Annotated in this window: 52 protein-coding genes and 1 tRNA gene (2 of these 53 only partly in view); 38 read left to right on the top strand and 15 right to left on the bottom strand. The window is 65.9% G+C overall.

The window, feature by feature from the left end; genetic code table 11:
* The 3 genes from N5C18_RS22275 to N5C18_RS22265 form a co-directional block, all read right to left on the bottom strand.
* On the bottom strand, positions 1–2376 hold the 5' portion of the coding sequence (locus N5C18_RS22275) for a TonB-dependent receptor (RefSeq protein ID WP_053509378.1). Its footprint begins 534 nt before the window's first position; the window shows 2376 of its 2910 coding nt (coding positions 1–2376); its start codon is at positions 2374–2376; the stop codon falls past the left edge of the window.
* 468 nt (positions 2377–2844) lie between these two features.
* A complete protein-coding gene (locus N5C18_RS22270; protein WP_053509380.1) occupies positions 2845–5667 on the bottom strand; it encodes a TonB-dependent receptor in 2823 nt (940 codons plus the stop codon).
* A gap of 361 nt (positions 5668–6028) precedes the next feature.
* The gene (locus N5C18_RS22265) at positions 6029–8836 is read right to left on the bottom strand and encodes a TonB-dependent receptor (protein ID WP_053509382.1); all 2808 of its coding nucleotides are present in this window, start codon (positions 8834–8836) and stop codon (positions 6029–6031) included.
* Positions 8837–9049: 213 nt separating this feature from the next.
* On the opposite strand from N5C18_RS22265, the gene apbC reads away from it, so the two are divergent.
* Both apbC and dcd read left to right on the top strand, forming a co-directional pair.
* A complete protein-coding gene (gene apbC, locus N5C18_RS22260) occupies positions 9050–9904 on the top strand; it encodes an iron-sulfur cluster carrier protein ApbC (RefSeq protein WP_006459367.1) in 855 nt (284 codons plus the stop codon).
* A 78-nt stretch (positions 9905–9982) separates the two neighbouring features.
* Entirely contained in the window at positions 9983–10555 is a 573-nt protein-coding gene (dcd, locus tag N5C18_RS22255; RefSeq protein WP_006459366.1) for a dCTP deaminase, read from the top strand.
* Between the two features lie 75 nt (positions 10556–10630).
* Here the strand turns inward: dcd and N5C18_RS22250 are convergent, their stop codons facing one another.
* The 4 genes from N5C18_RS22250 to N5C18_RS22235 all read right to left on the bottom strand — a co-directional run bounded on the left by N5C18_RS22250 (position 10631) and on the right by N5C18_RS22235 (position 12739).
* A complete protein-coding gene (locus N5C18_RS22250) occupies positions 10631–10798 on the bottom strand; it encodes a DUF5668 domain-containing protein (RefSeq protein ID WP_005410498.1) in 168 nt (55 codons plus the stop codon).
* A 15-nt stretch (positions 10799–10813) separates the two neighbouring features.
* On the bottom strand, positions 10814–11236 hold the full coding sequence (locus N5C18_RS22245; protein ID WP_006459301.1) for an HIT family protein: 423 nt from the start codon (positions 11234–11236) through the stop codon (positions 10814–10816).
* Positions 11233–11904, bottom strand: coding sequence for a dienelactone hydrolase family protein (locus N5C18_RS22240; RefSeq protein ID WP_053509384.1), 672 nt, complete (start codon positions 11902–11904; stop codon positions 11233–11235). Before N5C18_RS22240 ends, N5C18_RS22245 begins: the two co-directional genes overlap by 4 nt.
* Before the next feature lie 160 nt (positions 11905–12064).
* Entirely contained in the window at positions 12065–12739 is a 675-nt protein-coding gene (locus tag N5C18_RS22235; RefSeq protein ID WP_164241467.1) for a S24 family peptidase, read from the bottom strand.
* Between the two features lie 448 nt (positions 12740–13187).
* Here N5C18_RS22235 and rimO point away from each other — a divergent pair, with 448 nt between their 5' ends.
* Together rimO and N5C18_RS22225 are read left to right on the top strand one after the other, a co-directional pair.
* Positions 13188–14549, top strand: a complete 1362-nt coding sequence (rimO, locus tag N5C18_RS22230) for a 30S ribosomal protein S12 methylthiotransferase RimO (RefSeq protein ID WP_006459296.1) — start codon at positions 13188–13190, stop codon at positions 14547–14549.
* Positions 14546–15373, top strand: coding sequence for a DUF3025 domain-containing protein (locus N5C18_RS22225; protein ID WP_164241468.1), 828 nt, complete (start codon positions 14546–14548; stop codon positions 15371–15373). Before rimO ends, N5C18_RS22225 begins: the two co-directional genes overlap by 4 nt.
* 114 nt (positions 15374–15487) lie before the next feature.
* Here the strand turns inward: N5C18_RS22225 and greB are convergent, their stop codons facing one another.
* The gene (gene greB, locus N5C18_RS22220; protein WP_049458814.1) at positions 15488–15994 is read right to left on the bottom strand and encodes a transcription elongation factor GreB; all 507 of its coding nucleotides are present in this window, start codon (positions 15992–15994) and stop codon (positions 15488–15490) included.
* A 79-nt stretch (positions 15995–16073) separates the two neighbouring features.
* A complete protein-coding gene (locus N5C18_RS22215) occupies positions 16074–17579 on the bottom strand; it encodes a helicase HerA-like domain-containing protein (protein ID WP_180878481.1) in 1506 nt (501 codons plus the stop codon).
* A 124-nt stretch (positions 17580–17703) separates the two neighbouring features.
* Between N5C18_RS22215 and N5C18_RS22210 the strand changes: the two genes are divergently transcribed.
* Both N5C18_RS22210 and N5C18_RS22205 read left to right on the top strand, forming a co-directional pair.
* A complete protein-coding gene (locus N5C18_RS22210; RefSeq protein WP_279945617.1) occupies positions 17704–19311 on the top strand; it encodes a transglycosylase SLT domain-containing protein in 1608 nt (535 codons plus the stop codon).
* Positions 19312–19333: 22 nt separating this feature from the next.
* Positions 19334–19681, top strand: coding sequence for a ribonuclease E inhibitor RraB (locus N5C18_RS22205; protein ID WP_053509394.1), 348 nt, complete (start codon positions 19334–19336; stop codon positions 19679–19681).
* Positions 19682–19771: 90 nt separating this feature from the next.
* On the opposite strand, the gene asd is transcribed toward N5C18_RS22205, so the two are convergent.
* Positions 19772–20614 (bottom strand): archaetidylserine decarboxylase, encoded by an 843-nt coding sequence (gene asd, locus N5C18_RS22200; protein WP_053450406.1) that lies wholly within the window; start codon positions 20612–20614, stop codon positions 19772–19774.
* Positions 20611–21261: an SCO family protein gene (locus tag N5C18_RS22195; RefSeq protein WP_053509398.1), complete on the bottom strand. Its 651-nt coding sequence runs from the start codon at positions 21259–21261 to the stop codon at positions 20611–20613. Before N5C18_RS22195 ends, asd begins: the two co-directional genes overlap by 4 nt.
* A 122-nt stretch (positions 21262–21383) precedes the next feature.
* On the opposite strand from N5C18_RS22195, the gene prmB reads away from it, so the two are divergent.
* The 8 genes from prmB to N5C18_RS22155 all read left to right on the top strand — a co-directional run bounded on the left by prmB (position 21384) and on the right by N5C18_RS22155 (position 29569).
* Positions 21384–22313, top strand: a complete 930-nt coding sequence (gene prmB, locus N5C18_RS22190; RefSeq protein ID WP_053509400.1) for a 50S ribosomal protein L3 N(5)-glutamine methyltransferase — start codon at positions 21384–21386, stop codon at positions 22311–22313.
* Entirely contained in the window at positions 22310–23413 is a 1104-nt protein-coding gene (gene aroC, locus N5C18_RS22185; RefSeq protein ID WP_008264593.1) for a chorismate synthase, read from the top strand. Before prmB ends, aroC begins: the two co-directional genes overlap by 4 nt.
* Complete coding sequence (locus tag N5C18_RS22180; RefSeq protein WP_279945616.1) at positions 23406–24443, top strand: D-glycerate dehydrogenase; 1038 nt, start codon at positions 23406–23408, stop codon at positions 24441–24443. The genes aroC and N5C18_RS22180 overlap by 8 nt, the downstream gene beginning before the upstream one ends.
* Positions 24444–24535: 92 nt before the next feature.
* On the top strand, positions 24536–25564 hold the full coding sequence (locus tag N5C18_RS22175) for an aspartate-semialdehyde dehydrogenase (RefSeq protein WP_279945615.1): 1029 nt from the start codon (positions 24536–24538) through the stop codon (positions 25562–25564).
* 150 nt (positions 25565–25714) lie between these two features.
* Positions 25715–27724, top strand: a complete 2010-nt coding sequence (locus N5C18_RS22170; protein WP_279945614.1) for a FimV/HubP family polar landmark protein — start codon at positions 25715–25717, stop codon at positions 27722–27724.
* A 26-nt stretch (positions 27725–27750) separates the two neighbouring features.
* Entirely contained in the window at positions 27751–28113 is a 363-nt protein-coding gene (locus N5C18_RS22165; RefSeq protein ID WP_053450400.1) for a VOC family protein, read from the top strand.
* Between the two features lie 32 nt (positions 28114–28145).
* Positions 28146–28916: a tRNA pseudouridine(38-40) synthase TruA gene (gene truA / locus N5C18_RS22160; RefSeq protein WP_053450399.1), complete on the top strand. Its 771-nt coding sequence runs from the start codon at positions 28146–28148 to the stop codon at positions 28914–28916.
* A complete protein-coding gene (locus tag N5C18_RS22155) occupies positions 28913–29569 on the top strand; it encodes a phosphoribosylanthranilate isomerase (protein ID WP_006458876.1) in 657 nt (218 codons plus the stop codon). The genes truA and N5C18_RS22155 overlap by 4 nt, the downstream gene beginning before the upstream one ends.
* Positions 29570–29615: 46 nt before the next feature.
* Here N5C18_RS22155 and N5C18_RS22150 read toward each other — a convergent pair whose 3' ends face one another.
* Positions 29616–30503: a LysR family transcriptional regulator gene (locus N5C18_RS22150; RefSeq protein ID WP_164241474.1), complete on the bottom strand. Its 888-nt coding sequence runs from the start codon at positions 30501–30503 to the stop codon at positions 29616–29618.
* A 97-nt stretch (positions 30504–30600) separates the two neighbouring features.
* Between N5C18_RS22150 and trpB the strand changes: the two genes are divergently transcribed.
* From trpB to N5C18_RS22120, 6 genes are all read left to right on the top strand, one after another.
* Entirely contained in the window at positions 30601–31818 is a 1218-nt protein-coding gene (trpB, locus tag N5C18_RS22145; protein WP_279945613.1) for a tryptophan synthase subunit beta, read from the top strand.
* Positions 31815–32504: a hypothetical protein gene (locus N5C18_RS22140; RefSeq protein WP_053511613.1), complete on the top strand. Its 690-nt coding sequence runs from the start codon at positions 31815–31817 to the stop codon at positions 32502–32504. The genes trpB and N5C18_RS22140 overlap by 4 nt, the downstream gene beginning before the upstream one ends.
* A 1-nt stretch (position 32505) precedes the next feature.
* Complete coding sequence (trpA, locus tag N5C18_RS22135) at positions 32506–33315, top strand: tryptophan synthase subunit alpha (protein ID WP_053511614.1); 810 nt, start codon at positions 32506–32508, stop codon at positions 33313–33315.
* A gap of 214 nt (positions 33316–33529) precedes the next feature.
* Entirely contained in the window at positions 33530–34405 is an 876-nt protein-coding gene (gene accD, locus N5C18_RS22130) for an acetyl-CoA carboxylase, carboxyltransferase subunit beta (protein WP_005410473.1), read from the top strand.
* A complete protein-coding gene (glmM, locus tag N5C18_RS22125; protein ID WP_053511615.1) occupies positions 34405–35766 on the top strand; it encodes a phosphoglucosamine mutase in 1362 nt (453 codons plus the stop codon). The genes accD and glmM overlap by 1 nt, the downstream gene beginning before the upstream one ends.
* Positions 35767–36027: 261 nt before the next feature.
* Entirely contained in the window at positions 36028–36510 is a 483-nt protein-coding gene (locus N5C18_RS22120; protein WP_049456111.1) for an RcnB family protein, read from the top strand.
* A 49-nt stretch (positions 36511–36559) separates the two neighbouring features.
* Here N5C18_RS22120 and N5C18_RS22115 read toward each other — a convergent pair whose 3' ends face one another.
* From N5C18_RS22115 to N5C18_RS22105, 3 genes are read right to left on the bottom strand one after another with little or no spacing between them, the layout of a single operon-like run.
* A complete protein-coding gene (locus N5C18_RS22115) occupies positions 36560–37417 on the bottom strand; it encodes a polysaccharide deacetylase family protein (RefSeq protein WP_279945612.1) in 858 nt (285 codons plus the stop codon).
* Positions 37410–38555, bottom strand: coding sequence for a glycosyltransferase family 4 protein (locus N5C18_RS22110; protein WP_279945611.1), 1146 nt, complete (start codon positions 38553–38555; stop codon positions 37410–37412). The genes N5C18_RS22115 and N5C18_RS22110 overlap by 8 nt, the downstream gene beginning before the upstream one ends.
* Before the next feature lie 19 nt (positions 38556–38574).
* The gene (locus N5C18_RS22105; RefSeq protein WP_279945610.1) at positions 38575–40452 is read right to left on the bottom strand and encodes a DUF3413 domain-containing protein; all 1878 of its coding nucleotides are present in this window, start codon (positions 40450–40452) and stop codon (positions 38575–38577) included.
* A gap of 151 nt (positions 40453–40603) precedes the next feature.
* Here N5C18_RS22105 and N5C18_RS22100 point away from each other — a divergent pair, with 151 nt between their 5' ends.
* The 18 genes from N5C18_RS22100 to nuoN all read left to right on the top strand — a co-directional run.
* A complete protein-coding gene (locus N5C18_RS22100) occupies positions 40604–41581 on the top strand; it encodes a 2-oxoglutarate and iron-dependent oxygenase domain-containing protein (protein WP_053511619.1) in 978 nt (325 codons plus the stop codon).
* A gap of 774 nt (positions 41582–42355) precedes the next feature.
* Positions 42356–43111, top strand: a complete 756-nt coding sequence (gene tpiA, locus N5C18_RS22095; RefSeq protein WP_279945609.1) for a triose-phosphate isomerase — start codon at positions 42356–42358, stop codon at positions 43109–43111.
* A 31-nt stretch (positions 43112–43142) separates the two neighbouring features.
* Positions 43143–43580: a preprotein translocase subunit SecG gene (gene secG, locus N5C18_RS22090; RefSeq protein ID WP_164241761.1), complete on the top strand. Its 438-nt coding sequence runs from the start codon at positions 43143–43145 to the stop codon at positions 43578–43580.
* A gap of 51 nt (positions 43581–43631) precedes the next feature.
* A tRNA-Leu gene (locus N5C18_RS22085) sits at positions 43632–43716 on the top strand.
* A 111-nt stretch (positions 43717–43827) separates the two neighbouring features.
* Positions 43828–44184 carry an NADH-quinone oxidoreductase subunit A gene (locus N5C18_RS22080; RefSeq protein ID WP_008265012.1) on the top strand — a complete coding sequence of 119 codons (357 nt, stop codon included), beginning with the start codon at positions 43828–43830 and terminating at the stop codon, positions 44182–44184.
* Positions 44175–44729 (top strand): NADH-quinone oxidoreductase subunit B, encoded by a 555-nt coding sequence (locus N5C18_RS22075; protein ID WP_005410463.1) that lies wholly within the window; start codon positions 44175–44177, stop codon positions 44727–44729. Before N5C18_RS22080 ends, N5C18_RS22075 begins: the two co-directional genes overlap by 10 nt.
* A 33-nt stretch (positions 44730–44762) precedes the next feature.
* Positions 44763–45512, top strand: a complete 750-nt coding sequence (locus N5C18_RS22070) for an NADH-quinone oxidoreductase subunit C (protein ID WP_005410462.1) — start codon at positions 44763–44765, stop codon at positions 45510–45512.
* On the top strand, positions 45509–46816 hold the full coding sequence (locus tag N5C18_RS22065) for an NADH-quinone oxidoreductase subunit D (RefSeq protein ID WP_053511569.1): 1308 nt from the start codon (positions 45509–45511) through the stop codon (positions 46814–46816). The genes N5C18_RS22070 and N5C18_RS22065 overlap by 4 nt, the downstream gene beginning before the upstream one ends.
* 97 nt (positions 46817–46913) lie before the next feature.
* Complete coding sequence (gene nuoE, locus N5C18_RS22060) at positions 46914–47441, top strand: NADH-quinone oxidoreductase subunit NuoE (RefSeq protein WP_006381132.1); 528 nt, start codon at positions 46914–46916, stop codon at positions 47439–47441.
* Between the two features lie 4 nt (positions 47442–47445).
* On the top strand, positions 47446–48786 hold the full coding sequence (nuoF, locus tag N5C18_RS22055; protein WP_006458704.1) for an NADH-quinone oxidoreductase subunit NuoF: 1341 nt from the start codon (positions 47446–47448) through the stop codon (positions 48784–48786).
* Positions 48783–51017 (top strand): NADH-quinone oxidoreductase subunit NuoG, encoded by a 2235-nt coding sequence (nuoG, locus tag N5C18_RS22050; RefSeq protein ID WP_279945608.1) that lies wholly within the window; start codon positions 48783–48785, stop codon positions 51015–51017. The genes nuoF and nuoG overlap by 4 nt, the downstream gene beginning before the upstream one ends.
* Complete coding sequence (gene nuoH / locus N5C18_RS22045; RefSeq protein ID WP_014037948.1) at positions 51014–52108, top strand: NADH-quinone oxidoreductase subunit NuoH; 1095 nt, start codon at positions 51014–51016, stop codon at positions 52106–52108. Before nuoG ends, nuoH begins: the two co-directional genes overlap by 4 nt.
* Positions 52109–52112: 4 nt before the next feature.
* Positions 52113–52601: an NADH-quinone oxidoreductase subunit NuoI gene (gene nuoI, locus N5C18_RS22040; protein ID WP_005417924.1), complete on the top strand. Its 489-nt coding sequence runs from the start codon at positions 52113–52115 to the stop codon at positions 52599–52601.
* 9 nt (positions 52602–52610) lie between these two features.
* The gene (locus tag N5C18_RS22035) at positions 52611–53267 is read left to right on the top strand and encodes an NADH-quinone oxidoreductase subunit J (protein ID WP_006458640.1); all 657 of its coding nucleotides are present in this window, start codon (positions 52611–52613) and stop codon (positions 53265–53267) included.
* The gene (nuoK, locus tag N5C18_RS22030; protein WP_005410454.1) at positions 53264–53569 is read left to right on the top strand and encodes an NADH-quinone oxidoreductase subunit NuoK; all 306 of its coding nucleotides are present in this window, start codon (positions 53264–53266) and stop codon (positions 53567–53569) included. Before N5C18_RS22035 ends, nuoK begins: the two co-directional genes overlap by 4 nt.
* Before the next feature lie 7 nt (positions 53570–53576).
* Positions 53577–55751: an NADH-quinone oxidoreductase subunit L gene (nuoL, locus tag N5C18_RS22025; RefSeq protein WP_053450382.1), complete on the top strand. Its 2175-nt coding sequence runs from the start codon at positions 53577–53579 to the stop codon at positions 55749–55751.
* Between the two features lie 23 nt (positions 55752–55774).
* A complete protein-coding gene (locus tag N5C18_RS22020; protein WP_008268294.1) occupies positions 55775–57283 on the top strand; it encodes an NADH-quinone oxidoreductase subunit M in 1509 nt (502 codons plus the stop codon).
* Positions 57284–57298: 15 nt separating this feature from the next.
* Positions 57299–57671, top strand: partial view of an NADH-quinone oxidoreductase subunit NuoN gene (gene nuoN, locus N5C18_RS22015; protein WP_049456506.1) — the 5' portion only. The gene runs 1088 nt beyond the window's last position; 373 of the gene's 1461 nt are visible here — the first part of the coding sequence; the start codon lies at positions 57299–57301; the stop codon falls past the right edge of the window.

Genomic DNA, 57671 nt, shown 5'->3' with positions numbered 1-57671 from the left:
ATTGTTGATGCGGCTGATGCGGCCGTTGTCCGGAGCGTCCGGCTGGTTGACGCGGGTGATCAGGGTCGACAGCTGCGAGCACAGCGCAGCGCTCGGCATCGGGCGAGACGGGTCGCTGGTGCTGCCCAGGCGGCAGGCGGCGTCGGCGCGCAGCAGGTAGTCGTTGCTGAGCTGCGCAGCGGCGTCTTCCAGGCGGATGCGGTAGTAGTCAACCGTCAGCGACATGCCATCGGTCACGTCCCACACGAAGCCCGCGCCCCACGACTTGCCCTTTTCTTCGGTCAGGTTGGGGTTGCCTGCCACCAGGGTCTGTACCGAGTACTTGGTCGGATCGTTGGCGGTGGCATTACATGCAGCACGGGTACGCGGACCCTGTGCTGCGCCGGCACCGGTACCCGAGCGGCACGCATACTCGTCGAGCTCGGTGGTGTAGGACGCCGCACCCTGTGCGTAGATCAGCTGCATGTCCGGGGCACGGAAGCTGGTGGCGTAGCTGCCGCGCACCAGCAGGTTGCTGAACGGACGCCATTCCAGGCCGAGGTTGTAGGTGGTGGCCGCATCGACCGACGAGATGTCGTCGTACTTGTCATAGCGGGCCGCGGCATTGGCGCTGAGGCTGCTGAAGATCGGCACGCGGAATTCCGCACCAATGGCGTAGCGGTCGCGGGTACCGTGGGTTTCGCCCGAGCTGGTCAGGTTGTAGATGGTCTGGTTGTCGATCGGACGCAACTGATCGGTGCGCGGATCGCTGACCATGTCCATCTTCTGCCGGTTCCATTCCAGCACGCCCGCGAAGCCGAGGGCGCCAGCCGGCAGATCGAACAGATCGCCACTGATGTTGAAGTTGGCGTTGGCGACGCTGGTCTCCGAGCGGTTGATCACGCGCGTGGAGAACGAGCGATAGATGTCCGGCGTGATCGGCGACGTCCAGCGATCCTGGTTCAGCGCGTAGACCGGGTAGATCGCATTGCCGGTGGTACCGCCGGTGGAGTTGACATAGCCCAGGCGCGAACCCAGGAAGTAGTCATGCACGGCCTGTGCGAGCAGGCGCGGACGATCCATCTTGTAGTCGTAGTAGCCGTAACCTGCGCTGGCTTCCCAGTCGAAGCGATCGGCGAGGTTGCCACGGACACCGACGTTGAAGTCGTAGGTGTATTCGTCATACAGGGTGCTGGCTGCTTCGTTGCCGCCCAGCTCCTGCGGAGTGAAGATGCGCTGCAGCGACACCAGGTCCTTCAGGTTGGGATCCCAGAAGTACTGGGTGGCTGCACCGGTACGGGTCTGGTTGAAGCGGTCGCCCGACGTCGCCCAGAACTCGGTACCCGCGCTGGCCTTGGCCTTGGTGGTGTAGTAGTTGACGCTGGCGAAGCCCTGGGTGGTATCGGTGAAGTCGAAGGTGCCGTAACCGTAGGCCGAGTAGAACTGGCGCTTGTTGGAGATAGAACGGGCGGAGTTGCTGGTGTATGAGCCGCAGTACTTGCCGCGGGACGCGGTGGTGACCGTGTCGAACCCCAGTGCTTCACACTTCTCTGCGCCCGGATACAGGGCGTTGTGGTTGAGCGGGCCGTTGGCGTTGGCCACGCCACGAATGACGGCCATCGAAAGGTTCGGGGTCGCCGCACTGCCCAGCGGACCTTCGCGCAGGTCGGACAGCCACTTGCGCTGGCTGGCGAACACCGGCTCGCGGTCGCTGTACTGCAGCGCCCACACCGCGCTCCAGCGGTCACCGGTACGGCCACCGGTCAGTTCCACGTTGACCGTGTCACCGCCGCCTTCGGCAGTCGTGCCGGCGGTCACGCGCACCAGGTTACCGTCGTAGTGCTCACGCAGCACGATGTTGACCACGCCCGCCACGGCGTCGGAGCCGTAAATGGCCGATGCACCACCGGTCAGCACTTCCACGCGCTCGACGATGCTGCTCGGGATCGAGTTGATGTTGGCGACGTTGTTGTCGCGGTTGTACGGCTGCGGGTACTGCGCCGGGCGGCGGCCGTTGACCAGGGTCAGCGTGTAGCCGGGGCCCAGGTTGCGCAGGTTGACCACCTGGGCATTGGGGGTGAAGCCGGTAACGGCCAGGTCGCCGGTGAAGGACGACGTGGTGTTCTGGGTCAGCGTCTGCAGCATGTCACCGACGGTCTGGAAACCTTCGCGGTCGATGTCGGTGCGGGTGATCACGGTCACCGGCGCCGGGCCTTCGACATCAGAGCGCTTGATGCGTGAGCCGACCACCGAGACGCGGTCGAGATTGGTTGCGTTCTTGCCGCCTGCTTCGTTGCCAGCTTCCTGGGCGAAGGCCGGAGCGATGCCGGTGGCCAGCAGGGCCGTGGTGAGCGCAAAGCTCAGCGGGTGGCGGCTGAGCGCCTTGCGGATGGTCATGTGTAGATCCCCTGATGAATCAAACATCGGTCGGCTCCCTGGAGGCTTGCCGCCGTCCCTGATGGGCTGTTGCCCACTTCTCACCGGCTTCACAAGCCGATGAACCAAAGTTAACACAGACTTAACTTGACCTGTCAACTGTTCATGCGGCCGTCATGAAGCCAAGGTAGGCAAAGCCTTGATTTCTCCGCATTTTCTTTGCAACTCATTGATATGAAAGAAGTTGCAAAGACTTCCTGAACGGGCGGCATGGACCGTCGCTTGCTTGGATGCGGGAACGTTTCGTTCAGGGAGCAGCAGGGAAAAAGGGGCCGCTGGCAAGAAGACCCGTGCCTTGGGCAGGGGGGCGGGGCGGGTAGACGGTCTCCGCCACCACCCGGCACGAACAGTGATGCACTGCGCACTTGCCGGGTGCAGGAAAGGGTAGACCCCGCCGAAGCGGGGTCTACCCTGGCACGGCAGGGGGCCTTACTTCGCGCCGAAGTCGTACTGCGCCTGCACGTAGATCGCGCGGCCGTAGGCGTTGTACAGGGAGTTGTTGTACGGAACGTCGATGTTGCCGGCGTAGGAGTGCTGCTGATTGTCCGGCACCTTGTTGAACAGGTTGTTGACCATCAGCGAGAACGTCAGGTTGTCCATCGCGCGGTAGTTCACGCTCAGGTTGTACGTGGTGTACGAGCCCCACTTGCCGGCCTTGTAGCCGGAGGTCGGGTCAACGTAGTCGTAGCCCCGTCCCACGTAGGACATGTAGTTAGGCGTGCGGCCGATGTAGTTGAAGTACAGCGTGGTGGTGAACCTGTCGATTGCCCAGCCCACCGAGCCGTCGGCCCGGACCTTGGCATAGGAGTCGTACACCCACATCGCATACGGGTTGCCCAGCAGGTCCAGGAACGGGTCGTTGAGCTGCGGCTGCAGTTCACGCTTGAGCATGTTGGTGTAGTTGCTGGAGAACTGCAGCGAGCCGAAGCGGCCGATGTCCTGCACGTACTTGAAACTGGCGGTCACCGCTTCCAGGTTCTGCCGTGCCACGTTCAGCTTCGGCGTGTAGATTTCCTCCAGCGCGCCGGTGGCATCACGGGTAACCCAGTTGGCCACATCCTCGCAGGTGGCACCGGCGGTGTTGGACAGGCCGTTGCGGCAGTAGTACTCGGCCAGCAGCAACTGGTCGGAACTGAGGGTGTTGACCTCGTTCTTGATCTTCCAGTTGTAGTAGTCCAGCGACACTGACAGATTGCTGATCGGCGCCCAGACCAGGCCCGCGTTCCAGACGTCGGCAGTGATCGGCTTCAGCTCCGGATTGCCCGACTGGGTGCCGAACACCGACACGCTGCCGTAGCGGCAATCGACCGTGTTGGACGGATCGAAACCGAGCTGGCCGCAGCGGTAGTAATCCTTGGAGCCGTTGGCGTAGTAGCCGCTCTTGCCCTGGAAGGCGTCGGGCAGGGAGGGTGCGCGGAACGCGGTGCCGTACTTGCCGCGGACCAGCAGGCTTTCAAACGGACGGAACTCCAGGCCGATGCTGTAGGTCGGCTTGTCGACGGTATGCCCGGCAATCTTGAAGTTGTCGTAGCGACCGGAGGCGGTGACCGTCAGCATGTCATGCAGGGGCAGGCGCAGTTCGCTGGTGACGGCGTAGTTGCTGCGATGGCCGTTGCCGGCCACCGAGGTGGTACCGAATACCGTGCCGTCGGTCAGGCGTACATCCGGCGTGTAGTCCCAGCCTTCACTGCCGCCCTCGACAACCGCAGCGAAGCCGGCGTCGCCGCCGGGCAGCTTGAACAGCGAACTGTTGGTGAGCTGGGCGCGGGTCTGGGTCTGCCAGGTGCGGCTGCGGCTGGTGGTGAAACCGGTGAAGCTCTGGAAGGCGCCCTCCGGCAGCTTCGAATAGAAGGCACCCCAGTTCGGGTTGTAGATGTTGTAGCCGTCGTCGGTCTCACCCAGCACCGGGCCCAGCACGTTGTCGGCGAACCAGTTGTTGATCGGGTCGTTCCAGCGCGCGTAGCCACGCTCGTTCAGCTTGTACTCGCCGCGGGTGATGCTGGCCTCGTAGTCCCAGTTGCTGCCGATCGCACCGCGTGCGCCCAGCGTGACCTGGTAGGACTTGCTGCGGTCGGTATTCATGATGTCGCGGTAACCGCCACCGCCGATGTCTTCGGGGGCGAACACGCGCTGCAGGCCGAGATAGCGGCCACTGGACTGATCGAAGAACGGACCCATGCTGATGTCCGTGCCCCAGTAGTTGTAGCCGGAACCGGTGTTGTACTTGACGGTCTCGTAGCTGTAGAGCACATCGCCGAACAGCTGCAGGTTGTCATTTACATCGTAGGTCAGCGCCGAATAGAACTGGCTGCTTTCCTTGCTGTTCTTGATCGTCTTGTAGCCGGCGCCGAACGCTGAGCCGCAGGACTGGCCTGCCCGGCGCGTGCCCAGGATGGTGGTGCCATCGAACTGCCCGGCAACGCTGGCGCAGTTGCTCGGATCCATCATCAGGAAGTCATCGGTGTCAGCATCGAAGACCAGGAAGTCGTTCGAGGGCAGCTGGCGGGTATAGCCGCGCGGATTGTTCTGCTTGGTGATGTCGCGCTGGTAGCCCCAGATCGGGTTGGTCTTCTCGTACTGCACGTTGACCAGCGCGCGGAAGCGATCATCGCGGCTGTTGAAGCCATTTGCCCCGCTCACCCGGAAGCTGGCGCCGCCACCATCCGAATAGGCGCCGCCACGGACATTCAGCGTGCCGCCGTCCATGCGCTCCTTCAGGATGATGTTGACTACGCCGGCAATGGCGTCCGAACCGTACAGCGAGGACTGGCCGCCCGGCAGGACTTCGATGCGGTCGACGATATCGATCGGGATGCCGCTGATGTTGTTGAACGCGTCGCTGCCGTTGTACAGCGCCGGGTAGGACAACATCGGGCGGCCATTGATCAGGTACTTGGTGTAGCCCGGGTTGAGGCCGAACATCCCGGCCGCTTCGGCGCCCTGGGTGAACGATGCGGAGGTCTGGCCGCCCTGCAGGCCGCCAGTAGTGAGCGAGGACTGCTGCAGCACTTCGGCAACGCTGGAGAAGCCGCGCGCCTGGATCGCCTCGGCGCTGATGGTCAGCACCGGCGTCTGGTTTTCGATCTGGGTCTGCGGGATCAGCGAACCGGTGACGGTGACCCGGTCGAGGTTGGTGGCTGCACTCTTGCTGTCCTGCGCGAGCGCGCCGGTGCTGGCGCTGGCAAGGAACAGGCCGCTGAGCACGGCGCAGGTGAGCGGATGGCGTGGGAACAAGAAGCGACTGCGAGACATGCGATTACTCCGTGTGATCGTAAGAACGCGTTTCCCCTTCCCGGGGCTCGATTTATGTCCGGCCGCTCTGCAGGCATGCGGGGCGGTGTGCCTGAAACCTAACATGGGCTTAACTTGAAATGCGCAGATGTGTAACCGCATTTGACTGGCTTTGTCACAGTTCTGTGGATGTGTTCTTTGAAAACAACAATTTGCGGATGTTGTCCTGTTTTGCTGAATCTGGCGAAATGAATGAATGCAAAATGATCGGTCATTAACAATCGGGACGCCCTTTCATTTTCTGACCGGTTTTCCCAGGCAAAAAAAAAGGCCCCGCCGAAGCGGGGCCTGGTCCAGACACGAAGTCCGGAAAACGACGGGATCAGAAGTTGTACTTGACCTGGGCCGAGATCTGGCGGCCGTAGACGCTGTAGAAGCCGTCATTGAACGGGGTCGATTCGTTACCCGGGTAGTTGTAGCGCTGGCCTTCCGGCAGCTTGTTGAACACGTTGTTGACCATCAGCGACAGCACCAGATCGTCCTGTGCCTGGTAGTTCATGCTCAGGTTGTAGGTGGTGTACGAACCCCACTTGCCTGCCTTGGCGCCGGAAGAGTGGACGTAGCCGTAGCTGCGGCCGGTGTAGGCCAGGTAGTTCGGGGTGCTGCCGACGTAGTTGGCATACACGGTGGTGGTGAACTTGGCGATGTTCCAGGCCACCGACAGATCGCCACGGACCTTGGCGAAGTTGTCGTAGTACCACATGTTGTACGGATCGCTCAGCAGATCGAGCTTGGCGGCGCCCGGCATCGGCTGCACTTCACGCTTGAGCATGTTGGTGTAGTTGCCGGAGAACATCAGCGAGCCGAAGCGGCCGATATCCTGCTGGTACTTCGCCGCCACGGTCACCGCTTCCAGGTTCTGGCTGGCAACGTTCAGCTTCGGCGTGTACACGCGGGTCAGGTTGCCACCGGCATCGCGGGACACCCAGTCGGTCACGTTCTGGCAGCTGGCCGAGGTGTTGTTCGGCAGGCCGTTGCGGCACTGGTACTCGGCCAGCAGCAGCTGGTCGGTGCTCAGGGTCTTGACCTCGTTCTTGATCTTCCAGTTGTAGTAGTCGGCCGACAGCGAGAAGTTGCTCACCGGGGCCCACACCACGCCTGCGCTCCACACGTCGGCGGTGATCGGCTTCAGGTCCGGGTTGCCGGACTTTTCGCTGTACACCGAGGTGGTCTTGTAGAAGGAGCAGGCCTCGTCACGCAGCGCGTAGCCCAGCTGGCTGCAACGGTAGTAATCGTTCTGGCCGGACGAGTACGAGCCGCTCATGCCCTGGAACGCATCGGACAGGGTCGGTGCACGGAAGGCGGTGCCGTACTTGCCGCGCAGCAGCAGGCTTTCGATCGGACGGAATTCCAGGCCGATGCTGTAGGTGGCCTTGTCGACGGTCTTGTCGGCAATCTTGAACGCGTCATAGCGGCCCGAGGCGCTGACGGTCAGCTTCTCGAACAGCGGCATGCGCAGTTCGCTGGTGACCGCGTAGTTGCTGCGGTGACCGGCGCCGGCGACGGCGGTGGTGCCCCACACGTTGCCATCGATGAAGGCCTGGTCCGGCGAGTAGTCCCAACCTTCGCTGCCACCTTCCAGGACGACGGCCAGGCCGGCGTCACCGCCCGGCAGGCTGAACAGCGAGCCGTTGGTCACCTGCACGCGACCCAGGTTCTGCCAGGTCTTGCTGCGGTGGGTGCCGTAGCCGGTGAAGCTGGCGAACTGGTCCGGGGTGATCGGCGAGTAGAACGCAGCGTAGTTCGGGTTGTAGATGCCGAACGTGGCGGTCGGGTCCTTCGGATCGGTGTAGGTGCCCAGGCGCGGGCCCAGCACGGTCTGGCCGAAGAAGTCCTCGATCTTGTCCTTGAAGCGCACGAAGCGGTTCTGGTCCAGGCGGTATTCGCCGCGGGTGAAGCTGGCGCTGTAATCCCAGTCGCCGACCATGCCCTTGCCGCCCAGGGTGACCTGGTAGGCGCGGCTCTCATCGGAGTTCAGGATGTTGTTGTAGTGGCCCGGGCCGATTTCTTCCGGTGCGAAGGCGCGCTGCAGGTTGACGACCTTGCCGATGCCCTGGTCATAGAAGCCACCCATGACCGACTTGGTGCCCCACCACAGGGCGCTGGAGCCGGAGGTGAACTCGGTCTTTTCCTTGCTGTACAGCACGTCGGCGAACAGCTGGAAGTTGTCGTTCACGTCGAAGGTCATCGACGAGTAGAACTGGCCGCTGTTCTTGCCGTTCTTCAGGGTCTTGTAGCCGGCGCTGTACACCGAACCGCAGGACTCGCCCGAGGTGCGCTTGCCGACAACGGTGGTGCCGTCGTACAGGCCTGCGACGTTGGCGCAGCGGCTCGGATCCATCATCAGCAGCTTGTTGTCTGCGTTGGTGATGACGGCGAAGTCGTTCGACGGCACCTGTGCGGTGTAGCCGACCGGGTTGTTCTGCTTGGTGATGTCACGCTGGTAGCCCCAGATCGGGCTGCCGTTTTCGATCTGCACGTTGACCAGCGCGTGGAAGCGGTCGTCGAACGCGTTGAAGCCCTTGGCTGCGCTGAAGCGGATGTTGCTGCCGCCGCCTTCGGTGTAGGTGCCGCCACGGACGGTCATCGTGCCGCCGTCCATGCGCTCCTTCAGGATGATGTTGACCACACCGGCGATGGCGTCCGAGCCGTACAGCGAGGACTGGCCACCCGGCAGCACTTCGATGCGCTCGACGATGTCGATCGGAATGCCGCTGATGTTGTTGAAGGTGTCGCTGCCGTTGTACAGCGCCGGATACGAGAGCATCGGGCGGCCGTTGATCAGGTACTTGGTGTAGCCCGGGTTCAGGCCGAACATGCCGGCTGCTTCGGCGCCCTGGGTGAACGAACCCGAGGTCTGGCCGCCCTGCAGGCCGCCGGTGGTCAGCGACGACTGCTGCAGCACTTCAGCAACGCTGCTGAAGCCGCGGGTCTGGATGTCTTCGGCGGTGATGGACATCACCGGGGTCTGGGTTTCAACCTGGGTCTGCGGGATCAGCGAACCGGTGACGGTGATCTTGTCCAGGTTGGTCGCCTTGTCCTGGGCCATTGCCGGGGCGGCGGCCATCAGAGCGGAAATCAGGGCGACGGCGAGCGTGTTGCGACGTGCGGTGTTGCTTACGTATTTCATGTAGTTCCAATAGAGAGCAGAAACAAAAATCGGCACTGCGCATGCGCCATCGTGCGTGCTGGAGACCAGCCCCGCAGCCCAAAACAGTGCTTCAGGAACGTAACATGAACTTAACAATCTGTGCACGAATCCGTAGCAATCCTGAATTTCAGTCAGGCTACGTCCAGCTTGTATGATGTTGGGTTATCCCCCCTGATTCCGCTGGTGCCCGTTGTGAACAGTTCTCTCCGCCGTCCCCATGCCAGCCAGGTCCAGAAGGGGCTGACGCCGCATGCCCGCATCCGCAACGTGATCGCGGTTGGTTCGGGCAAGGGCGGCGTCGGCAAGTCGACGACCGCGGTCAACCTGGCCGTTGCGCTGCAGCAGTTGGGTGCGCGTGTAGGCGTGCTGGATGCGGACATCTACGGTCCCAGCGTACCGGCCATGCTGGGCCTGTCCGGCCGTCCGGAAAGCCCTGACAACAAGAGCATCGAGCCGCTGCGCGCGTTCGGCGTGGATACCATGTCGATCGGCTACCTGATCGAAGAGGACACGCCAATGATCTGGCGTGGCCCGATGGCCACCTCGGCGATGACCCAGCTGTTCAACGACACCCTGTGGGATGACCTGGACTTCCTGCTGATCGACCTGCCGCCGGGCACCGGTGACATCCAGCTGACCCTGACCCAGAAGATCCCGCTGGCCGGTGCGGTGATCGTCACCACGCCGCAGGACATCGCCACGCTGGATGCGAAGAAGGCGCTGAAGATGTTCGAGAAGGTCGAAGTACCGGTGCTGGGCATCGTCGAGAACATGGCCGTGCATACCTGCAGCAACTGCGGGCACGTCGAGCACCTGTTCGGCGAAGGCGGTGGCGAGCGCATGGCGGCGCAATACGGCGTGCCGCTGCTGGGCTCGCTGCCGCTGCAGATCGGCATCCGCGAGCAGGGCGACGCCGGTACCCCGATCACCGTCGCCCAGCCCGATTCGGTGCCGGCCCAGGCCTATCGCCATGCCGCACAGCGCCTGGTCGAGGAAGTCGGCAAGCGCCCGCGCGCGTCGATCCCGATCCTGTCTTCGCTGCTGTAAGTGCCTGCGCAGGGGCCGCCGGCCACGCCCGGCCCCCTGCTAGAATCCTCGCGCCCCCTCGCATTCCCAGGACAAAGCATGAGCATCAAGAGTGACCGTTGGATCCGCCGCATGTCCGAGCAGCACGGCATGATCGAGCCGTTCGAGGCCGGGCAGGTCAAGCAGGCCAACGGCGAGCGCATCGTCAGCTATGGCACGTCCAGCTATGGCTACGACGTGCGCTGCTCGCGCGAGTTCAAGGTGTTCACCAACATCAACTCGACGATTGTTGACCCCAAGCACTTCGACCCGGGCAGCTTCGTGGATATCGTCGGCGACGAGTGCATCATCCCGCCGAACAGCTTCGCGCTGGCCAGGACCGTCGAGTACTTCCGCATCCCGCGCGACACCCTGGTGGTGTGCCTGGGCAAGAGCACCTACGCGCGCTGCGGCATCATCGTCAACGTGACCCCGCTGGAGCCGGAATGGGAAGGCCACGTGACCCTGGAATTCAGCAACACCACGCCGTTGCCGGCGCGCATCTACGCCAACGAGGGCGTGGCCCAGATGCTGTTCTTCCAGGCGGCATCCGATGACGTCTGCGAAACGTCGTACAAGGATCGTGGCGGCAAGTACCAGGGCCAGACCGGCGTGACCCTGCCGCGGACCTGATGACGGTGGGCCGTTTGTGGAGCCGAGCCATGCTCGGCTCTACATGAAAGAAGGCGGCGCAATGCGCCGCCTTCGTCATTTTCCGCGACCGAACAGCATGGCGATGCCGACGCCCACCAGCGCCACCGGCCACCAGGTCAGCAGCAGCTTGGACAGGTTCAGGTGCGTCCAGCCGAGGTTGCTGGCAAGCATGAACAGGCCGATCAGGATCAGCAGGATGGCGGCAACGAGGTTGAATCGCATCGGGTCGGCGAAGGCTCAGGAGTGGGCCGGATATCCTAGCCGGTCCTTCCAGTAGGCGACATGCTGGTCCAGTGCCGACGGCTCGTAGCGGTGTGCCGGGCCGCTGCCCCAGACCGGGCCCGGCCAGGCCGGATCGCCGTCATGGCGGCCGATCACGTGGAAATGCAGCTGGCGCACGATGTTGCCCAGCGCGCCGATGTTGATCTTCTCCACGCCGTCGGCGCCCTTCAGGGCCTTGCAGGCGCGGTTGAGCTCGGTGCGCAGCTTGTCCTGCTGCTCGCCGTCCAGCTCGATCCACTCGGTCACCCCGGCCAGGCGCGGTACCAGCACCAGCCAGGGGAATCGTTCGTCGTTCATCAGCCGCACTTGCGACAACGGTCCTTCGGCCACCAGCACGCTATCGGTGGCCAGGCGTGAATCGAGTTCGAATTCGCTCATCCAAGATGCTCCGAGAAGAAGTCCAGGGTGCGTTGCAGCGCCAGGGCGGCGCTGTCTGGATCATACGCATGTCCGACCTCGCGGTTGAAGGCATGATCGGCCGGATAGACGAAGGTGGCCATCTGCGGCAGCTTCTCGCGGTGGGCCTGGACCGCCTCCGGCGGGATGCTCTTGTCCTGGGCACCGAAGTGAAAGATCACCGGGGCCTTGGGCGTCTCATCGAGGAACTGCACGTTGCGCGCACCGTAGTAGCTGACCGAGGGCAGACCCAGGCGCACTGCCGACAGCATCGCCACGGTACCGCCCCAGCAGTAGCCGACCGTGCCGACCTTGCCGTAGGGAGCAAGCCGGGTTGCCGCGGCGCGGACCACTTCCAGTGCCTTCTCCATGCCCAGCGCGGTAACCCGTTCCAGGCCGACCTTCACGCCCTCGGGGCTGTAGGGGAGGGCATCGGGGTCGGCATCGGGGCCGTCGACCAGGTCGAAGAACGACGGCGCCAGCACCGCGTAGCCCTCGGCGGCGAAGCGCTCGGCCACGCTGCGGATGTGCGGGTTGGCGCCGAAGATTTCCTGCACCACCACCAGCCCGCCACGCGGGGTGCCTTCCGGCAGGGCCTGCCAGGCCCGTACCGGGCCGTGATGGGTATCCAGGGTGATCCACTCGGCCATCGTCATCTTCCTCGTTGCAGGGAACAGGACTGCATTGTCGGCGCTGCGCGGGTTAGCGGCGTGTCAGCGGCTGTGCGGGATCGGGCGGCTGGCCGTTCAGAGCGAGGTCGCCAAGCGCGATGCTGGAAGCGGCATCGGCGGCAGTGACTTCCCATGACACTCAGAACTTGCGAAACCCCGCATGGACCAGCGCCTTGCCAAGGATGCTGACCTTGCCGGGCTCGGGGCGATAGGGCGGGAAGTCTGTATTCACGCTCACCACGTAGAGGCCATCGCCCCGCTTCTGCAGCATCTTGATCTGCGTTTCGCCGCCAAGGGTGATGAGGTAGTAATCGTCACCGTCAAAGTGATCGAAGCTGGTATCGATCCAGACGATGTCGCCATCTTCCAATTTTGGCCGCATCGAGGGGCCGCGACCGGTGATGATCTGGATGCGTCCAGGCGGTGGCAGGAAGCCCAGCTTCCGTCGCACTTCCCATTCGGCAACCTCGATCGTTCTCATGACCTCGGGTGTGTCGTAGTTGGCACCCGTGTCTGCTTCCAGGACGTTGAAACGAACGTATCCCGGAGACGGTTCCATCTCGCCAATCGCCGGCTTGCCATCTGCAATGGAGCCTGTGGGCAGCATCGTGCCGTTACCGGTAGCAAGCCAGGATTCACTGACACCCAGCACCTTGGCCGCCGCCAAGAGGTTCGCGCCACGCAGAAATTTTGCCTTTCCACTGAACCAGTTGTGGACGCTCGGTGCGGAAACGCCGACCTCTCGAGCCAAATGGGCCTGGGTGATCTGGGCATGTCCGAGTGCACGGACCAAACGTTCAGAAAGAGTGCTCATTAGGAAAGACTAATTCTTAACTAATTAGGAGTAGCTATTGACGAGAAAATTAGATGTGTCTAATTTTCGGGTTATGAAAAATCCTAGTGCTTCTACCGTCATCGATCGCCTGGGAGGGACCGGCAGCGTGGCCCGCCTATGCGAGGTGAGCTCCGCTTCCGTGAGCCAATGGCGCTTGAATGGCATACCGCCTGCAAGGCGACAGTTCCTGCAATTGTTGAGGCCCGAAGCCTTCCGCGAAGAAGACGATGGTGACCGTCGTTCCATACCGCCGGACGACGCGTGGTACACGCTCAGGCGGTAGGGTGCCGAACGGGCAGGGAATCAGCCCTCGTGTCGTTCAGAGGTGGCACAACAACCCCGGTATACTGGCGCCCTTTCAGGCCCCGGCCCCCAGGAACCCCTGCCACGCCGGCAGGGGCCCAGGCCCCCAGAGTCCCGCGATTCCATGTCCCAGCTGAACCCCAAAGTCGGCTTCGTCAGCCTTGGCTGCCCGAAGGCCCTCGTCGATTCCGAGCGCATCCTCACCCAGCTCCGCTCGGAGGGCTACGACATCGTCCCGTCCTACGATTCGGCCGACGTGGTGGTGGTCAACACCTGCGGCTTCATCGATTCGGCAGTGACCGAGTCGCTGGACGCGATCGGCGAGGCGATGAACCAGAACGGCAAGGTCATCGTCACCGGCTGCCTGGGCAAGCGCCCGGAGCAGATCCGCGAGGCGTACCCGAACGTGCTGGCGGTGTCCGGCCCGCAGGACTACCAGAGCGTGATGGAAGCGGTGCACGAAGCGCTGCCGCCCAAGCACGATCCGTTCGTGGACCTGGTGCCCGACTATGGCATCAAGCTGACCCCGCGCCACTATGCCTACCTGAAGATTTCCGAGGGCTGCAACCACAAGTGCAGCTTCTGCATCATCCCGTCGATGCGCGGCAAGCTGGTCTCGCGCCCGGTCGACGAGGTGCTGCGCGAAGCCGAGCGCCTGGTGCGTGGCGGCGTGCGTGAACTGCTGGTGGTGTCGCAGGACACCTCGGCCTACGGCGTGGACGTGAAGTACGCCGAGAAGATGTGGCGCGACAAGGCCTACCAGACCCGCCTGAAGGCGCTGTGCGAAGGCCTGTCCGAGCTGGATGCGTGGGTGCGCATGCACTACGTCTACCCGTATCCGCACGTGGACGAAGTCGTGCCGCTGATGGCCGAGAACCGCATCCTGCCGTACCTGGACATCCCGTTCCAGCACGCCAGCCCGCGCATCCTGCGCCTGATGAAGCGTCCGGGCGCGGTCGAGAAGACCCTTGAGCGCGTGCAGAACTGGCGCCGCATCGCGCCGGACATCACCGTGCGTTCGACCTTCATCGTCGGCTTCCCGGGCGAGACCGAGGCCGAGTTCGAAGAGCTGCTGTCGTTCCTCGACGAAGCACAGCTGGACCGCGTGGGTGCGTTCGCCTACTCGCCGGTCGAGGGGGCCACTGCCAACGATCTGCCCGACGCCGTGCCAGAGGAAGTGAAGCAGGAACGCCTGGCCCGCTTCATGGAGAAGCAGGCGCAGATTTCCGCCGCGCGCCTGGAAGCCAAGATCGGCACGGTGCAGCAGTGCCTGGTCGATGCCATCGAAGGCGACATCGCCGTGGCCCGTTCCAAGGCCGATGCGCCGGAGATCGACGGCCTGGTGCACATCCAGAACGCCGACCAGGTGCCGCTGCGCGTAGGCGAGTTCGTCGATGTGGAGATCACCGAGAGCGACGAGCACGACCTGTACGGTGATGCGCTGGCGGCCGCCACCCGCCCGGCGTTCGATCTCAAGATGTTGTGACCGCCGCCGCCGGTGGCAACGGCGGTCCCCGGCGCTTCGTGCCGCCGCCGCGTGCGGCGGTCGATCCGCAGGCATTCAGGCATCCGCTGTTTGGCGGGCTGCATGACTTCCGTGATCTGCTGGACGGCACTGCATGGCCGCCCATCGCTGCGCTTGATGCGCGGCTGGAATTGCCCGGCAAACGCCTGGTTGAACAGGATGCCGCGTTGCTGGCCGACGGTCTGCACTACGAGGTGCGTATCGCGCAGGGGCGCATCGCCACCCGCGCCGACAACTGGCATGACCTGTTCAATGCACTGGTGTGGGCCCGTTTCCCGCAGCTCAAGCAGGCACTCAACGCGCAGCAATGCCGGCATATCGAGACAATGCCGCCGGGCCAGCGCAACCGCGCGCAGGCAGCACTGACCCAGTTCGATGAAACCGGCGTGATCGTGCGTGTGTGCGATGACACGTTGCTTGCGGCATGGGATGGGCATGACTGGCCTGCATTGTTCGAGCCAACACGCTGGCACAGCGGTGACATGGCCATCGCTGCGGTATTCGGCCATGCGCTGATGGAACAGGCACTGCTGCCGGGCCGCCTGCTGGTGGGCAAGTGCGTGGTGGTGCAGGGGGATGATGATGATCGCTGCATCGCCGAGGTGGCCGCGGCCATCGGCGAGGGCAGGGCGATCACCGATCCAGCGCAGCTGCGGCCGCTGCCGTTGGCGGGCATTCCCGACTGGCATGAAAGGCAGGATGCCGCCTTCTACGCCGACGCCGACTACTTCCGTCCGCTGCGTGCCGGCCGCGCGTACCCGCCGCCGTTGCACGCGGCCCAGTAGAGTCGAGCTCGCTCGACTGCCCCGTTGCGTAGCGTCGAGCTTGCTCGACTGGCTGCAGGTGTAGTCGAGCAAGCTCGACTCTACAACGGCAACGCAGTCGAGCATGGCTCGACTCTACAACGGTGCGTATTCCACCCCGATCACCGCGAAGGTGAACTGCCCGCCGGGCAGCTCCACCGAAAATTCATCATCCAGCCGCTTTTTCAGCAGCGCCCGCGCCAGCGGCGAATCGATGCTGATCCAGCCCAGGCCGGCGTCGGTCTCGTCCGGGCCGACGATGCGATAGCGGCTGGTGTCGCCGCTGTCGACATTCTCCAGCTCCACCCAGGCGCCGAAGAACACCGCCTGCGGATCGGTCGGGGTGGTGTCGACCACGCGCAACGCTTCCAGCCGCTTGGTCAGGTAGCGCACGCGGCGGTCGATCTCGCCCAGCTGCTTCTTGCGGTAGGTGTACTCGGCGTTTTCCGAGCGGTCGCCTTCTGCAGCGGCTGCCGCCAGTGCCTTGACCACCTCCGGCCGTCGCACCCGCCATAGCTCGTCCAGTTCGGCCTTCAGCCGGGCGTGGCCGGCGGCGGTGATCAGCGCGGTGCTCTTTTCTGCGGGGGGACGCCAGCGGGACATGCAGTACGACTTCTCTTGCGATGGGGAACGGGCGCGTCGCACCAGGCCTGGCGCGACGCGCGGAAACAGCAGGTGATCCTCAGCGCTTGCCGCCGAAGATGCCGCCCAGGATGCCACGCACGATCTGGTTGCCCAGCTTGGTGCCGACGGTGCGCGTGGTCTGCTTGGCCATGGTCTCGATCATGCCCTGGCGGCGCTTGGTGCCGAAGATCGCGTCCTTGATCGACTGGCCGAAGCCTCCTTCCTGCGCCTCGTCCTGCTCGCGGCTGCGTGCGGCAGGGGCCTGCGCCTGCTCGGTCGCCTTCTGCGCGCGCTGCGCCAGCAGCTCCGCTGCCGACTCACGGTTGATCGCGGTGTCGTAGCGGCTGCCGACCGGGCTGCCGGCGCGCACCTGGGCGCGTTCGGCGTCGGTGATCGGCCCCATCCGGCAGCGCGGCGGCGCGATCATCGTCTGCTGCACCGGCATCGGTATGCCCTTGTCCTGCAGCGTGGAGACCAGCGCTTCACCGGTACCAAGCTGGCTGAGCACCTTGGCCACGTCCAGTTTGGGATTGGGTACGAAGGTTTCGGCCGCGGTCTTCACCGCCTTCTGGTCACGCGGGGTGAACGCACGCAGCGCGTGCTGCACCCGGTTGCCGAGCTGGCCGAGGATGTTGCCCGGCACGTCATCGGGGAACTGCGAGCAGAAATACACGCCCACGCCCTTGGAACGGATCAGGCGCACGACCTGCTCGATGCGCTGTACCAGCGACGGCGGCGCATCGTCGAACAGCAGGTGCGCCTCGTCGAAGATGAAGACCAGCTTCGGCTTGTCCAGGTCGCCCACTTCCGGCAGCTGCTCGAACAGTTCCGACAACAGCCACAGCAGGAAGGTGGAATACAGCTTGGGCTTGAGCACCAGCTGGTCGGCGGCGAGGATGCCGATCATGCCGCGGCCGTCGTGATTGACCCGCATGATGTCGGCCAGCTCCAGCGCCGGTTCGCCGAAGAAGTGCTCGCCGCCATCCTGGGCCAAGCGCAGCACCGAGCGCTGGATCGCGGCGATCGACTGTGCGCTGACCAGCCCGTATTCGGTGGAAATGTCCTTGCGTTCCTCGGCCACCAGGCCGAGCAGGGCACGCAGGTCGTCCATGTCCAGCAGCAGCAGGCCACGGTCGTCGGCCAGCTTGAACACGATGTCGAGCACGCCGGCCTGGGTGTCGTTCAATTCGAGGATGCGCGACAGCAGGGTCGGGCCCATTTCGCTGACGGTGGTGCGCACCGGATGGCCGAGCTTGCCGTAGAGATCCCAGAAAATGGTCGGGCTGGCGGCCGGGGCATAGTCGGCCACGCCGATCTCTGCGGCACGCTGCAGCAGGTTTTCGGCACCGGTGCCGGGCACGGCCAGGCCGGATACATCGCCCTTCACATCGGCCAGGAACACCGGCACTCCCAGCCGCGAGAAGCCTTCGGCCAGGGTCATCAGGGTCACCGTCTTGCCGGTGCCGGTGGCGCCGGCCACCAGACCGTGGCGGTTGCCGAGTTTCGGCAGCAGGGTGACGGCAATATCGTCGGTAATGCCTTTGCCGAGCAGAATCGGATCCATGGTCCAGCCCTTAGTAGTGAATAGCCCAATGTTAACGGGCAGGGATGACGGTCCGAAGGTCCGGCTTGCCCCGACCTTGGCGGCGCCGCTACTCTGCCTGCCTGTTTCGCACACAGTGCCATCAATGCCCGTTTCTGTCCTGATTTCCCGCGGTTGGCCGCTGCTGGCCCTGGCCGGCCTGGTTTCCCTGGCGCCTGACGCCCATGCGCAACGGGTCTCGGCCCGGGACAAGGTGAAGGTCGATGCGCTGCAGCAGCGCATGACAGCCGCCGAGAAGCGCTACAGCGACGCGCTGCTGCTGGTCGCCAATGCCGACCCCAAGGGCAGCAACGAGGCCGACGCCGCGCTGGAGGACATGGAAGATGTCCTCAACGACTGCGTGAAGCAGAAGGGCTGCCAGATGGGCACGCTGCTGGCCAGCTACAAGCGCCTGCTCAAACATGACGCCGATGCGGCGGCCAGCGATGACGTGGCCGATGAGGGCGGCGACCGCCTGGAAGCCGACCCCGACCATATCGGTCCGCTCACCGCAGACGTACCCGAGGCGGCCCGCGCCGCCGCACTGCTGAACGACAAGCGGCACGCCTTCGACACGATGGTCGAGTACAACCCGGCGGTACAGGCCGGCATCCGCCGCTGGCTGACCGACATGCGCCCGGCGCTGCTGACCAGTTACGAGAACTACCAGAACCTGCGCGCGGTGATGTGGCCGGAGTGGGAAAAGCGCGGGCTGCCCGAGGCGCTGCTGTTCGGCATCATGGCCAAGGAATCCAACGGCCGCGTGCATGCCTCCTCGCGCGCGGGTGCCGCCGGCCTGATGCAGTTCATGCCGGCCACCGGCCGACGCTTCGGCCTGGGCCCGGACGGCACCGGTTTCGACACGCGCTTCGATGCGCGCAGCGCTGCCGAAGCCAGTGCCAGTTACCTCAACGAGCGCCTGCGCGAGCTCAACAACAACGTGGAAATGTCGGTGGCCGCCTATAACGGTGGCGAAGGCCGCGCCGCGCGGGTGTTCAAGCAGAGCGGCGGCCAGAGTTTCTGGACCGACAGCGTCTACAACCAGTTCCCCGGCGAGACCAAGGACTATGTGCCGATGGTGATCGCGGCGGCCTGGATCTTCCTGCACCCGCAGCAGTACGGCGTGGAGTTCCCGAAGATCAGCGCGCAGCCGGCCACGCTGCGGCTGGCCAAGTCCACCACCATCTACGAACTGACCATCTGCCTGGGCAGCCACGGCACCCGCGATGGCTACATGCGCGCGCTGCGCAATCTCAATCCGCGCTATGAAGCCGATGGCTGGATTCCGGCCGGCACGCTGATCAACGCCACTACCCGCATCGCCGGCCTGTACCAGCGCAACTGCGTCAGTGGCCCGCGTGCGGACCTGGCCCGCACCCTGATCACCGCCGACCTGAACGCGGCGATCAAGCGCCCGATCGCGGCCAGCTACACCGGCAGCGTGGCGGTGGGTGGTGTGGTGCCGGTGGCCGATGCCGCAGCCTCGACCAGCGTGCCGACGACACCCGTGGCGGCGGTGGCGACCCCGCGCCCGGCGCCCGCCCGGGCAAAGCCGGTGCGCAGCCACAAGGTAGGCAAGGGCGAGACCCTGGGCGCCATCGCGGCGAAGTTCCAGTGCGACGTGCCGACCCTGGCCCGCGCCAACGGCCTGAAAGCCCCCGCCTACAGCCTGCGCCACGGCCAGACGCTGAAGCTGCAGGGCTGCGACAAGTAATCCCACGACCCCTGGAACCCGCATGGACCTCGAAGACACCCGCAACCTGTTCGCCAACCTCCGCGAGAACACTGACTGGGACATCAGCGGCCCGTTGCTGTGGGGCTATTTCTTCGTTCACTCGACCGCCGAGCCGCTGCAGGCCCTGGCCGACCACCTGCAGGCGCAGGGCTACAACTTCGTCGAACTGTTCGAGCAGGAGCCGGAAGAAGGCGACGCGCCGTTCCATGTGCTGCACGTGGAGCGCGTGGAGATCCACGACGAAGCTTCGCTGGACCGCCGCAACCAGGAATTCGCGGCCCTGGCCACCGAAAAGGGCGTGGAAGACTACGACGGCATGGACGTCGGCCCGGCCCCGGCCCTGCAGTAACGCGCGTACGGTAGTGCCGGCCGCTGGCCGGCAATGCTCGACGCGTTGGATCAACGGAGATGCCGGCCGGCGGCCGGCACTACCGAAGCCTCAGCGCAGCGTGGCCAGCGCCTGGCCCAGCTGCACCGGGCTTTCAGCGCCCAGCTGCGGGGCGAACTCGGCCACGCCGGGCGGCAGCAGCACGATCACGGTCGAGCCATAGTTGAAGCGCGCCATCTCGGCGAAACGCTCCAGCCTGATGCCCTGGCCGCGGTAGTCCTTGCGGGTGATGCGGTCGCCATAGGCCGGGATCTCTTCGCCGCTCCATACAGTTTCCACGCCGGACACCAGCAGCGCACCGACCATCACGCTGACCATCGGGCCGAAGCTGGTGTCGAAGTGGCAGACCAGGCGCTCGTTGCGCGCGAACAGGCGTGGCACGCCGTTCACTGCGGCCGGGCCGACGCTGAACAGGCGGCCCGGCACGTGCACGGTTTCACGCAGGGTGCCGGTCCAGGGCATGTGCACGCGGTGGTAGTCGCGCGGCGACAGATAGACGGTGGCATATAGCCCGTCGTTGTAAGGCTTGGCATCCTCGTCGCTGCCCAGCAGCTCGGCCGCGGTGAACGACTGGCCCTTGGCCTGGAAGATGCGGCCGGCCTCGATCTTTCCCAGCTGGCTGATGCGGCCGTCGGCCGGCATCACCAGGCTGCGCGGATCGGCATCGGCCACCCGCGCGCCCGGCTTCAGCGCACGGGTGAAGAACTGGTTGAAGGTGGCATAGCTGCGCGGGTCCGGGTTGGCCGCCTCATCCAGGTTGACGTTGAACTTGCGGGTGACCGTGTCGATCAGCCAGCGTGACACGCGCGGGTCGTCCGAGTACGCCAGCGAACGCGCCATCGAGGACAGCAGACGGTGGGGCAGGACGTACGTCAGGGCGGTGGTGAGACTCATGGGGCGGTTTTCTCGGTCAGCTTCTGCAGGTCGCGGGCGATCGCCGGCGCGTTGAACGGGGGGCGCACCAGGCCGGCGAGGCGGCCCTGCGGGTCGAGCACGGCCAGGCTGGCCGAATGCTCGACGGTGTAATCCTCGGGGTTCTCGTCGAAGTGCTTGCCCGGCACCTTCTGGAACACAAAGCCCAGCGAGGTGGCGAAGCGCTCCAGCGAGGGAACGTCGGCGGTGGCGGCCAGGGTGTCCTTGTGGAAGCCGTGCACGTATTCGCCCAGGCGGATGGCGCTGTCGCGGTCGGGGTCGACCGAGATGAACAGCACGCGCGGGCGCAGGCTGTCGGGCAGGGCCTCCCACTGGTTCTGCGCGCCGGCCAGCTCGGCCAGGGTGGTCGGGCAGACGTCGGGGCAGAAGGTGAAGCCCAGGAACACCAGGGTCCAGTGGCCCTTCAGCTCGCCGGGAATGAGCCGGGTGCCGTCGGATTGGGCCAGGTTGAAGTCAGGCAGTTCACGCGGTTGCGGATACAGGGTGATCGCTTCGGTAGCCGGGGCGTTGGCCGGCGGCTTCGGCGCGAACACCTGCTGGGCGGCCAGCAGGCCGAGCCCCGCCGCCAGGGCGATCAGCAGGATGATGCCGGCGTTGCGATTGAACATGGGGGCTCCCGCGCGAAATGGGCTCCATCATACCGGCTGCGGCCCGATCGTTTCCGCCGCAACGGATGCCGCCGCGGGCGCCAGCCCCTATAATCGGGGGCCACTTTGCCCGCAGTACCGCCATGACCGCTGAAACGGCCGCCGAACTCCACACGATCATCGATCTGATCCGCTACGGCACCAGCCGTTTCAACGAAGCCGGGCTGACCTTCGGGCACAGCTATGACAACGCGCTGGACGAGGCCACCCAGCTGGTGCTGCACAGCCTGCACCTGCCGCACGACCTCGGCCCGGCGTACGGCCAGGCGCGGCTGCTGCAGGCCGAGAAGCTGCGCGTGCTGGAGCTGTTCCAGCGCCGCATCGACGAACGCATCCCGGCCGCCTACCTGACGGGTGAAGCCTGGTTTGCAGGCTTGAGCTTCAAGAGCGACAAGCGCGCGCTGGTGCCGCGCTCGCCGATCGCTGAACTGATCGAATGCGGCTTCGAGCCGTGGCTCGCCGGCCGCGACGTGTACCGTGCGCTGGACCTGTGCACCGGTTCGGGCTGCATCGCTATCGCCATGGGCCACTACTATCCGAACTGGCAGGTGGACGGCGTCGACCTGAGCGACGACGCGCTGTCGCTGGCTGAAGAAAACCGGGAGCGGCTGCAGGCATACAACGTCAACCTGGTGAAGTCGGACCTGTTCAATGGCCTGTCCGGCCGCCACTACGACCTGATCGTCACCAATCCGCCGTACGTCACCAACGACGAGACCGATGCGCTGCCGAAGGAATACTCCTACGAGCCGGACATGGGCCTGCGTGCCGGCGACGACGGCCTGGATCTGGTGCTGAAGATCCTGCGTGACGCGCCGCTGCACCTGAGCGAAGACGGCCTGCTGATCTGTGAAGTGGGCGAGTCCGAACAGCATCTGATCAAGCTGCTGCCGGAAGTCGATTTCGCCTGGATCGAATTCAAGGTCGGCCAGATGGGCATCTTCGCGGTCGAATGCCGCGAGCTGATCGCCCACAGCGCGCGCATCACCGAACTGGCGGCGCAGCGCCCGTGAGTTCCAATTCGTTCGGCAAGCTGTTCACCGTCACCACGTTCGGCGAGTCGCACGGGCCGGCCATCGGCTGCGTGATCGATGGCTGCCCGCCGGGGCTGGCGCTGGACGCGGCCGAATTCGCCCACGACCTGCAGCGCCGCGCCACCGGCAAGAGCCGGCACACCTCGGCGCGCCGCGAGGCCGATGAGGTCGAGATCCTGTCCGGCGTGTACGAGGGCCTGACCACAGGCACTCCGATCGCGCTGCTGATCCGCAACACCGACCAGCGCAGCAAGGACTACGCCAACATCGGCCAGCAGTTCCGGCCGGGCCATGCCGACTACAGCTACTGGCACAAGTACGGCATCCGCGACCCGCGCGGTGGCGGCCGTTCCTCGGCGCGCGAGACCACCATGCGCGTGGCCGCCGGCGTGGTGGCCAAGAAGTGGCTGGCCGAGCGTTTCGGCGTCACCGTGCGTGGCTACCTGTCGCAGCTGGGCGACATCACCCCGGCCGGCTTCGACTGGTCGGCGGTGGAAGACAACCCGTTCTTCTGGCCGCACGCCGCGCAGGTGCCCGAGCTGGAGGCGTACATGGATGCGCTGCGCAAGTCCGGTGATTCGGTCGGCGCCTGCGTGGACGTGGTCGCCGACAACGTTCCGCCGGGTTGGGGCGAGCCCATCTACGGCAAGCTCGACGGCGAACTCGCCGCCGCGCTGATGAGCATCAACGCGGTGAAGGGCGTGGAGATCGGCGACGGTTTCGCCAGCGCCGCGCAGAAGGGCACCGAGCATCGTGACCTGCTGACCCCGCAGGGCTTTGCCAGCAACCATGCCGGCGGCATCCTCGGCGGTATTTCCACCGGCCAGCCGGTGGTCGCTTCGATCGTGTTGAAGCCAACCTCCAGCCTGCGCCTGCCGGGCCCGTCGCTGGACACCGCGGGCAACGTGGTGGAAGTGGTCACCACCGGCCGCCACGATCCCTGCGTCGGCATCCGTGCCACCCCGATCGCCGAGGCGATGGTGGCGATGGTGCTGATGGACCAGGCGCTGCGCCATCGTGCGCAGTGTGGCGATGTCGGCACGATCACCCCGCGCATCCCCGGGCAGATCGATGGCTGACACGCGGCCGACGGTGTGGGTGAGCCAGCCGCTGATCGATGCGGCCATCGCGCCGCTGCGCGATCGCGTGCAGCTGCGCGTCACCGACACCGTTACCGCCTGGTCGCCGCAGCAGATCACCGAGCGGCTGGCCTCAGTCGACGGCGCGATCATCACCCTCAACGAGCGCATCGGCGCGGCCCAGGTGGCCGATGCCGCGCAGTTGCAGGTGATCGCCAACGTCGGCGTCGGCTACAACAACCTGGATGTCGACGCGCTCAGCGCGGCCGGCATCCTCGCCAGCAACACCCCGGACGTGCTCACCGAGACCACGGCCGACCTCGGTTTCGCCCTGCTGATGGCCACCGCGCGCCGCATCACCGAATCCGAGCGCTGGCTGCGTGAAGGCCAGTGGCAGCAGTGGTCGTTCCAGACCATGCTCGGTGCCGACATCCACGGCAGCACGCTCGGCATTCTCGGCATGGGCCGCATCGGCCAGGGCATCGCCCGCCGCGGCGCACTCGGTTTCGGCATGAAGGTGCTCTACCACAACCGCTCGCAGCTGCCGGCCGACACCGAAGCGGCGCTGGGTGCCACCTACGTGGACCTGGATACGCTGCTTGCGCAGTCCGACCACCTGCTGCTGGTGCTGCCGTACACCCCGGCGTCGCATCACCTGATCGATGCCGCCGCGCTGGCGAAGATGAAGCCGTCGGCCACGCTGGTGAACATCGCCCGTGGCGGCCTGGTCGATGAACCCGCATTGGCCGACGCACTGGCCAATGGCCGCCTGGCGGCGGCTGGCCTGGATGTATATGAGGGTGAGCCGACGGTGCGCCCGGAACTGCTGGCGCTGCGCAACGTGGTGCTGACCCCGCACATCGGCAGCGCCTCGCTGGCCACGCGAACGGCGATGGTACAGCTGGCCGTGGATAATCTGGTTGCCGGGCTCGGCCTGGACGGCGATCCGTCGCGCATGCCGAGCGCGATCAACGCTGACGCGGCGATGGCCGCGCGCGTGACTCTGGGCAAAAAAACCGGGAAACGATAGGGAACCTCCGCGCGCCCCGCTTGAGGAGGTTCCCCGAACCCTGCTGTCGTGCGTGATTTTTCCCATCCCCGTTTTCGTGAGAGTTTCCCCCCATGAGCAATGCACAGCGCAGTTTCCACGTCGCCGTCGTCGGTGCCACCGGCGCGGTTGGCGAGACCATGTTGTCGATCCTTGAAGAACGTGATTTCCCGGTTGGTACCCTGAGCGTCCTGGCCTCCGAGCGTTCGGCCGGTGGCGAGATCGAGTTCAACGGCCAGAAGGTCACGGTGCAGGACCTGGCCACTTTCGACCCGACCGGCGTCGAGATCGCCCTGTTCTCGGCCGGTGGCAGCGTGTCGAAGGAATACGCGCCGAAGTTCGCTGCCGCCGGTGCGGTGGTGATCGACAATTCTTCGGCCTTCCGTTACGACGACGACGTGCCGCTGGTGGTGTCCGAGGTCAACCCGGAACAGGTTGCCAACCGTCCGCGCGGCATCATCGCCAATCCGAACTGCTCGACCATGCAGATGCTGGTGGCGCTGGCGCCGCTGCACCGCAAGTACGGCATCGAGCGCATCAACGTGTCCACCTACCAGTCGGTGTCCGGTGGTGGCCGTTCGGCGATGGAAGAGCTGGGCAAGCAGACCGGCCAGCTGCTCAGCTTCCAGGAAATCGATCCGCAGCGCTTCCCGGTGCAGATCGCCTTCAACCTGATCCCGCACATCGACGACTTCCAGGACAACGGCTTCACCAAGGAAGAGATGAAGCTGGTCTGGGAAACGCGCAAGATCCTCGGCGACGACAGCATCCTGGTGAACCCGACCGCAGTGCGCGTGCCGGTGTTCTACGGCCACTCCGAATCGGTGGCGATCGAGACCCGCGACAAGGTGACCGTGGCCGAAGCGCGTGCGCTGCTGGAGCAGTCGCCGGGCATCGAAGTGGTGGATCGCCACGAAGCGGGTGGCTACCCGACCCCGGTGACCCACGCTTCGGGCACCGACGCGGTGTACGTCGGTCGCATCCGTGAGGACCTGTCGCACCCGCGCGGCCTGAACCTGTGGATCGTCTCGGACAACGTGCGCAAGGGCGCGGCACTGAATGCCGTGCAGCTGGCCGAGCTGGTCGCCGCCGAACAGCGCTGAGCAGCGCGGTTGCTTCACCGGTAGTGCCGGCCGCTGGCCGGCATTGCCGTGATCCATGGGTTGAAGCGATTGCCGGCCAGCGGCCGGCACTACCTCAAGGATCTTTGCGGTGGGTGCGGACCTTGGTCCGCACGCTTTATAGTGTCGCCCATGAATAAACGGGCCAGGGGCGCAACGCGCCCGCTCAGCTATCTTTCCGCCGCGCTGCTGGCCCTGGCCAGCAGTTCGGCGCTCGCCCTGGGGTTGGGCGACATCCGTGTCCTGTCCAAGCCGGGCCAGCCCTTGCTGGCCGAGATCCCGGTAGTCTCGGCCGACCCGTCCGAGCTGGAAAACCTGCGTGTGGCGCTGGCTTCGCCGGTCACCTTCGAGCGCGTCGGCCTGCAACGGCCGACCGGCCTGGTCAGCGAACTGCAGTTCGAACTGACCCGCAACGCGCAGGGCAGGGCGGTGGTGCGGGTGACCTCGCAGGCGCCGGTCGAGACGCCGTCGCTGAGCTTCCTGATCGAGGCCGACTGGGGCCAGGGCCGGCTGGTCCGCGAATACTCGGCGCTGGTCGATGCGCCGTCCAGCGCACTGGCCGTGGCCGAGCCGGAGATCGTCGCACCGGCTGGCACCCTGTCCAATACCATTGCCCGCGAGCCGGCAGCGGCACCTGTGGCAGAGGCGCCGGGCACGCCACCGTCCGCGCCGGCGCCCACGCCGGCACCCGCACCAGCACGGTCGCGTGCGGTGCCTCCACCGGTTGCGGCCATACCTGCCGATGGCAGCGTCACCGTGCAGCGCGGCCAGACCTTGTCGCAGATTGCCAGCGCGGTGGCGCGTGGCAACCAGGTCAGTCGTGATCGCGCGATGATCGCCCTGCTGCGCGCCAATCCCGAAGCCTTCATCCGTGGCAACGTGAACCTGCTCAAGCAGGGCGCAGTGCTGCGCATGCCAGGCAGCGATGCGCTGGCGGCGGTCGATGCTGCCGAAGCGGCTGCGCTGGTGCGCGAACACGCGGCGCAATGGCGCCAGGCACGCACCGTGCCGCAGCCGGCGGGTACCGTCGCAGCAGTGGCCAAGGCACAAACCACGAACGCAGCGTCCCCGTCGGGGGCCAGCGGCGCGCGGCTTGAAATCGCTCCGGCGCTGGCGTCCGACGCCGCGAAAGCGGGCACAACCACCGGCACCGCTGCCGGCAGCGAGGGTGACATGATGGGCAACGAGCAACTGCGCCAGGCGCGTGAGGACATCGCTACCCGCGATGCCGAGATCGGCGAGCTGAAGCAGCGCGTGGCCGACCTGGAGAAGCTGAAGGAACAGCAGCAGTCGCTGATCGCGATGAAGGACAACGACCTGGCTGCCGCGCAGCAACGCCTGGCCCAGGCGCCAGGCAGCCGCGACGCGGCAACACCGTGGTACTGGCTGGGCCTGCCCGTGCTGCTGCTCGCCGCGGCGGCAGCTTGGCTGCTGCGCCGGCGCAAGCCGTCACCGTTGCCGCCGCTGCGCGAAGAAGGCGATGCGGCTGGCCTGGCCGCGGCGGTGCCGGCGGGTGCGGCGCTGGATACGCTGGCCGAGCAGTCCTCGTGGTCGTCGGTGGTGTCCGACAGTGGCCGCCAGGAGCCCGCGATGCCGGCCTGGGCGACCGCAACCGAGGTGCAGGATGACGTGGCTGCCGAACCGATCGCCGACGTCGCCGCCCAGGCTGACTGGCAGGCGCAGACGCTGCGCGATGACGAAGTGGGGGAGCTGCCCGAGGCCGTGACCGATCTGCCGCGCTGGGACGAGCCGGTGCCCACGCAGGACGCCCCCGTGCCGGATGAGCCGGTCGCGCAGGCGGTCGCTGACGAGATCGCGGTGCCGGACTATGCGCTGCACGCCGAACAGCAGCCGCAGTTCCGCGGCGTGTTCGACCTGCCGGCCGAGCACCATGACAACGGTGATTCCAGCGGTGCGCCACACGACGCGATGGCCACGGCCGCGCACGAAGAACACACCGCGGCACCGGCCGGTGATGCCGGCTGGGCACCGCGTGCCGGCCAGGAGCGGCTGGAGCTGGCCATTGCCTATCTGGACCTGGGCGACGCGCAGACCGCGCGTACCCTGCTGCAGGAAGTCGCCGAGGGCGGCGATCTGCACAGCCAGGCGCAGGCGCGCGAGCTGTTGGCGCGCCTGCCGTGACCGAACCCGCTGACAAGGACCGTGCCATGAGCCGCGAGCGCCGCATCGATTACGTTGAATTCGCCTCCGCTGATCCGGCGGCCAGCCGCGCCTTCTTCGAGAAGGTGTTCGGCTGGTCGTTCGTCGACTATGGCGGCGACTACACCGCCTTCGACGATGGCCGCCTGCAGGGCGGCTTCTTCCGTGGCCAGCCGCAGCGCGCCAGCGATACCGGCGCACCGCTGCTGGTGCTGTATGCCGACCGCCTGGCGCCGATCGAGGCAGCGGTGCGTGACGCCGGCGGCGAGATCGTGCGCCCGGTGTTTTCCTTCCCCGGGGGCAGCCGCTTCCAGTTCGTCGAGCCCGGTGGCAACGAACTGGCGGTGTGGTCCGAACGCGACCCGGCCTGAGCGCCGCCCCACACGCAGCATCGAGGTAGCACATGCGTTACGCGCTTGGCGTCGAGTACGACGGCAGCGATTTCAGGGGCTGGCAGAACCTGGGCGAAGGTGGCCCCAGCGTGCAGGCCAGCCTTGAACTGGCCCTGTCGTCGGTCGCCGATGCGCCGTTGCAGGTGGTCTGCGCCGGCCGCACCGATGCTGGGGTGCACGGCCAGTGCCAGGTCGTGCATTTCGACACCGAGGTGGTGCGCGATCCGCGCGCCTGGATGCTCGGCACCACCACCCGCCTGCCGCGCTCGATCGCGGTGCGCTGGTGCGTGCCGGTGGCCGATGATTTCCACGCCCGTTTTTCCGCGCGCGCGCGCCGCTACCGCTATCGGCTGCTCAACCGCGAAGTGCGGCCGGCGCTGGGCCGGCAGACCCTGAGCTGGGAGCGGCGGGCGCTGGACGAGACCCTGATGCATGCCGCCGGCCAGGCCCTGCTTGGCGAGAACGACTTCAGTGCGTTCCGATCGGTGCAGTGCCAGGCGTTGCATGCGCGGCGTGAACTGCAGTCGCTGCAGGTCAGCCGCCAGGGCGAGGTGATTGAAGTGGCCGTGCAGGGCAATGCATTCCTTCATCACATGGTCCGCAATATCGTCGGTTCGTTGATCCTGGTGGGCAGCGGCGAAAAACCGGTGGAATGGATCGCCGAACTGCTGGCCGGGCGCGATCGCACCGTAGCCGGTCCCACCGCACCGCCGCAGGGCCTGGTGTTCCTTGGGCCCCTGTACCCCGACAACTGGCATCTGCCCGCCGAGGTCACGCTATGAGCCGCTCCTACTACCGCACACGCATCAAGTTCTGTGGCATGACCCGCGCCGGCGACGTCCGCCTGGCCGGTGAGCTGGGCGTGGACGCAGTGGGTTTCATCTTTGCCCGCGAGAGCAGCCGTCGGGTTGCTCCGGCCGAGGCGCGCGCGATGCGCCAGGCGATCGCGCCGATGGTCGACGTGGTGGCGCTGTTCCGCAACAACAGCAAGGAAGAGGTGCGCGAGGTGCTGCGCACGGTGCGGCCGACCCTGCTGCAGTTCCATGGAGAGGAAGACGAGAGCTTCTGCCGCAGTTTCAACATGCCGTACCTGAAGGCGATCGCCATGGGCGGGCGCGAAGAGGTCAACGCCCGTACCCTGCAGCTGCGCTACCCCAGCGCGGCGGGATTCCTGTTCGACAGCCACGCGCCCGGCGGCGGTGGCGGCACGGGTGTCGCCTTCGACTGGGGGCGCATCCCGACCGGCCTGCACCGCCCGTTCCTGCTGGCCGGCGGCCTGAACCCGGACAACGTCTACGATGCTGTGCTGGCCACGTTGCCGTGGGGCGTGGATGTCTCCAGCGGCATCGAACTGGAGCCGGGCATCAAGGATGGCTACAAGATGCGCACCTTCGTCGAGGAAGTGCGCCGTGCGGACTGCACAGTCCTGGAGTAACCGGAAACACTGCCTGCACCAGGTAACGCAGCTGGGCTGATCCCTGTCAGCCCAGCTGAGAACTGACCCATTCCGCCAGCGCACCCACCCGCGCATCGGCCGGGCCATCCGGCCATGCCAGCACCCAGAAGCCGCCGGTGGCGGTAAACCCCCACGGCGCGATCAACCGCCCCGCCGCCAGGTCCTCGGCCACCAGTGGCTCCGGTGCGATTGCCGGGCCCAGCCCTGCCACCGCTGCCTCCAGCAGGTAATACAGATGCTCGAAGGCGGTGCCCAGCTGCAGCTTCGAGGTGTCCAGATCATGTGCCCGCGCCCAGGCCGGCCATGCCTGCGGTCGTGAGCTGGTGTGCAGCAAGGTTTCCTGCAGCAGTGCCGAGGGTGGAACATGCCGCAGGCGTTGCGCCGCGGGGTGGGAGGGGGCCACCACCACGCCGACCCGTTCCGGCGCCAGTTCGCGTACCTGCCAGCCGCGTGGCCAAGGCCCTTGCGCCAGCAGCAGGACCGCATCCAGCGCCGCCTGCGCCTCGGTGAAGCTGCCATCCAGCGCCGACCACTGCAGGCGCACGCCGGGCAGGGCGGCCTGCAGCGCAGGCAGGCGCGGGATCATCCAGCGCGCCAGCACGCTGCCACTGCAGCCCAATACCAGAGCAGGAGATGCCGTTGGCCGCCGCAGTTCACGCACGCAGTCTTCAATGCCGGTGAACGCCTCGCTGCATGCCACCTGCAGGCGGCTGCCTGCGGCGGTCAGGCGCAGGCCGCGACCGGCACGCTGGAACAAGGCCATGCCCAGATGATCCTCCAGCAGCTTCAGCTGCCGGCTGACCGCACCGTGGGTGACATGCAGGTCCTGCGCGGCGCGGCCGACCCCGCCCAGGCGGGCGGTGGCCTCGAACGCGCGCAGCGCATTGAGCGGCGGAAGCGATGAGCTGCTCATGTGAGATTTCCTGACGGTATGCGCCAGATAATATCCATTTTCCGGTCATGACCCGTGCGCTAGAGTATCCACCTGTCTTGAACCACCGGTCGTATCCATGTCTGCCTCCCCCATTGCCGACTATCACGCCTTCCCGGATGCCCAGGGCCACTTCGGCCGCTATGGCGGCAGCTTCGTCGCCGAAACCCTGGTCGGCCCGCTGCAGGAACTGGCCCAGGCCTATGACCAGGCCCGCCAGGACCCGGCATTCCAGGCCGCCTACGACCGCGACCTGGCCCATTACGTGGGTCGGCCGAGCCCGATCTACCACGCCCAGCGCCTGAGCGACCATGTCGGTGGCGCGCAGATCCTGCTCAAGCGCGAGGACCTGAACCACACCGGCGCGCACAAGATCAACAACACCATCGGCCAGGCCCTGCTGGCCGCGCGGATGGGCAAGAAGCGCATCATCGCCGAGACCGGCGCCGGCCAGCATGGCGTGGCCAGCGCCACGGTGGCCGCACGGCTGGGCCTGGAATGCGTGGTGTACATGGGCGCCACCGACATCGAGCGGCAGAAGATCAACGTCTACCGGATGAAGCTGCTCGGCGCGACGGTGGTGCCGGTCACCTCCGGCTCGGCCACCCTGAAGGATGCGCTCAACGAAGCGATGCGCGACTGGGTGACCAACGTGCAGGACACCTTCTACATCATCGGTACCGTCGCCGGTCCGGACCCGTACCCGCGCATGGTGCGCGATTTCAACGCCATCGTCGGGCGCGAGGCACGCGAACAGATGCTGGCCGAGTACGGCCGCCTGCCCGATGCGATCACCGCCTGCGTCGGCGGCGGCAGCAATGCCATCGGCCTGTTCCATGCCTTCCTCAACGACCGACAGGTCGAGATCGTCGGCGCCGAAGCGGCAGGTGATGGCATCGGCACCGGTCGCCATGCGGCGTCGATCGCCGCCGGTCGCCCGGGCGTGCTGCATGGCAACCGCACCTACGTGCTGTGCGACGACGACGGCCAGATCATCGAAACCCATTCGGTCTCGGCCGGCCTGGACTATCCGGGCGTCGGCCCGGAGCATGCGTTCCTGGCCGATACCGGCCGCGCGCGCTACCTCGGCATCACCGATGAAGAGGCCCTGCAGGCGTTCCATCTGCTGGCGCACACCGAGGGCATCCTGCCCGCAATGGAATCCAGCCACGCGCTGGCGCAGGCGATCAAGCTGGCGCGCGAGCGTCCGCGCGACCAGATCGTGCTGTGCAACCTGTCCGGCCGCGGCGACAAGGACGTGCATACCATCGCCGCGCGCGAAGGCCTGGTGCTGTGAATTGCATGCTGCGCCACGGCGGGGCGTGGGTGCTGGCGGTCGGCCTGGGTGGTTGCGCGCCGCCCGATCCGCCGGTGCTGGCGCCGGCGCCGGCGTCCCCGGCGGCGATCGCCCCGGCACGCCAGATTGCCAGCAACGACGATGCTGCAGCACATCGTCCGATCGAAGACGCACCGTTGCCAGGCGCAGACGATGCCGCCGATGACGACAGTGCTCCGGCGGTGGTTTCGGTGGCCCTGGACCATGCCGGCGAGGTGCTGATCGGCCAGCCTTTCAGTGAACTGCAGAGCGAGGGGCAGTGGCACTCGGCCGGGCTGAGCGAGGCGACCTCCGGGCGCTGCGAGTATTACGAGCGCGGCACGCTGCCTGAAGGCGTGGCGATGATGGTGCAGGACGGTGACGTGGTGCGTTTCGACCTGGCGCCCATCGACGATTCGGGCCAGGTGGTGGTTCAGCCGGGGCCGTTCGGCCTGCACCTGGACATGCCGCGCGCGCAGGCCCTGCAGCTGCTGCCCAAGGGCGTCTCCGCCCAGCCTTATGGCAAGGATGTGGAGGCCGGCGAGACTCTGCTGTGGCAGGACCCCGGTTCCGACCTGGCGATCCGCGTGGAGATCGTCGACGGCACCGTATCCCGAATGTACTGGGGCGCCAGCGGCGCCGTTGACCTGATCGAAGGATGTACCTGACATGTCCGTATCCCGACTTGATGCCTGTTTCCAGCGCCTGCGCGAGCAGCAGCGCAAGGCGTTGATCCCCTTCATCACTGCCGGCGATCCCTCGCTGGAGGCTACCGTGCCGGTCATGCACGCACTGGTCGAGGCCGGCGCCGATGTGATCGAACTGGGCGTTCCGTTCTCCGATCCGATGGCGGACGGACCCACCATCCAGCGCAGCTCCGAGCGCGCGCTGGCGCGCGGTGCCGGCAGCCGTTACGTGCTGCAGGCCGTGGCGCAGTTCCGGGAGCGTGATGCGCAGACCCCGGTGGTGCTGATGGGCTACCTGAATCCGGTCGAGATCCATGGCTACGCAGCGTTCGCCGACGCCGCGGTGAAGGCCGGCGTGGACGGTGTGCTGCTGGTCGATCTGCCGCCTGAAGAAGCCGGTGATGCACAGCAGGCGTTCGAGGCCGCTGGCCTGGCGCTGGTCCTGCTGGCGTCGCCGACCACCAGTGAAGCGCGTGCCGACAAGCTGCTGGCCCTGGCGCGTGGCTACCTGTACTACGTCAGCTTTGCCGGTGTCACCGGTGCGTCCGAGCGGCTGGACAGCGATGCTGCCAGCGCCCGCCTGCAGGCACTGCGCGAGCGTGCCTCGGTGCCGGTCGTGGCGGGCTTCGGCATCAAGGACGCCGCCAGTGCCGCGGCAATGGCGCGGCAGGCCGACGGCGTGGTGGTAGGCAGCGCACTGGTGGCGGTGCTGGCAGAGGCGGGCTCGGCGGAAGACGCCGCGCAGCGCGCCGCAGCCTTCCTCGCACCGTTGCGGCAGGCGCTGGACGCGTGACGGTCGTGCCGGCCACGGGCCGGCATCCTCCGCACCCGCCTGCGTGCAGGGGCTGCCGGCCGGCGGCGGGCGCGCCCCGGACCTAAACGTACGTCCCAGCATGGTTTTTTCCAGCTGGCCCGGGCACCGCAAGGGGTGCACGGGCGGGGGCAGCGGAGCTAGACTGTCCGCCTTTGCGGCCCCCGGGCCGCCCTGAACGGAAGTGTCCTCCCGCATGAGTTGGCTCAGCAAGTTGATGCCGTCCGGCATCCGCACCGACAACACCCCCAGCAAGAAGCGCAGCGTCCCCGAGGGCCTGTGGGAAAAGTGCAGCAACTGCGGCAGCGCGTTGTACCGTCCTGAGCTGGAAGAGAACCTGGAGGTCTGCCCGAAGTGCGGCCATCACATGGCGATCCGTGCGCGCGCGCGGCTGGCGGCGCTGTTCGACGCCGACAGCACCACCGAGATCGGTGCGCGCCTGGGGCCGACCGACCTGCTCAAGTTCAAGGACCAGAAGAAATACAGCGAGCGCATCAAGATCGCGCAGAAGAACACCGGCGAGTACGACGCGCTGATCGCCATGCGCGGCCTGCTCAAGGGGCGTGCGCTGGTGGCTTCGTCGTTCGACTTCGCCTTCATGGGCGGCTCGATGGGCTCGGTGGTCGGTGAGCGCTTCGCGCTGGCTGCCGAAACCGCAGTCGAGATCGGCGCCCCTTACGTATGCTTCTCGCAGAGCGGCGGCGCACGCATGCAGGAAGGCCTGTTCTCGCTGATGCAGATGGCCAAGACCTCGGCCGCGCTGGGCAAGCTGCGCGAAGCCGGCCTGCCGTACATCTCGGTACTGACCCATCCGACCACCGGTGGCGTGTCGGCGTCGTTCGCGATGCTGGGCGACATCAACATCGCCGAGCCGCAGGCGCTGATCGGCTTTGCCGGCCCGCGCGTAATCGAGCAGACCGTGCGTGAGAAGCTTCCGGAAGGTTTCCAGCGCTCGGAGTTCCTGCTGGAGCACGGTGCCATTGACCAGATCTGCGACCGCCGCGAAATGCGCGACCGCCTGTCCGACCTGCTGGCGATGCTGGGCCGTCAGCCGGCGCCGGAGGTGGCTTGATGGGAAGCCGCAGGTACTTCGGTACTGACGGCATCCGTGGGCGGGTCGGCCAAGGGGTGATCTCGGCGGACTTCGTGCTGCGCCTGGGCAATGCCCTGGGGCGCGTGCTGGTCGCCCAGCGCGGCCAGGACGGGCGCCGGCCGATCGTGCTGATCGGCAAGGACACCCGCATTTCCGGCTACATGTTCGAAGCGGCACTGGAAGCCGGGCTGGTCGCCGCCGGCGCCGACGTGCAGCTGCTCGGCCCGATGCCGACTCCGGCGGTCGCGTTCCTGACGCGTACCCTGGGCGTGGACGCCGGCATCGTCATCAGTGCTTCGCACAATCCGCACTACGACAACGGCATCAAGTTCTTCTCCGCCCAGGGCGAGAAGCTCGACGACGCCACCGAGCTGGCGCTGGAAGCAGCGCTGGATGTTCCGTTCGCCACTGCCGAATCGGAAAAGCTGGGCAAGGCGTCGCGCGCACGCGAGGCGGTCGGCCGCTACATCGAATTCTGCAAGGCCAGCGTGCCGCGCGCCTTCGACCTGCGCGGGCTGCGCCTGGTGCTGGATTGCGCGCACGGCGCCACCTACCAGATCGCACCGCTGTTGTTCCGTGAGCTGGGGGCCGAGGTGATCGGCATCGGCGCCGAACCCAATGGCATCAACATCAACGCCGGGGTCGGTTCCACCCATATCGACAACCTGGCGGCCAAGGTCCGCGAGACCCGCGCCGATCTCGGCATCGCCTTTGATGGTGACGGTGACCGCGTGCTGATGGCCGACGACCAGGGCAATCCGGTTGACGGCGATGACCTGCTGTACATCCTGGCGCGCGCGTGGAAGGCCGAAGGTCGCCTGCATGGCCCGGTGGTCGGTACGCTGATGAGCAACTACGGCGTTGAGAAAGCCTTCGCCGACCTGCAGATTCCGTTCGTGCGCAGCAACGTCGGTGACCGCTACGTGCACCAGGCGCTGATCGAAGGCGGTGGCGTGCTGGGTGGTGAAGCCTCCGGCCACCTGCTGTGCCTGGACCGGGCAACCACTGGCGATGGCATCATCAGCGCCCTGCAGGTACTGGTGGCGCTGCGCAGCAGCGGGCAGACCCTGCGCCAGGCGCTGAAGGGGCTGGTGCGGGTACCGCAGAAGACGGTCAACGTGCGGCTGGGCAATGTCTCGGCCAAGGCCACGGTGCAGGCCGACCGCGTGCAGGCCGCGCTGGCCGTCGCGCAGCAGTCGGTGGCTGGTCGTGGCCGTGCGTTCCTGCGCCCGTCCGGTACCGAGCCGGTGGTACGGGTCACGGTGGAAGCCGATGACGCAGCACTGATGCAGGAAACGCTGGACCGCCTGTCCGCGGCGGTCCGTGAAGCCGCTGCCTGAAGCCGGCGACCGTACAACGTGATGCCACGACATGGCCGCTTTTGCGGCCATGTTGTTTTCCAGCGAGGGTGACTGAACCGATCACGACCGGCGACCACATTCAGCTGCGGCTGTGCGCTTTGTGACATCGCGTGAACGATACGCGGCGTATTCCCGGGATCAGGATCTCGTGCCTGCATGCAGGCAGGCGCTACGCAGGCCGGGACCCGGTCGGAGCCGTTCGTGCTCCATCCTTTCACTGTTGTTGCAAGGACCATGACCATGAACACTTCATTGCGCTGCAGCCGCTGCCTGCTGGCAGGTGCGCTGCTGGTGCTGCCGTTGCTGGGTGGCGTCTCCATTGCCAGCGCCGAACGTCGCCCCGAAGGTGGGCCGCATATGTCCGCTCCGCGCGAGGAGCCGATGCGCGCGCCGTGGGGCTACCCAAGGATGGAGCGCCCGCGCGAGCTGGGTAATGCACGGCCGGCATTCCGCGAGGAGTACCGGCACAACTTCCGCGCCGACCATGCGTTCCGCATCGGGCCCTACCATCCGCCGGTGGGCTATGCGTACCAGCGCTGGCACTACGGCCAGTTCCTGCCGCGTCCGTACTGGATCGGCGACTACATCCTCAACGACTTCTGGCTGTTCGGCCTGGACATGCCGCCGATGGGCTACGAATGGGTGCGCTACGGGCCGGATGCGCTGCTGATCAACACCGGCAACGGCGAGATCGTGCAAGCCGTGTACGGGCGCTTCTTCTGAGACCGACATGGGCCTCCCGCGCCGCAGCGGGCGGGGGAGGCCCTTGCGCTCAGGGCCCCGGCACCATCTTCTTCTGGCGCGCCTTGAAGCCATTGAACAGCGGTGCGATCAGCGGGTTGTAGCTCTGCGCGATGCGCTTGCGCAGCCAGCTGGCGGGGCGGTTGCGGATCGCAAACCGGTAGATGCGTTCCGGATCGCCGCCCACCACGTTGCGGCCGAACGGATGGGTGGTGTGCAGGTAACGGAAACCCTGCTCGCGTGCCACTTCAATGTGGTCCTGGTCGAAATCGCCGTAGGGCCAGCACAGCGTGTCGGACACTTCGCCCAGCTTTTCCTGCAGCACGTCGCGCGAGATCGCCAGGTCGTGGCTCAGGCCGGCGCGGCGCTGCGCACGGTCCAGGTCGTCGCGACGCAGCCAACGGGTGTGGGTGTGGGTGTGGCAGTGCACTTCGAAGGTGCCGGCGGCGATGGCTGCACGCGCTTCGCTCCAGCGCATCATCACATCATCGCTGCGGTTCTGTTCGTAGATCGCCACTTCGCAGCCGCGGTGGTCCGGGGTGGCGGGCAGCGACGCTCCGGCGATGCCGGCGTGCGGCCGCTCCGGGCCTTCGCCCATCCAGCCGGTGACCACGAACACCACGGCGTGCATGCCGTACTTCTGCAGGATCGGGTGTGCGTAGACCCAGTTGTCCAGGTAGCCATCGTCGAAGGTGATCACGATCGACTTGCGTGGCACCGGCCTGCCGGCCAGGAAGCCGGCGTACTGGTCCAGCGTCAGCGAGGTCCAGCCGTTGCCGGCCAGCCAGGCGATCTGGCTTTCGAAATTCTCCGGTGACACGGTGATCATGCCCGGCGATGGACTCACGTGGTGGTGCATCAGCACCGGAACAGTTCGCGCGTCAGCCATGTCCCAGCTCCTTCAGCCACTGGTGGTAATAGTGTTCGGTGGCCTCGCCATGGCCAGCCGGGGTGAAGCGGTGCGCGCCGTGCATCCAGTCCCAGCCGGCGCGACCCATCTGCCGTCGCCGTTCGGGATCGTCCACCAGCAGGCGCAGGGCGCCGGTCAGGGCTGCATTGTCGCCCAGCCGGGTGAGGATCGCATTGCTGCCGTCGACCACCATCTCCGGTACGCCACCGACGCGGGTGGCCACGACCGGCACGCCGACATAGGCCGCTTCCAGGAACACGGTACCGGCGGCCTCCTTGTGCGAGGCCAGCGCGAAGATGTCGAAACCGGCCATCAGCCGGCAGGCACCATCGCGGTAGCCGAGCAGATGCACCTGCGCCTGCAGCCCATGCGCGTCGCGCATCGCCTGCAGTCGATCCATCACCACCTGGCCGTCGCCCACCACCACCAGATGCAGGTGGGGGTTGGTCTTGCACAGTGGCACCATCGCCTGCAGCAGATCGGCATGGCCCTTGGCCTCGCGGAGTACCGCCACGCACCCCACCACCACGTCCTGTTCGCCGAAGCCCAGTTCGGCGCGGACTTCGGCGCGGACTTCCTGCAGTCGCTGCCACGGGTTGTCCAGGTGGATGTCGCTCCAGCGCGGCGGAACCGCGATCGGCGGCACGATGCCGATGTGCTCGGCTGGAATGCCGCGGTCGGCCAGCAACTGCTTGACGAAGCTGCTCACGGTCAGCACCCGGTGCGGGAGCCGGGTATAGGTCAGCAGTGAATTGACCGGGCTCATCAGGTGGCGCGAGCGCACCACCAGTGGAGTTCCTCCCAGTCGTGCACCGGCGGCGGCAATCAGCGCATCGCGGCGGCTGGTCGTGTTGACCACGTCGTAACGTTCGCGGCGCACCAGCCGCGACACCGACCAGATGCCGCGCAGCAGCCGGGCCAGGCCGCCCATGCGCAGGGTGTGCACGGTGAAGCCATCATCGCGTGCCAGGGTGGCCAGGCGAGCATCGGGCTGGCACAACAGCGATACGTCATGGCCGCGCGCCCGCATCACCTGCATGTGGCGGAAGATGTAGATCTCCTGCCCGCCCATGCCTTTGGCGGCTTCGGTGTGCAGGATGCGCAGCGGACGGTTCATGCGGTTCGGTCCTTGAGGCTCAGCGGTTGCGGAAGCGGGTCAGCGCTTCCCATGCAGTGCGGACAGCGGCCGCATCGGGGGTCTGCTGTGGCAGCGGGCGGTAATGCAGGTCCAGCGCGGTTGCGTTGCCGAACTTGTCGAACACGTAGATGGCATCGCCATCGCGCACCGCGCGCTGCGACCAGCTTTCGACCACCAGCGCGCGCCTGCCCTGCGGTTCGGCCAGCAGGTCGTGGCCGGTGCTGTAGTCGGTCAATGCGTTCTCGCAGCCCAGTGCATGGCGCATCAGGGTCGGCACCCAGTCCTCGTGTGAACTGGTGCGCGATTCATGGCCGCTGGCCTGGCCCGGCCAATGCAGCACGAAGGGCACCTGCAACTGGTAGTCGGAGAAGTTGCCGTTGTGACCCCAGTAGTTCAGCTTGAGGTCGTTGAATTCCTCGGCGTGGTCACCGGTGACCAGCACGATGGTGTCCTGCTCCAGGCCCTGTGCGCGCAGATCGTCCAACAGCGTGCCAACCAGGCTGTCGGCGTAGTGCACGGCAGTCCGGTAGCGGTTCAACTCGGGGGTCGGGTCGTGGTCCGGGCCGAATTTCAGGAAGTCGATTTCCCGCGCCATCGGGGTGGCCAGCGGCGGATAGCCCTTGGGGATGTGGTACGGGGCATGGGTCGAATCGAGGAAGACGAAGCCGAACCACGGCGTATGCGCGGCCTGGCTGGCGCGGATGTCCTTCCGCAGCGAGGCCACGATGTGGCTGTCGCGCGCTTCCGACCCCAGCCCCGCCGGCCCCTGGTGAAGCTGCTCGCGAACGTCGGCGAAGGCGGTGCGGTCGAATTCAGGGCTGTACAGCGGCGCGCTGCCGTACAGGTGCAGGTCGTAGCCCTGCTGGCCAAGCACCTTGAACAGCTGTGAGCCTCGCTGCTCATCCAGCATGCTCGGCCAATAGCCCCCCGGAAGGCCGTACAGCAGCCCGAACAGTCCATAGCGGGTGGCGTTGCCGGTGCTGAAGTGACGCTCGTACACGCGTGCGGACTTGGCCAGTGCCGCCGTGTTCGGCATGACCTGCGGGGTGAGAGCGTCGTGGCGCAGCGATTCCAGCACCACCATGAGCACGTTGGGCCGGTGCGGGTTCTGGCAGCGCAGCGGCTGCAGCGGATAGACAAGCTGGGCATGGCGCGGATCAGGCAGGCCCACCTGCTGTTCGCTGACCACGCCCAGCCTGCGCATGAAACTCTTGGCGGTGATCGGCTGTGCCCACGGCAGGTAGTTCCACTGCGCGATCACATCGCGGTCGCCGCGGGCGTCGTAGTAGGCCGTGGCGACCTGGCCCCCCCCCATCAGCAGCGCCACCACCGCCCAGGCCTGCAGCACCCGGCGCCGGCGTGGCACGGCCGGCAGCAGTTTCCAGCACGCCCAGGCCAGCAGGCCCTCGGCGGTGAACACCGCGGCAGCCAGCAGCGCGACCTGCAGCCAGGTCTTCCAGGACAGGGCCACCTGGTCCTGCAGGGCACCGCCGAACACCATGTTCACGACCATGGCATTGAGATGGAAGCGGTACAGGGTGAAGACCTTGGCGTCGACCAGCAGCAGGCACAGCCACAAGCCCTGCAGCAGTACGGCGCTGATGCTCAGCGTACGCGCACTGCGCGGCCACAGGCCCAGCAGCAACGGCAGCAGGCCGGCCAGCGCGCCGAACGCGAGCAGGTGGCCGGGCAGGGCGATGGCCAGATAGGCCAGGCCGGCGCCGCCGCCCGGATTGTCACGCAGCGGTACATTGCCCAGCGCGATCGCGGCGGCCAGTACCGCATTGCCGGCGACGAACAGCGACCACCACGCCAGCCGGCGCCAACGCCGGGCGGAACCTTCAATGGCGGGGGTGGCAGGAGCAGCTGCGGGCATGGCGGGACAGGTTCAGGGCGCGCGGGAAAGGGGTGGGGCCCACGTGACGGACGCGTTGCTCCGCGTGCGGGTCGCGCATTGTATCGGTTTGTTTCTTCGTATCGAGTGGCGTCGCCCGGGCGATCTGTCACAATGTTCAGGCGGGCCATGAATGCGCTGGCCCCCCAGACCCAACGACAAGCCAGGAACCGCTGTGAGCCAGATCCCCACCCTCGACATCACCCGTTTCGACAGCGACCGCGAGGCCTTCGTGGCCGAGCTGGGCGCGGCCTACCGCCAATGGGGATTCGCGGGCATCCGCAACCATGGCATCCCGCAGGCCGACATCGACGCGGCCTACGATGCCTTCAAGGCCTTCTTCGCCCTGCCGGAAGAGGTCAAGCGCAAGTACCACGTGGCCGGCAGCGGCGGCGCCCGCGGCTATACCCCGTTCGGCGTGGAGACCGCCAAGGGCTCCAAGCATTTCGACCTGAAGGAGTTCTGGCACATCGGCCGTGAAATCGCCGACGACTCCAAGTACCGCGACGTGATGGCGCCGAACCTGTGGCCGACCGAGGTCGAGGGCTTCCGTGAGCGCGGTTACGGTCTGTATCAGGCGCTGGACAACCTGGGTTCGCGCGTGCTGTCGGCGCTGGCCCTGCACATCGGCCTGCCGGAGGACTTCTTCGCCGACAAGACCAACTTCGGCAACTCGATCCTGCGTCCGATCCACTACCCGCCGATCACCACCGACGACATTCCGAACGTGCGCGCCGGTGCCCACGGCGACATCAACTTCATCACCCTGCTGGTCGGCGCCAGCGCCGCCGGCCTGGAAGTGCAGTCGCACGAAGGCGAGTGGGTGCCGTTTACGTCAGACGCGGACACCATCGTGGTCAACATCGGCGACATGCTGCAGCGCCTGACCAACCATGTGTATCCGTCGACCATCCACCGCGTGGTCAATCCCCCGGGTGAACTGGCGCGCCAGCCGCGCTACTCGGTGCCGTTCTTCCTGCACCCGAACCCGGACTTCCTGATCGACGTGCTGCCTTCGTGCATCAGCCCGGAGAACCCGAGCCGCTACCCGGAGGCAATCACCGCCCACGGCTTCCTTGAGGAACGCCTGCGCGAGATCAAGCTGAAGTAACAGGAAGTGAAGGCCGCCGAAAGGCGGCCTTGTTCTTTGCAGGGCTGCGCCCTGCACCCGCGGTAGTGCCGGCCGCTGGCCGGCAACGTCAACGTCGAAAGCGGCTCTGGGTTTCTGCGGGTTGGGCGGGGCGGTGTGGGTTGGCAGGACACGCCGTAAACCCATCCCTGGGGGCTCGATGGCGCCATCCATGGCGCCATCCATGGCGCCAACGGTCCTGCCAACCCACGCCGCCCCACCCCTGACAGTTTCCCGGTGACGGTGGGTAAATCGGGATTTCCGGTAGGTGTCGACCTTGGTCGACACGGTAGATCCACGCCATGCGTGGATGAGATCTGTCAGGGATCGAGGGAGGGGAGGGGCCCGGCTTCTGCTTTTGCTCTTCTTATTTCTTTCTGTGGCGGGCGGAACCGCCGGAATGTGTCAGAGGCCGGGCGGGTGGGGCTGCGCAGGGGCGTGAGCCGCATGGGACCGAGGCATGCCTCGGGCGGGTTGGGCAGGACGCCCAACCCCGGTCTTGCCGTGTGCGCAGGACAGCGCACACGCGCAAGCGGCGACCGAGCTTACAGGGACGTACTTGCAGCGACCCCTGCGCAGTCCCACCCGCCCGGCCAAGCTCCAAATCCAACCGGGCTCTCCGCGACCTACCCACCCCAAACCCGCCACGAGGGGCTGCGCCGTTGGCTGAAAATCCATGTAACCGCTTACACGGAAACGGATTTTTGCCGTAGCGGGTATCATGACCGGCTGACTTCACACAGGAGCCACCCGCTCATGCGCCGCAAGATCGTCGCCGGAAACTGGAAGCTGCATGGCAGCCGTCAATTCGCCAATGAACTGCTGGGGCAGGTCGCCGCCGGGCTGCCGCTGGAGGGGGTGGACGTGGTGATCCTGCCGCCGCTGCCGTACCTGGGCGAGCTGGTCGAGGATTTCGGCGAAACCGGCCTGGCCTTCGGCGCACAGGACGTGAGCAGCAACGAAAAGGGCGCCTACACCGGCGAGGTCTGCGCCGCCATGCTGCACGAGGTGGGTGCCCGCTATGGCCTGGTCGGCCATTCCGAGCGCCGCCAGTACCACCACGAAAGCAGCGAGCTGGTCGCGCGCAAGTTCGCCGCGGCCCTGCATGCTGGCCTGGTGCCGGTGCTGTGCGTGGGTGAAACCCTGGAGCAGCGCGAGGCGGGCCAGACCGAAGCGGTCATCGCCAGCCAGCTGGCGCCGGTGCTCGAGCTGGTCGGCGCGGCCGGTTTCGCCCAGGCCGTGGTGGCCTACGAGCCGGTCTGGGCAATCGGCACCGGCCGTACCGCCAGCAAGGAGCAGGCGCAGCAGGTGCACGCGTTCATCCGTGGCGAAGTCGCGCGCATCGATGCTAGAATCGCTGATTCACTGCCCATTGTTTACGGCGGTAGCGTGAAGCCCGACAATGCCGGGGAACTGTTCGCGCAGCCGGATGTCGATGGTGGGCTGGTCGGCGGCGCCTCCCTGGTGGCCGCGGACTTCCTGGCCATCGCAAGGGCGGCGGCCGCGAACTAATCCTAGAAGTATTGTCCGAGGGCGGTTTCCAATGCTGATGTTGATCCTCAATGTCGTCTACGTGCTGGTCGCTGTGGCCATGATCGCGCTGATCCTGATGCAGCGTGGCTCGGGTGCGGCGGCGGGTTCGGGCTTTGGTGCCGGTGCCTCGGGTACGGTGTTCGGTGCGCGCGGCGCCTCGAACTTCCTGTCCAAGTCGACCAAGTGGCTGGCCGTGGTGTTCTTCGGTATCAGCCTCTTCATGGCCTGGTATGCCGGTCACGGCACCCGCCCGGCGGCCGACCAGGATCTTGGCCTGATGTCCACTCCGGCGGCCAGTGCCCCGGCGGCTCCGGCCGGCGAACTGCCGGCCGTTCCGAAGGCCGATGCGGTCCCGGCTGCCCCGGTTCCGGCCGCGAATGTGCCGGCCAAGGCGGAATCTTCGAATTCTGGTGAAGAAAAGCCTTCGGAAGGCTCCCAGAAAGACTGAAGCCGGTTACAATACGCGGCGCATCGGGAAGATAGTCTGATGTGATCGTTTGCCCAGGTGGCGGAATTGGTAGACGCACTACCTTGAGGTGGTAGCGACGCAAGTCGTAGGGGTTCGAGTCCCCTCTTGGGCACCATTTGTAAGTAAAGCGGGTTGGTCTGGCGCGCAAGGCGCCAGGCAGATTCCCGTCCACTCCCCCATGCCAAAGCGCCTGCAGGCGCGGCGGCAGAGGCAAGAGAGAATCGCTGTGCTGGCCGAATATTTGCCGTCTCTGCTGTTTCTGATCGTTGCCACCGGTATCGGCATTACGCTGATGCTGGTTGGTCGATTCCTCGGTCCCCGCCGCCCCGATCTGGAAAAGCTGTCGCCGTACGAGTGCGGCTTCGAGGCCTTCGAAGACGCGCGCATGAAGTTCGACGTGCGCTACTACCTGATCGCGATCCAGTTCATCGTCTTCGACCTGGAAATCATCTTCATCGTGCCGTGGACCCAGGTCTTCATGGAGCTGGGCGCCCGTTCGCTCATCACCATGGGCCTGTTCGTCGGCATGCTGTTCCTCGGTTTCATTTACGTCTGGAAGAAGGGAGCGCTGGAATGGGAGTGATTCAGACTCTCGATGGCCTCATGAACAACCCCACGCCGGAAGGCCGGGTTGATGACATCCTGCGGCCGGAAGGCGACAACCCGCTGCTGGAAAAGGGCTTCGTCACCACCAGCGTCGACGCACTGCTGAACTGGGCACGCACCGGTTCGATGTGGCCGATGACCTTCGGCCTTGCCTGCTGTGCGGTCGAGATGATGCACGCCGGCGCCGCGCGCCTGGACCTTGACCGCTACGGCGTGGTGTTCCGCCCGTCGCCGCGTCAGTCCGACGTGATGATCGTGGCCGGTACCCTGGTCAACAAGATGGCCCCGGCGCTGCGCAAGGTCTACGACCAGATGCCGGACCCGAAGTGGGTCATCTCGATGGGTAGCTGCGCCAACGGCGGCGGCTATTACCACTACTCCTATTCTGTCGTGCGCGGCTGTGATCGCGTGGTGCCGGTGGACGTCTACGTCCCGGGCTGCCCGCCGACCGCCGAGGCGCTGGTGTACGGGATCCTGCAGCTGCAGAAGAAGATCTGGCGTACACAGACCATCGCCCGCTGACCCCTTCACCTGACAAGAGCGCGCCAAGCCCCCATGGCAGAGCAAGCATCCTTCATCGACCGACTCTCCGCACGTTTCGCAGGTGCGAAGGTCATCGTGGTCGAACCCCGCGGCGAAGTGACGCTGGAAGTGCCTGCCGCCGAGTGGCACGCCACCGCCCTGGCGCTGCGTGACGAGTTTGGTTTCGAGCAGGCCGTGGATCTCTGCGGCGTCGACTACCTCGGTTATGGCTCCGACGAATGGGACACCGCCGACGTGTCCTCGCAGGGCTTCAGCCGTGGCGTCGAAGGCAAGGCCCAGGGCCGCTTCGCGTGGGGCGAGTTCCCCACCGAGGAGAACGGTGCCGACGGTGCCCGCCCGCAGCACATGCCGACCCAGCGTTTCGCCGTGGTCGCCCAGCTGCGTTCGTACCAGCACAACCTGATGATGCACCTGCGCTGCTTCGCCCCTGACGAAGCGCTGCCGGTGGTGTCCTCGCTGACCGGCATCTGGCCGGGCCTGAACTGGTTCGAGCGCGAAGCGTTCGACCTGTACGGCGTGATCTTCGAAGGCCACCCGGACCTGCGCCGGATCCTGACCGATTACGGTTTCGTCGGCCATCCGTTCCGCAAGGACTTCCCGCTGATCGGCAATGTCGAAGTCCGCTACGACGAAGAAAAGAAGCGCGTGATCTACGAACCGGTCACCTCGGTGGAGCCGCGTGTCGGCGTGCCGCGCGTGATCCGTGACGACGCCCGTCTGCAGACCGCAGAAGGTGAGCGCGCGCAGGAGGCAGTGAAGTGAGCCACGTACACCAGGCCGGCGAAGCCTTCGCCAGCAACGCCGCCGAAAGCCGGCAGGAAATCCGCAACTACACCATGAACTTCGGCCCGCAGCATCCGGCCGCTCACGGTGTGCTGCGCCTGATCCTGGAAATGGACGGCGAAACCATCATGCGCGCCGACCCGCACGTGGGTCTGCTGCACCGTGGTACCGAGAAGCTGGCCGAGTCCAAGCCGTTCAACCAGTCGATCGGCTACATGGATCGCCTGGACTACGTGTCGATGATGTGCAACGAGCACGCCTACGTGCGCGCGATCGAGACCCTGATGGGCATCGAGGCGCCGGAGCGTGCGCAGTACATCCGCACCATGTACGACGAAATCACCCGCATCCTCAACCACCTGATGTGGCTGGGCTCCAACGCACTCGACCTGGGTGCGATGGCGGTGATGCTGTACGCCTTCCGCGAGCGCGAAGAGCTGATGGACTGCTACGAAGCAGTCTCCGGCGCGCGCATGCACGCGGCCTACTACCGACCGGGCGGTGTCTACCGCGACCTGCCGGACCACATGCCGAAGTACAAGGAGTCGCGCTGGCACAAGGGCAAGGCGCTGAAGCAGCTCAATGCTTCGCGTGAAGGCTCGCTGCTGGACTTCCTGGAAAACTTCACCAACGAATTCCCGGGTCGTGTCGACGAATACGAGACCCTGCTGACCGACAACCGTATCTGGAAGCAGCGTACCGTCGGCATCGGCGTCGTCACTCCGGAACTGGCCCACCAGTGGGGCATGACCGGTGTGATGCTGCGCGGCTCGGGCGTCGCCTGGGACCTGCGCAAGAAGCGTCCGTACGCCAAGTACGATGCCGTCGATTTCGACATCCCGCTGGGCAAGGAAGGCGACTGCTACGACCGCTACCTGGTCCGCGTTGCCGAGATGCGCGAGTCCAACCGCATCATCAAGCAGTGCGTGGCGTGGCTGAAGGCCAACCCCGGCCCGGTCATGGTCAAGAACTTCAAGGTCGCTCCGCCCAGGCGCGAGGACATGAAGGACGACATGGAAGCGCTGATCCACCACTTCAAGCTGTTCAGCGAAGGCTATTGCGTGCCGGCCGGCGAAACCTACGCGGCAGTGGAAGCGCCGAAGGGCGAGTTCGGCTGCTACCTGGTCTCCGATGGCGCCAACAAGCCGTTCCGCGTGCACCTGCGCGCACCGGGCTTCGCCCACCTGTCCTCGATCGATTCGATCGTGCGCGGCCACATGCTGGCCGACGTGGTGGCGATGATCGGTACCTACGACCTGGTGTTCGGCGAGGTTGACCGGTAATGCCGTCCGCCACGCCAACGCCCGCTGCAGGCAGCCGGCGCAAGCCGGCGCCGCAGTTTCTGGAATTTCACGTTATGCATTTCGCTGAGGTCGGCCGATGAAGGCGACAGGTAATTTCGAGGCGGCGCGCGACGTCGACCCGATGGTGGTGCTGAGCGACAAGACCCGCGCTCACATCGATCACTGGCTGTCCAAGTTCCCGCCGGACCGCAAGCGCTCTGCCGTGCTGCAGGGGCTGCATGCGGCCCAGGAGCAGAACGAGGGTTGGCTGACCGACGAGCTGATCGCCGGCGTGGCCAAGTACCTTGATCTGCCGCCGGTGTGGGCCTACGAGGTCGCCAGCTTCTACTCGATGTTCGAGACCGAGAAGGTGGGCCGCAACAACGTGGCCATCTGCACCAACATCAGCTGCTGGCTCAATGGCGCCGAGGACATCGTGCGCCATTGCGAGAAGAAGCTGGGCATCAAGCACGGTGAATCGACCCCGGACGGCCGCGTCTACCTCAAGCGCGAGGAAGAGTGCCTGGCCGGCTGTGGTGGCGCGCCGATGATGGTCATCAACGGTCACTACCATGAGCGTCTGACCCTGGAAAAGGTCGACGAGCTGCTGGACGGGCTGGAGTAAGGGCATGGCACATCACCACGAATCCAAGGGTCCGGTCGGCCCCGCGCCGCTGCCGCACCAGGTGGTCTACACCACCCTGCATTACGACACCCCGTGGTCGTACGAAAGCTACCTGAAGACCGGTGGCTACGCTGCCCTGCGCAAGATCCTCGAAGAGAAGATCCCGCCGGAGCAGGTCATCGAGATGGTCAAGGCCTCGGGCCTGCGCGGCCGCGGTGGCGCCGGCTTCCCGACCGGCCTGAAGTGGTCCTTCATGCCCAAGGGCAACATGCAGAAGTACATCCTCTGCAACTCGGACGAATCCGAGCCGGGCACCTGCAAGGACCGCGACATCCTGCGCTACAACCCGCATTCGGTGGTGGAAGGCATGGCGATCGCCTGCTACGCCACCGGTTCGACCGTGGGTTACAACTACCTGCGCGGTGAGTTCCACCACGAGCCGTTCGAGCACTTCGAGCAGGCCCTGGCCGACGCCTATGCAAATGGCTGGCTGGGCAAGAACGTGATGGGCTCGGGCGTGGACATCGACATCTATGGTGCGCTGGGCGCCGGCGCGTACATCTGCGGCGAAGAAACCGCGCTGATGGAATCGCTGGAAGGCAAGAAGGGCCAGCCGCGCTACAAGCCGCCGTTCCCGGCGAACTTCGGCCTGTACGGCAAGCCGTCGACGATCAACAACACCGAAACCTACGGTTCGGTGCCGGCGATCATCCGCAACGGCCCGGAGTGGTTCAAGGGCCTGAGCCTGACCGCCAACGGCGGCCCGAAGTGCTTCTCGGTGTCCGGTTGCGTGCAGAACGGCGGCAACTTCGAAGTGCCGTTGGGCACCACCTTCGACGACCTGCTGGAAATGGCCGGTGGCCTGCGTCCGGGCCGCACCCTGAAGGGCGCGATTCCGGGTGGCGTGTCGATGCCGGTGCTGACCGCGGCCGAGCTGAAGGGCCTGCCGATGGACTACGACACCATCCGTGCACTGGGCTCGGGCCTGGGTTCGGGCGCCGTCGTGGTGCTCGATGACAGCGTCTGCTGCGTCAAGTTCGCCTGCCGCATCAGCCAGTTCTTCCACAAGGAATCCTGCGGCCAGTGCACCCCGTGCCGTGAAGGCACCGGCTGGATGCACCGCGTGCTGGAGCGCATCGTTGCCGGCAAGGCCACGATGGAAGACCTGCACCAGCTGAAGGCAGTGGCCGGCCAGATCGAAGGCCACACCATCTGCGCGTTCGGCGAAGCGGCTGCATGGCCCATCCAGGGCTTCCTGCGCCAGTTCTGGGACGAGTTCGAGTACTACATCGTCAACGGTCATTCGATGGTTGACGGCAAGAAGGTGGAGGCAGCCGCTGCATGAGCGCGCAACCCGTAAATCCGAGCGTCCCACCCGATCACGTCACCATCGAGATCGATGGCAAGTCGCTGGTCGTGCCCAAGGGCTCGATGATCATCCAGGCCGCCGACAAGGCCGGCATCTCCATTCCGCGCTTCTGCTACCACGAGAAGCTGCCGATCGCCGCCAACTGCCGCATGTGCCTGGTGGACGTGGAGAAGTCGCCGAAGCCGGCGCCGGCCTGCGCCACTCCGGTGATGGACGGCATGAAGGTCGCCACCCGCAGCGAGAAAGCACTGAAGTTCCAGCGCTCGGTGATGGAGTTCCTGCTCATCAACCACCCGCTGGACTGCCCGATCTGTGATCAGGGCGGCGAGTGCGAGCTGCAGGACGTGTCGCTGGGCTATGGCCGTTCGGTCAGCCGCTTCAACGAGCGCAAGCGCGTGGTGCCGGACGAGGACATGGGTCCGCTGGTCGCCACCGAGATGACCCGCTGCATCCAGTGCACGCGCTGCGTGCGCTTCACCGCCGACGTGGCTGGCACCTATGAACTGGGTGGCATGTACCGCGGCGAGAACCTGCAGATCGGTACCTACGACGGCAAGCCGCTGACCACTGAACTGTCCGGCAACGTCGTCGACGTCTGCCCGGTCGGTGCGCTGACCAACAAGGTGTTCCAGTTCCGCGCCCGTCCGTGGGAACTGACCGCACGCGAGTCGCTGGGTTACCACGACGCGATGGGTTCGAACCTGTTCCTGCACGTGCGTCGCGGCGAAGTGCTGCGCACCGTGCCGCGCGACAACGAAGCCGTCAACGAATGCTGGCTGTCCGACCGTGACCGCTACTCGCACCAGGGCCTGTACAGCGAAGACCGTGCGGTCAAGCCGCTGCGCAAGGTCAATGGCGAGTGGAAGGAAGTGAGCTGGGCCGAAGGCCTGGCCGCGGCCGCCGAGATCCTCAAGGCCAACCAGGGCGACAACCTGGGCGTGCTGGTGCATCCGGCGACCTCGAACGAGGAGGGCGCGCTGCTGGCCCGCCTGGCCAAGGGCCTGGGTTCGAGCAACATCGACCACCGCATCAACAACCGCGATTTCTCCGACGCCGCGACCGCCGAAGTGTTCGGCCTGCCGCTGGCCGAGATCGAAGGCGCCGACCGCATCGTCGTTCTGGGCAGCAACATCCGCCACGAACTGCCGCTGCTGCACGCCCGCCTGCGCAAGGCGCAGACCACTAATGGCGCCAAGATCCACGTCGTCAACCCGGTGGACTTCGACTTCGCCTTCAGCATCGCCGGCAAGCAGATCGTCGCGCCGTCGAAGTTCGCCGACGCGCTGGCCAACGCCGAGCTGCGTTCGGCAGTGCAGGGCGGCAACAACACCGTGCTGATCGTCGGTGGCATCGCCGAGAACCACCCGCAGGCTGCCGCGATCCGCGCCGCTGCGCGTGACTTCGCAGCCGCCACCGGTGCCAAGCTGTGCCGCATCCCGCAGGGCGCCAACGCCGTTGGCCTGACCCGCGCCGGCGTGCTGCCGGCCGGTAAGGACGTCGCCGCGATGCTGGCGCAGCCGCGCCAGGCCTACGTGGTGTACGGCCTGGAGCCGGGCCTGGACTTCGCCGATGCTCCGGCGGCGCGCAAGGCGCTGGTCGGTGCCAAGGTGGTGGCCTTCAGCCAGTTCGCCTGTGTCTCCACCCGCGACGTCGCCGATGTGATCCTGCCGATCGGCGCGCTGCCGGAAATCGACGCCACCCTGACCAACCTCGATGGTCGCGAGCAGTCGGCCCGTGCCGGCGGCAAGCTGCCGGGCGAGGCGCGTGAAGGCTGGCGCGTGCTGCGCGCACTGGGCGGCGACATGGCGCTGGCCGGTTTCGACTTCACCGACCTGGCCGGCCTGCGCGCCAGCCTGGCCCCGGTGTCGGTCAGCGTTGCCGCTTCGGCGCAGCCGGCCGTAGCCGGCGAGGGCCTGGAAGTGGCTTCGACCGCCGCGATCTACCGCACCGACGCGGTGGTCCGTCGCGCCCCGGCGCTGCAGTCGCATCCGCTCAACAACGCCCCGCGCATCGTGCTGAACGCTGAAGATGCCGCTCGCCTGCAGCTGCAGGAAGGGCAGATGGCCAAGGTCGGCACCGATGCCGGCAAGGCCACCCTGCCGGTGGTGGTCGACGCCCGCGTCGCTGCGGGCTCGGTCTGGATTGAATCGGGCCACGGCGCGACCGCGCCGCTGGGTGCCGCTCGCGTAACGGTGGTGGCTGCATGAACGAATTGCTGTTGAACGCGGTCGACCCGCTGCACCAGTGGCTGCTTGGCCTCGGTGACATCGGCGCGCTGATCTGGATCATCCTGAAGATCCTGGTGATCGCCGTTCCGGTGATCATCTCGGTGGCCTTCTACGTGGTCTGGGAACGCAAGCTGATCGGCTGGATGCATGTCCGCCACGGCCCGATGTACGTGGGCATGGGCATCTTCCAGGCCTTCGCCGACGTCTTCAAGCTGCTGTTCAAGGAAGTGGTGCAGCCGAGCAGCGCCAACAAGGCGATCTACCTGCTGGCCCCGCTGATCACCCTGGCCCCGGCCTTCGCGGCCTGGTCGGTGGTGCCCTTCGATTCGCAGATCGTGCTGTCCAACGCCAACGCCGGCCTGCTGTACCTGCTGGCGATGACCTCGCTGGGCATCTACGGCATCATCCTTGCCGGTTGGGCGTCCAACTCGAAGTACGCGTTCCTGGGTGCCATGCGCGCCTCGGCGCAGATGATCAGCTACGAAATCGCGATGGGCTTCGCCCTGGTCGGCGTGATGATCGCTTCGGGCAGCCTGAACCTGAGCAACATCGTGATGGCGCAGGCCGGCAGCTCCGGCTTCTTCGACTGGTTCCTGCTGCCGCTGTTCCCGCTGTTCGTCATCTACTGGGTGTCGGGTGTGGCGGAAACCAACCGCGCACCGTTCGACGTGGTGGAAGGCGAGTCGGAAATCGTCGCCGGCCACATGGTCGAGTACTCCGGCGGCGCGTTCGCGCTGTTCTTCCTGGCCGAATACGCGAACATGATCCTGATCAGCTTCCTGATCTCGATCTTCTTCCTCGGCGGCTGGCTGAGCCCGGTCCAGGGCTGGGTCAACTTCGGCGATGTCTCGCCGCTGGTCGACTGGATCTGGAAGGGCGGTGCACCGTGGCTGTTCGTCAAGGTGTTCTTCTTCGCCAGTGCCTACATCTGGTTCCGTGCCAGCTTCCCGCGCTTCCGCTATGACCAGATCATGCGCCTGGGCTGGAAGGTCTTCATCCCGCTGGCCATTCTGTGGATCGCGGTTACCGCCGTCATGGTGTTCTTCGGCGTGATTCAAAAGGGCGTCTAAAGTGATGAACAGGATTACCCATTACTTCAAGAGCCTGCTGCTGCTCGAACTGCTGGCGGGCCTCTGGCTGACGCTGAAGTACAGCTTCAAGCCGAAGTACACGATGATGTACCCGATGGAGAAGTTCCCGCAGTCGCCGCGCTTCCGTGGCCTGCACGCCCTGCGCCGTTATCCCAACGGTGAAGAGCGCTGCATCGCCTGCAAGCTGTGCGAAGCGGTGTGCCCGGCGCTGGCCATCACCATCGACTCGGCCAAGCGCGAAGACGGCACCCGCCGTACCACGCGCTACGACATCGACCTGTTCAAGTGCATCTTCTGCGGCTTCTGCGAAGAAAGCTGCCCGGTGGACTCGATCGTCGAAACCCACATCCTCGAGTACCACTTCGAGAATCGTGGCGAAAACATCGTTACCAAGCCGCAGCTGCTGGCCCTGGGCGACCGTCTCGAATCCGAGATCGCCGAGCGTCGCGCCGCCGATGCCGCTTACCGCTGAGGTCGAGAGATGGATTGGGTAAATATCGCTTTCTGGGTGTTCGCCATCGCAGCAACGGTTTCGGCCGGTGCGGTGATCAGCGTGCGCAACCCGGTTCACGCCGTGCTCTGCCTGGTGCTGACCTTCTTCTCCATCGCCTGCGTGTGGCTGCTGGTGGGCGCCGAATTCCTCGGTGTGGCCCTGGTGCTGGTCTACGTCGGCGCGGTGATGGTGCTGTTCCTGTTCGTGGTGATGATGCTGGACATCGACCCCACCAAGCTGCGTGAGGGCTGGGTGCGCTACCTGCCGGTCGGCCTGATCGTCGCGGTCGCGATGCTGGTGCAGATGTTGATCCTGATCGGCGTCAAGGCCCGCTCGGTCACCCCGTTCCCGGCCGACAACGCCGCCGCGGTCGCCGCCGACAGCTCCAACGTCACCTGGCTGGCGCGCACGCTGTTCACCGAGTACCTGCTGCCGTTCGAGTTCGCTGCCGTCATCCTGACCGTGGCCGTGGTTGCCGCCGTGATGCTGACCCTGCGCCGCCGTACCGGCGTGAAGAGCCAGAACCCGGGCGAGCAGACCATGGTCAAGGCCGGCCAGCGCCTGCGCATGGTCAAGATGGGCGCCGAGGCACCGGTCGTGCACAGCAACAGCAAGCCGGCCGCCGGCGAGGAGACCCAGCCGTGATTACCCTTGGCCACATGCTTGCGCTCGGCGCGGTGCTGTTCGCCATCAGCCTGGCCGGTATCTTCCTCAACCGGAAGAACGTCATCGTCCTGCTGATGTCGATCGAACTGATGCTGCTGTCGGTGAACATCAATTTCGTCGGCTTCTCGCGTCAGCTGGGCGATCCGTCCGGCCAGCTGTTCGTGTTCTTCATCCTGACCGTCGCCGCCGCGGAAGCCGCCATCGGCCTGGCGATCCTGGTGACCCTGTTCCGTACCCGCCGCACGATCAATGTCGGCGAAGTCGATTCGCTGAAGGGCTGATCCACAGATGGAAATCACTCTCTCCAAGAGTCTGTTGATCGCAGTGGTGCTTGCACCGCTGTTCGGCAGCATCATCGCCGGCCTGTTCGGTCGCCAGGTCAAGCGCTTCGGCGCGCAGACCATCACCATCCTCGGCGTCGCGGTGGCCTGCGGCCTGTCGATGTACACGCTCTACCAGCTGCTGTGGGGCGGTGCGCAGCCGTTCAACCAGAACATCTACACGTTCTTCGAAGTCGGCCAGTATTCGGCCCACGTCGGCTTCATGGTCGACAAGCTGACCGCGATGATGATGGTGGTGGTGACCTTCGTGTCGCTGCTGGTCCACATCTACACGATCGGCTACATGCAGGACGACCCGGGCTACCAGCGGTTCTTCAGCTACATTTCGCTGTTCACCTTCTCGATGCTCACCCTGGTGATGAGCAACAACTTCCTGCAGCTGTTCTTCGGCTGGGAAGCGGTGGGCCTGGTGTCGTACCTGCTGATCGGCTTCTGGTTCAAGCGCCCGACCGCGATCTTCGCCAACATGAAGGCGTTCCTGGTCAACCGCGTCGGTGACTTCGGCTTCCTGCTGGGCATCGCCGGCGTGCTGTGGGTGTTCGGCACCCTGGACTACTCGCAGGTGTTCTCGCAGGCCGGCATGCTGGCCGACCCGCGCGCCCAGCTGCAGATCTGGGACGGCACGATCCTGGGCATGCAGCTGCTGAACGAGCCGGTGATCTGGTCGATCGCCACCGTCATCTGCATCTGCCTGTTCATCGGCGCCATGGGCAAGTCGGCCCAGGTCCCGCTGCACGTGTGGCTGCCGGACTCGATGGAAGGCCCGACCCCGATCTCGGCACTGATCCACGCCGCGACGATGGTGACCGCCGGTATCTTCATGGTTACCCGCATGTCGCCGCTGTTCGAGCTGTCGCAGACCGCGCTGAACTTCATCCTCTTCATCGGCGCCACCACCGCGTTCTTCACCGGCCTGATCGGCATCGTGCAGAACGACATCAAGCGCGTCGTCGCGTACTCCACGCTGTCGCAGCTGGGCTACATGACCGTGGCGCTGGGCGTGTCGGCCTATTCGGCCGCCGTGTTCCACCTGATGACCCATGCGTTCTTCAAGGCCCTGCTGTTCCTGGGTGCCGGCTCGGTCATCATCGCGATGCACCACGAGCAGGACATGCGCAAGATGGGCGGCCTGCGCAAGTACATGCCGATCACCTTCGTCACCATGTGGATCGGTACCCTGGCCCTGGTCGGTACGCCGTTCTTCTCGGGCTTCTACTCGAAGGACACCATCATCGAGGCGGCCGAGATCCACGCGCACATGCAGAACAGCTGGGTGGCCACCTATGGCTACTGGGCGGTGCTGGGTGGCGTGCTGGTGACCAGCTTCTACAGCTTCCGCCTGCTGTTCATGACCTTCCATGGCAAGGAGCGTTTCCGCGACGCGCATGATGACCATGGCCACGGCCATGACGATCACCACGCCGCAGACGCACATCATGCCGATGCCCACCACGGCGATGCCCATGACGACCACGGCCATGGCCACGGTCCGCATGAGCCGCATGAAACTCCGTGGGTGGTGACCCTGCCGCTGATCCTGCTGGCCATCCCGTCGATCGCCATCGGTTTCTTCAGCATCGGTCCGATGCTGCATGGCACCGACTGGGCCGGCCACCACGCCCACGCGGCGATCCAGGGCCAGGTCAACACGTTCTTCACCGGTATCGTGAACTTCTACGATCCGGCCAAGAACACCGTTGCCTTCCTGGGTGAAGAGTTCCACGGGCCGGTGGCGTTCGCGCTGCACGGCATGATGCTGCCGCCGTTCTGGCTGACCCTGGCGGGCTTCCTGCTGGCTGCACTGTTCTACCTGTGGAAGCCGGACCTGTCGGGCAAGGCGCGCAAGACCTTCGCCCCGCTGGTGTCGGTGCTGGAAAACAAGTACGGCTTCGACAAGCTGTGGATCGATGGCTTTGCCGGCGGCAGCGTCAAGCTGGGCAAGGTCTCGCGCTGGATCGACAGCAACATCGTCGACGGCGTGGTCAATCTCTCGGCACGTGTTGTGGACGTCGCAGCCGGCGTGCTGCGTCGTACCCAATCCGGTTTCCTCTATCACTACGCCTTCGCGATGATCATCGGCCTGATTGCCCTGTTGGGCGTGCTGATGCATTACCTGCGTTGATGACCTGTACGGAATAAGAAGACGTGTCGAACTGGCCTCTACTCAGTGTCCTCATCTGGCTGCCGATCCTCGGTGGCGCCCTGATCCTTGCGATCCGTGATGCGCAGACCGCCCGCTGGGCGTCGCTGGGCGTCGCGGTGCTGACCTTCGTGGCGAGCCTCTCGCTGCTGAGCGGCTACAACGCGGGCATCGACGGTCTGCAGTTCGTCGAGACCCATGCCTGGATCCCGGCGTACAAGATCGGCTACAACCTGGGCGTGGACGGCATCGCCGTGGCGCTGATCCTGCTGACCACCCTGGTCAGCGTGCTTGCCCTGATCGGCGCCTGGAGCGCCATCGACAAGCGCGTCAACCAGTACGTGGCCGCCTTCCTGATCCTGGAAGGCGTCACCGTGGGTATCTTCTCGGCCACGGACGCGATGTTGTTCTACGTGTTCTTCGAGGCGATGCTGATCCCGATGTTCCTGATCATCGGTGTCTGGGGTGGCCCGCGCCGCATCTACGCCGCGCTGAAGTTCTTCCTGTACACCTTCCTTGGCTCGGTGCTGATGCTGGTGGCGCTGATCTACCTGTACCTGAAGGGCGGCAGCTTCCAGCTGGCCGACCTGTACGCGCTGCCGCTGTCGGCCAAGGAACAGACCTGGATCTTCTTCGCCTTCCTGATCGCCTTCGCGGTCAAGGTGCCGATGTTCCCGGTCCACACCTGGCTGCCGGATGCCCACGTGGAAGCGCCGACCGCCGGTTCGGTGATCCTGGCCGCCATCGCCCTGAAGATCGGTGGCTACGGCTTCCTGCGCTTCAACCTGCCGATCGTCCCGGACGCATCGCAGGAATGGGCCTGGCTGGTGATCGCGCTGTCGCTGATCGCGGTGATCTACGTCGGCCTGGTCGCCCTGGTGCAGGACGACATGAAGAAGCTGATCGCGTATTCGTCGATCGCGCACATGGGCTTCGTCACCCTCGGTACCTTCATCGCCCTGTGGCTGGTGCGTGAAGCCGGCAACGCCGATGCGGCCCGCCTGGGCCTGCAGGGCGCCATGGTGCAGATGATCTCGCACGGCTTCGTGTCCGGCGCGATGTTCTCCTGCGTCGGCGTGCTGTACGACCGCATGCACAGCCGCCGCATCGCCGATTACGGCGGCGTGGTCAACGTGATGCCGTGGTTCGCCACCTTCGCCATGCTGTTCTTCATGGCCAACGCGGGCCTGCCGGGTACCAGCGGCTTCGTCGGCGAGTTCATGGTCATCCTGTCGGCGTTCCAGCGTAATCCGTGGATCGCGCTGGGCGCGGCCACCACCCTGATCATCGGCGCCGCCTACACCCTGTGGCTGTACAAGCGCATCTTCTTCGGCGAAGTGGCCAACAGCCACGTTGCCGAACTGAAGGACATCAACGGCCGCGAATGGCTGGTGCTGGGCGTGTTCGCCATCGGCGTGCTGGCCCTGGGCATCTACCCCAAGCCGCTGACCGACCTGATGGAGCCCTCGATCGCGAAGCTGGCGATGCAGATCGCATCCAGCAAGCTGCTGTAATTCCAGGATTTGATGATGACCACCTCGCCGCTGCTGCCATTGACCGCCGCTGACCTGCCACCGCTCGCTCCCGAGCTGGTGCTGATCGGCAGCGCCTTCGCCCTGATGATCCTCGACCTGTTCGTCAGCAACCGGAACAAGATCGTCACCCACCTGTTCTCGCTCGCTGCGCTGGCCGTGGTGCTGTTCATGCTGGCCACCGGCGTGGGCGGGCAGGGGGAGGTCTTCCATGGCATGTTCGTGCGCGATACCGCCGCGGACGTGATGAAGACCGGGATCGTGCTGCTCAGCGGCCTGACCCTGGTCTATGGCTGGCGCTACCTGCGTGATCGCAACCTGTTCCAGGGCGAGATCCCGGTGCTGATCCTGTTCGGCACCGCCGGCATGA

Origin of the sequence: Stenotrophomonas sp. GD03930 (assembly GCF_029839665.1) — a bacterium.
In the GTDB taxonomy this organism is placed as follows: Bacteria; Pseudomonadota; Gammaproteobacteria; order Xanthomonadales; family Xanthomonadaceae; genus Stenotrophomonas; species Stenotrophomonas forensis.
This window is presented reverse-complemented; position numbering and strand designations above follow the sequence as displayed.

Bases quoted from the DNA above. Each gene is read 5' to 3' on its own strand.
- trpA (WP_053511614.1), top strand. From the start codon at position 32,506: ATGTCCGTATCCCGACTTGATGCCTGTTTCCAGCGCCTGCGCGAGCAG.
- glmM (WP_053511615.1), top strand. From the start codon at position 34,405: ATGGGAAGCCGCAGGTACTTCGGTACTGACGGCATCCGTGGGCGGGTC.
- N5C18_RS22155 (WP_006458876.1), top strand. From the start codon at position 28,913: ATGAGCCGCTCCTACTACCGCACACGCATCAAGTTCTGTGGCATGACC.
- nuoL (WP_053450382.1), top strand. From the start codon at position 53,577: ATGGAAATCACTCTCTCCAAGAGTCTGTTGATCGCAGTGGTGCTTGCA.
- N5C18_RS22070 (WP_005410462.1), top strand. From the start codon at position 44,763: ATGGCAGAGCAAGCATCCTTCATCGACCGACTCTCCGCACGTTTCGCA.
- N5C18_RS22165 (WP_053450400.1), top strand. From the start codon at position 27,751: ATGAGCCGCGAGCGCCGCATCGATTACGTTGAATTCGCCTCCGCTGAT.
- rimO (WP_006459296.1), top strand. From the start codon at position 13,188: ATGTCCCAGCTGAACCCCAAAGTCGGCTTCGTCAGCCTTGGCTGCCCG.
- accD (WP_005410473.1), top strand. From the start codon at position 33,530: ATGAGTTGGCTCAGCAAGTTGATGCCGTCCGGCATCCGCACCGACAAC.
- nuoE (WP_006381132.1), top strand. From the start codon at position 46,914: ATGAAGGCGACAGGTAATTTCGAGGCGGCGCGCGACGTCGACCCGATG.
- N5C18_RS22265 (WP_053509382.1), bottom strand. From the start codon at position 8,836: ATGAAATACGTAAGCAACACCGCACGTCGCAACACGCTCGCCGTCGCC.
- nuoF (WP_006458704.1), top strand. From the start codon at position 47,446: ATGGCACATCACCACGAATCCAAGGGTCCGGTCGGCCCCGCGCCGCTG.
- nuoH (WP_014037948.1), top strand. From the start codon at position 51,014: ATGAACGAATTGCTGTTGAACGCGGTCGACCCGCTGCACCAGTGGCTG.
- N5C18_RS22150 (WP_164241474.1), bottom strand. From the start codon at position 30,503: ATGAGCAGCTCATCGCTTCCGCCGCTCAATGCGCTGCGCGCGTTCGAG.
- N5C18_RS22075 (WP_005410463.1), top strand. From the start codon at position 44,175: ATGGGAGTGATTCAGACTCTCGATGGCCTCATGAACAACCCCACGCCG.
- N5C18_RS22240 (WP_053509384.1), bottom strand. From the start codon at position 11,904: ATGGCCGAGTGGATCACCCTGGATACCCATCACGGCCCGGTACGGGCC.
- nuoG (WP_279945608.1), top strand. From the start codon at position 48,783: ATGAGCGCGCAACCCGTAAATCCGAGCGTCCCACCCGATCACGTCACC.
- N5C18_RS22105 (WP_279945610.1), bottom strand. From the start codon at position 40,452: ATGCCCGCAGCTGCTCCTGCCACCCCCGCCATTGAAGGTTCCGCCCGG.
- N5C18_RS22205 (WP_053509394.1), top strand. From the start codon at position 19,334: ATGGACCTCGAAGACACCCGCAACCTGTTCGCCAACCTCCGCGAGAAC.
- N5C18_RS22175 (WP_279945615.1), top strand. From the start codon at position 24,536: ATGAGCAATGCACAGCGCAGTTTCCACGTCGCCGTCGTCGGTGCCACC.
- N5C18_RS22235 (WP_164241467.1), bottom strand. From the start codon at position 12,739: ATGAGCACTCTTTCTGAACGTTTGGTCCGTGCACTCGGACATGCCCAG.
- truA (WP_053450399.1), top strand. From the start codon at position 28,146: ATGCGTTACGCGCTTGGCGTCGAGTACGACGGCAGCGATTTCAGGGGC.
- asd (WP_053450406.1), bottom strand. From the start codon at position 20,614: ATGAGTCTCACCACCGCCCTGACGTACGTCCTGCCCCACCGTCTGCTG.
- nuoI (WP_005417924.1), top strand. From the start codon at position 52,113: ATGAACAGGATTACCCATTACTTCAAGAGCCTGCTGCTGCTCGAACTG.
- N5C18_RS22035 (WP_006458640.1), top strand. From the start codon at position 52,611: ATGGATTGGGTAAATATCGCTTTCTGGGTGTTCGCCATCGCAGCAACG.
- N5C18_RS22100 (WP_053511619.1), top strand. From the start codon at position 40,604: ATGCGCTGGCCCCCCAGACCCAACGACAAGCCAGGAACCGCTGTGAGC.
- tpiA (WP_279945609.1), top strand. From the start codon at position 42,356: ATGCGCCGCAAGATCGTCGCCGGAAACTGGAAGCTGCATGGCAGCCGT.
- prmB (WP_053509400.1), top strand. From the start codon at position 21,384: ATGACCGCTGAAACGGCCGCCGAACTCCACACGATCATCGATCTGATC.
- greB (WP_049458814.1), bottom strand. From the start codon at position 15,994: ATGTCCCGCTGGCGTCCCCCCGCAGAAAAGAGCACCGCGCTGATCACC.
- N5C18_RS22170 (WP_279945614.1), top strand. From the start codon at position 25,715: ATGAATAAACGGGCCAGGGGCGCAACGCGCCCGCTCAGCTATCTTTCC.
- N5C18_RS22210 (WP_279945617.1), top strand. From the start codon at position 17,704: ATGCCCGTTTCTGTCCTGATTTCCCGCGGTTGGCCGCTGCTGGCCCTG.
- N5C18_RS22180 (WP_279945616.1), top strand. From the start codon at position 23,406: ATGGCTGACACGCGGCCGACGGTGTGGGTGAGCCAGCCGCTGATCGAT.
- N5C18_RS22110 (WP_279945611.1), bottom strand. From the start codon at position 38,555: ATGAACCGTCCGCTGCGCATCCTGCACACCGAAGCCGCCAAAGGCATG.
- N5C18_RS22195 (WP_053509398.1), bottom strand. From the start codon at position 21,261: ATGTTCAATCGCAACGCCGGCATCATCCTGCTGATCGCCCTGGCGGCG.
- N5C18_RS22270 (WP_053509380.1), bottom strand. From the start codon at position 5,667: ATGTCTCGCAGTCGCTTCTTGTTCCCACGCCATCCGCTCACCTGCGCC.
- N5C18_RS22115 (WP_279945612.1), bottom strand. From the start codon at position 37,417: ATGGCTGACGCGCGAACTGTTCCGGTGCTGATGCACCACCACGTGAGT.
- N5C18_RS22215 (WP_180878481.1), bottom strand. From the start codon at position 17,579: ATGGATCCGATTCTGCTCGGCAAAGGCATTACCGACGATATTGCCGTC.
- dcd (WP_006459366.1), top strand. From the start codon at position 9,983: ATGAGCATCAAGAGTGACCGTTGGATCCGCCGCATGTCCGAGCAGCAC.
- N5C18_RS22120 (WP_049456111.1), top strand. From the start codon at position 36,028: ATGAACACTTCATTGCGCTGCAGCCGCTGCCTGCTGGCAGGTGCGCTG.
- N5C18_RS22245 (WP_006459301.1), bottom strand. From the start codon at position 11,236: ATGAGCGAATTCGAACTCGATTCACGCCTGGCCACCGATAGCGTGCTG.
- trpB (WP_279945613.1), top strand. From the start codon at position 30,601: ATGTCTGCCTCCCCCATTGCCGACTATCACGCCTTCCCGGATGCCCAG.
- secG (WP_164241761.1), top strand. From the start codon at position 43,143: ATGCTGATGTTGATCCTCAATGTCGTCTACGTGCTGGTCGCTGTGGCC.
- N5C18_RS22250 (WP_005410498.1), bottom strand. From the start codon at position 10,798: ATGCGATTCAACCTCGTTGCCGCCATCCTGCTGATCCTGATCGGCCTG.